Source organism: Aquirufa sp. TARAVU-A1A, from assembly GCF_054558675.1.
Genome location: NZ_JBPXKP010000002.1, coordinates 115,343 through 172,288 on the forward strand (window position 1 = coordinate 115,343; position 56,946 = coordinate 172,288).

Consider the following 56,946-nt stretch of genomic DNA (forward strand, 5'->3'; position numbering starts at 1 on the left):
GTAGAAACGGGAATCCGACGAAAAACCAAGAGCCAGATAATTCATCACCTGAATGAGGAAATGATGCCAATAAGTAAGGAAGAAAAAGAGGCAGCCTTTAATCAGCGAGGGATAAATATCTGGTTTAGTGGCCTTTCAGGGTCTGGGAAGTCAACACTTTCTAAAATGTTAGAGAAACATCTATTCGACATGGGATACAAAACTGTGCTCTTGGATGGAGATAACACTCGTATGCATTTAAACCGTGATTTAGGATTTTCACTCGAAGACCGCATGGAGAATATTCGTCGGATTGCTGAGCTAAGTAAATTACTCAATGACGCAGGATTAATTACCTTATCTTGTTTCATTTCGCCTACTGAGGAAATCCGTGATTTGGCAGAGTCAATCATTGGTCCATCAAACTTTTATTTAGTTTATACCAATAGCAGCGTGGAAACCTGTATTCAACGAGATCCCAAAGGATTATATAAGAAGGCCATTGAAAATAAAATCCCCGATTTCACGGGAATAAGCAGTCCCTTTGAAGTGCCTTTGAATTATTTTATTGAAGTTTCAACGGAGTTATCGATAGAAGAATCTTTTGAGCGGCTGTTGGATGCCATATTGCCTGAAATTAAACCTTGAAAACAATTTATTTAACAATTTGAATTACAGGCCAACTTTTGTCCCAAAAGAGTCGATTTTATAAAATTAAGAATACATACTGTTTTAAGCTATGATAAATTACAGAAGGTCCCAGGTATACTATTTTATTGTTTCCTCAAATTCATACATCCTATTTTTAATCTCCTAGCTCAACTCTTTAAAGCTTTTCGTATTTCCAGCGCTTAGGATAATTTTGATTTTAGAGAAAATAGTCATTTACTTATCTCAAACTATACCGATGAACCAATTAATCACCAGAATCATACTTTTATAAGAAATCAATTAATCTGGCAAATTACATTGTATCGTGCTTAATCATACCTTTTTTTGACATTTCTAAAAAATGACCCATAGGATGAAAAATGGTAAGTGATTTAAATTCAGGCAAAAGTTTACGTAGATTTTGTGTCAATAGAAATATTTTAAAATTAGATTTATGTTCCATTTCAAGAAAATCCACATTCGAACAAGTACGATAATCCAACAACCCTCCGTTAGAATTAAAAGGCAATACAAACCAGTGAAACTGTTCTGACGCTTGACTACTTGGCATATTATACATTCCAGCTGTTGCTAGGATGTTCGATTTGATTTTCTGCTCGACCAAAGTGTCTAAATCACCATCGTAAAACAATTCTTCTATTTCGCTTTTATGATTGACCTTGTACACAAAAAGGCCAAAGTTGTTACGACATAAAATATCAGCAGGAATCGGAACATCTTCAACCAGATCATTATCCAGCGTGTGAAAACAATTAAGTTAATATTCGGAATTCTTTGCACCTTTCTAATAAAAAGGAGCATTCCCATTCATTTCATTGAACTTAAATTCATGTAAGCCTTTTTCACTATTAACTTCAAGTTTTTGACCATATAAATTCGGCAAAAAAGCAAAAAAACAAATGATGATTTTAAAGAGTTCCCTTGGCTCCATAGTTTTATTTTTTAAGGTACAAATTCATAAAACATCATTCCAATCAACACCTTTTCACATAAACCCATTACTTAAAAAATGGATTCAATTTTAATTCAATCGAAAATAACAAGCATTTTATCACATTGTATCGTACTTTATCATGCCTGTTTTAATCATTTCACTCAAATGATCCATATTGTGCAAAACAGTTAACGAAGGAAAGTCAGGTAAAAATTCAATGATGTTTAGGTATGATCTTGCACGCTTGGATTCTAAATTGAATTCAATTTCCAAATTGACTGCATTTTCACAGGAAAAAGGACCTAAATGGTAACCATTAGACATAAAAGGCAAAACAAACCAATGAAATGATTCTTGATTTGATTTTGAAGGCCTTGTGTAATTACCTTCGGTTTTGCGAATATTCAATTTGATTTTCCGGACAATACTGCTATCTAGATCACCTTCGTATTCTAATTTTTCAATTTTACCTTTTCTATTAATTTTAAAAGCAAAAATACCGTAATTGTTTCTGCACAATACGTCGGCAGGTACAGGTACATCAGCTACCAAATCATTTTCCAAAATCTCGTAACAATGAGTATTCCCTTTTTTAATTTTATTCCCAAAATAAAAAAATGGATCTAATTTATTTTTCTGGGAAAAAGTCCTCTGAAACATTTTGTTACTTTCACTTGTCGTTTGGCCATACAAGCTATCAAATGCCATTAAGTAAATAATTATCCCAATTAATATTCGTTTAATCACAGTAGGTTCCATAATTTCTATTTTTAAAATTTGACTCAATTTCATACATCTGATTTTTAGTCTCCTCGTTTAAATTTTGATAGATTTTGGTGTTTTTTAAACCCGAAAATACTAAGGCTTTTGCAGTATCTTCTTACATATAAGTGAATTGCTTTAGTAATGAATTAACTGCTATCGCAAAATATTGCGTCGCCATCCGTTCATGATCTTGTACCTCATTTTCCTTAAATAAAAATTCCATTTGTGCATGAAGTACTTCATGGTAGATCGAAGAAACAATTACTTCCTTTGAGTAATGTGGTAAATTCGTGACATCCAATAAAATTTTATATGTATTATTATTATCATTGGTTCTAAACTCACCCAAACGTTTTGATGAAAGTTCACTTGACTCCTCAAAAATGAGTTTAATATTCGTATTAAATCCAAAATTCTGCAACATCTGCGACATCTGATTCAAAATATCCATATTGTGCAAAACCATATCTAAGGTAGCTTTTAAACAGGGATTTTTAACGCCTTGAGTTGATACCATGGGAACTGGTCCCGATAATTGTGCCATCATCAAGTCGGCAGAGGAACCACCTCCACCCCCACCTACTACATCAGAAGGCTGAAGATCTACATAGCCAAAATTCTGCATGCGTGCTGTGGGAATGAGAAAATAGGCTCCACCACCCAGCCTTGGCGAATAGCAGAAAACTTCTTCTAACATTTCAGCTTCCAGATTTTTCAAATGATTAGTATTTATCTGCCCAAAACCTTTCTTATATTGGGTTGTATTTGAGAGCGATAAATCTTGATACATGTTTTCAATGTCTTTCGTTTGTTCTGATTGATAACAAGCAGCTAATATCAAGCTGCACAAGACAAAGCAAGCAAATTTGCTTATACAATTCATGATTCATTAGGGTTAGGTTATTCGAAATCAGACATTTACATCTAATTCGATGGCCTAAACCTAAAGACAAAAAATAACTTGAGCTATTCCAAAATCGAATATCAAAACGAGGATTCACGAAAACACTTCAGAAGCGAAGAAAAGGCAGAAAAGAAAGAATTAATGCAATAAAATTATCAGTTAACTGATAAAATGGAATGGCCGGAAAACAAAAAAACCACTCGCCTGAGTGGTTTTTTGCCTACCGAAGTAGTCCGTACGGGAATCGAACCCGTGTTTCATCCGTGAAAGGGACGTGTCCTAACCCCTAGACGAACGGACCATTATTTATTTTGGTGGCACAAAGGTAGGCTTTTCCCTTTTAAATCCAAACTCCTGATTCAAAAAAAGCGTATTTTTTTCTAATTTATTTTCGCTATTTTAGCCTTATCATTGAAACTGAACCCCTTATGGCAAATGTAAAACCTTATTCCCGACTGTCTGATTTTGACGTGGCGCTTTTCCTAAATGGCAAACACACACGCCTTTACGAAAAATTAGGTGCATTCGAAATCGAACACGAAGGAGAAATCGGAACTTTTTTTGCCGTTTGGGCACCTAATGCAGAAGCGGTTCATGTGATCGGTAATTTTAATTTTTGGGATAAATTTTCGCATCCCTTGATGAAACGCTGGGATGCATCCGGAATTTGGGAAGGATTTATTCCCGGAATCCGTAATGGCGAAACCTATAAATACGGCATCCAAGCCAAATCCGGCGAATATTTAGAAAAACTTGACCCCATGGGCCTGTTTTGCGAAACTCCTCCCAAAACCGCTAGCATCGTTTGGTCTACCTACAAAGAATGGAACGACGCGCCTTGGATGGAGAACCGCAAAGCCAAAAATGCCTTGGACGCTCCCATGTCCGTTTATGAGGTCCATTTAGGCTCTTGGCAAAAAACACTCGATGATCAATACCTGACCTACGACGATTTCGCCGACAAACTTGTTGCCTATGTCAAAGAAATGAATTTCACCCACGTGGAATTCATGCCGGTCATGGAACATCCCTACGCGCCGTCTTGGGGATATCAAATTACCGGATACTTTGCGCCTTCGTCTCGTTTTGGCGACCCACAAGGCTTCATGCGCTTGGTAGAACGTTTTCACCAGGAGGGCATTGGCGTTATCCTCGACTGGGTTCCCTCCCACTTTCCGGGCGATGCACACGGACTGAAAGATTTCGATGGTACTCCTATTTACGAACATCCGGATCCGAGGAAGGGGTATCACCCCGACTGGAAATCCTATATTTTCGATTACGGCCGCACCGAAGTCCGCAGCTTTTTATTATCCAACGCCGCATTTTGGTTAGAGCGCTACCATGTTGACGGATTACGCGTAGATGCCGTGGCATCCATGCTTTATCTCGATTATTCGCGTAACGACGGCGAATGGATTCCAAATGAATTCGGCGGAAACCATAACCTGGATACGATCTCATTCTTACAGGATCTCAATGTACACATGTATGGAGAATTCCCTGATATTCAAATCATTGCAGAAGAATCTACATCCTTTAATGGGGTAACCAAACCGGTCTTCATGGGCGGTTTAGGCTTTGGCCAAAAATGGATGATGGGCTGGATGAACGATACGCTTCGCTTCTTCCAAAAAGATCCGATTTACCGCCAACATCACCTCAATGAGTTGACCTTCTCCCTGATTTATGCTTTTACGGAGAATTTCTGCTTGCCGCTTTCACATGACGAAGTGGTGTATGGTAAAAATTCCTTGCTCAATAAAATGCCAGGGGATGATTGGCAGCAATTTGCGAATCTCCGACTCCTATTTGCAGAGCAATTCACACATCCAGGTACGAAATTAATCTTCCAAGGGGGTGAATTTGGCCAAAGAGAAGAATGGAATCATAGTGTGAGTCTTGATTGGCATTTGACCGAATATGCGCCACACAAAGGGATTCAGGAGACGATGAAGGCGCTTAATAAACTCTATCGCGAAGAACCTGCTTTATACAAAAAGCAATTTTCACACGAAACCTTTGAATGGTTAGAATCCAATGATCAAGGAAATTCCGTGGTTAGTTTCTTACGCAAGGGTGAAACCAACAAAGAAACCTTGATAGTTATCTTGAATTTAACACCAGCACCACGCGAAGATTACCGCATTGGGGTTCCTTTGCCAGGTGTTTGGAAGGTATTGTTTAATTCCGACAAAGGTGAATTTGGAGGCTCCGACTACCCTACGAAAGGCGCTGTTATGACAGAAGAGTATGGTTGGCACGGCAAAGCATTCTCGATATCAATCAACCTCCCTCCTCTTTCTTGTTTAATCTTAAAGGCTTAATACAAAAGGGCGGAAACAATAAAGACTCAGAAAAATTCCGAGCCTTTATTCAATCCGCCTAAGTAGTATTTTTATAAATAAGCCCGTTCAGAGGCTCTTTAAATCAAAATTGTACACAAAAATACTACTATATTTCAATTATTGAAATTTGTCGGCAGAAAATTTATACTATTCAAATAATTAATGTTTTTTCGCCAAGATATCTTCCATGTCGGAGAGCTCTACTTCCAAAGCTTTGGTCGAAATCGTTATCTCCCAAGCGCTCAACATCAATGCGACGCTCATTCCTAACAAAGCAATTCCGAAAAACCAGCGCGCAACCAATTGCATCTCGAAGAAGATAAAAAACATACATATAACGCTCAGAATCAAACTGACGATCGCGATGATTTGCATGTTTTGAATTAATTTCATGCGTAAACGCAAGTTTTCGATTTGTTTCAAAATCGAATCGTCGGGGTTTTGTTGGAACTTCTCATGCAGCCCACGAATCAGTGAAGCCATGGACATGAAACGATTCGTGAAAGCAATCATCAACAAAGAAACCGTTGAGAATAATAATGCGGGAGTACCTATGCCTAATTCCATCTTATTTGATATAATATTCGTCTAAATACATCGACATTTCTTCTTGAATCTTCTTCGCCTCGCGTTTCGCATCAATCGCAGGATTGTCCCCTGCATAGATAATTCCACGGGATGAATTCACCAAAAGACCCACGCGGGAATTCATGGCATATTTAGCAACATCTTCTAAACTACCTCCTTGCGCGCCCACACCCGGAACCAAGAAGAAATTATCAGGTGCAATTTCACGCACCTTTTGCAAGAAATCAGAGCGCGTAGCGCCGATTACGAACATCATTTCCTCCGGAGAACCCCAACTCTGGGCTAAGCGCATCACGCGCTCATACAAAGGGATGTAATCTTCCGACTTCGTCATTTGAAAATCATGACCACCTGGATTGGATGTTAAGGCTAATAAAATGACCCATTTATCTTCAAAACGCAGAAAAGGTTCCACAGAATCATGCCCCATATAAGGTGCGACAGTAACAGAATCGAAATTAAATCCAGCACAACTTGGATCAAAAAAGGTTTGTGCATATTTATAAGCCGTATTCCCAATGTCCCCGCGTTTCGCATCGGCGATGGTAAATACATCCTTTGGCATGTATTCCATCGTCTTTTGCAAACTCTCCCATCCTTTTGGACCAAAGGCTTCGTAAAAGGCGATATTCGGTTTGTATGCTACCGCGTAATCAGCTGTCGCATCAATCACCGCTTTATTAAATGCAAAAACAGGATCTGCCTCTTTTTGAAATGCCGTAGGAATTAAAACGGGATCCGTATCCAAGCCCACGCATAGAAATGAGCGCTTATTTTCTATATGCTTAACTAATTCGGTTGAATTCATGGTGATTTAAGAAAAGGCATTGTATTAATGCCTAAATATCGATAATTTTGGCACAAATTAAGGCCTTTCCTAGGCAATATCAAACAAAGGAATTTATTTTCTATGCAATTTATCCAGCACGATCTACCCGGAATTATTGAATGTATCCCCACAAAATTTCATGATGACCGTGGTCATTTCTACGAATCCTATAACCAAACGCGTTTTGCTGCAAATGGGATTCCTGAAAACTTTGTGCAAGACAATTACTCCTACTCAACAGCTGGCGTTATTCGTGGACTTCACTTCCAAAAAGAACCGCATGGCCAAGGAAAATTGGTTCGTTGCATGACAGGTAAAGTGATGGATGTTGTGGTCGACTTACGTAAGAGTTCACCGACTTTTGGCCAACATGGAACTTACATTCTCGATGCGGAAATAGGTAATATGCTGTATGTTCCCGTAGGTTTTGCCCATGGCTTTGTGGCCTTGACAGACGCCATTTTTGTATACAAATGCACTGATTTCTGGAACAAAGAGGCAGAATCAGGAATCCGTTGGAATGACCCAACCTTGAACATTGATTGGGGCGTTGATCATGCCATTGTATCGGATAAGGACCAAATATTACCCCTATTTGACCCAAACGAAACAATATTTAAGTAATTTTCATACCTTTGCAACAATGACTCGCAAGCTGATTTTATCAAGCCCATTATTGGAAATAACCATCTCAAGGTTATGCCAAGAGCTCATTGAAAATCAAATCCAAGGTATAGAAACGGTCATTTTAGGCCTTCAACCCCGCGGAATTTATTTCGCAGAACGTATCGCCGCCGAATTAGGCAAACAATTAAATACCACTTTCCCTGTTGGCCGCTTAGACGCTACCTTCTTCCGCGATGATTACCGTCGCCGTGATACGATTGCACCTAATTCAACAGACATTTCCTTTTTGATCGAAAATAAACGTGTCATTCTGGTGGATGATGTGTTGGCAACCGGTCGGATGGTACGCGCCGCTTTGGATGCGATGAACTCCTTTGGCCGACCAGCAAAAGTCGAACTATGTGTCTTAATTGACCGTATATATAACCGAGATCTTCCCATAAACGCAGATTATGTAGGCAAAAGTGTGAATACACTTCCTACTGAAAAAGTACTCGTAGAATGGAAAGAGCAAGGACACGAAGCAGATAAAATTTGGTTAATTACCCAATAACAATATGTTGAAATCGCCACACTTATTAGGAATCAAAGATTTAGATGAAGAATCTATTCACCTAATCGTTAAAACGGCTAAAGAATTCAAAGAAGTTCTCAACCGACCGATTAAAAAAGTTCCTTCTTTGCGTGATGTTACGATTGCCAATGTATTCTTCGAAAACTCTACTCGTACCCGTTTATCTTTTGAACTTGCTGAAAAACGTTTATCTGCGGATACGATAAATTTTTCAGCTTCTGGTAGTTCAGTCAAAAAAGGAGAAACACTACTTGATACAGTGAATAACATCCTAGCGATGAAGGTGGACATGATTGTCATGCGCCATGCAAGTCCAGGTGCACCGCATTACTTAGCGAAACATATCAAAGCGAATATAGTCAACGCCGGCGATGGAACGCATGAACACCCAACGCAAGCACTGTTAGATACCTATTCCTTACAGGAAAAATTAGGGGATTTGGCAGGAAAGAACATCGCCATTATTGGAGACATTCTTCATTCACGTGTCGCTCTTTCGAATATTTATGCCTTGAAAAAACAAGGAGCCAATGTCCGCCTTTGTGGACCTAGCACCTTGATTCCGAAGCACATACAATCACTTGGCGTCGAAGTTTCCCACGATGTAAAAAGCACATTGCAATGGTGTGATGCTGCGAATGTCTTGCGTATTCAGTTGGAGCGCCAACAAATCAAATACTTCCCAAGCTTACGTGAGTATTCTCAATTCTTTGGAATCACACGTCAAATGTTGGAAGAATTACCCAAAGAAATCGTCTTGATGCATCCAGGCCCGATCAATCGTGGAGTGGAATTAAGTTCCGATGCGGCAGATTCCCCTCATTCGATTATTTTAGATCAAGTAGAAAATGGCGTGGCGGTTCGGATGGCGGTGTTGTATTTACTTGCTTCGCGCGGCTAATAAATCCTTATAGGCTTCGAATAATTGATTCCCTGTGATTTGATTTCCACAGGCATAATGACCTAATGGACATGATTTTTTCCCGTGGTCACCACAAGGCCTGCATTCCAGATTTTTAACCTCAACAATTCGATTCCAAGAAGCCAAAGGCCCAAAGCCAAAAGCAGGTATCGTTGAACAAAATATCGCAACCGTAGGCGTATCTACCGCTGAACAAATGTGCATCGGTCCAGAATCATTTACAAAAGACATCAAACTATTTTGATAGATTCGAATCGCATCGACTAAGCCATGATTGCCAGCTTCATTGATAATCAAGTTCTCAGAACAGGCCTGCTCTATTTCCTCGGCCAAATGAACTTCATTCGGCGCACCCATTAAAACCACAGGCTGCGATGCGGGCAAAAGCTTAATGAAGTCAATCCAAACGCGAACAGGTGTCCGTTTCGTTTCCCAAACAGATCCGGGAGAAATACAGATATAATCTTGGACAGACAAAATGTTGTCTCCTGGAAGCGACAAAAAGGGCTTATAAACATTTGGTCCTAACCAAGAAGTTAATAATGCCGTATTGCGTTCTGTTTCATGTTTACCATTTCCCCATTCATGCATCACACGTTCCGTAAAGAACCAAGACAACGGGTTTTTATCGAATCCAATGACCTTTTTAGCGCCAATGGACAAACTCAATAAACCCATACCAAAGAATCGTTGGGCCACAAATACCTGATCAAAGCTTTCCGCTTTTAAATCCTTTTGTAGCGATTTCCAAGAAGCCCATTTATGCTTTTTATCATAAGCCCAAACTTTGGTAAGATTCTTGTGAGGATACGCTTGAAAAATGGATTCATTCCCTTTACGGACTAATAAATGAATGGATGTTTCCGGGGATTCGAGGCGAATTTTCTCCAACAAAGAACTAATCAGAATGGCGTCCCCAAGGAAAGCCGTTTGAATAATAAGTACTTTGTTTGACATGGACATGAAAGAAATATGCGTGATTCGGCATAAAATTAGTTAATTTTGAAATCTTTTGCGCTACGATTATTTATGAATTCAATTCAGTTAACAACTTTGGACAATGGGATAACGATTGTTCACCGACAAGTACAACATACCGAAATTTCACATTTGGGAATTATGTTGGACATAGGCAGTCGGGACGAGTTGGACAATGAACAAGGATTAGCGCATTTTTGGGAACATTTAGCCTTCAAGGGCACCCAAAAGAAGAACAATATACAGATCATAAATCGTCTCGAGGTAATCGGTGGTGAACTGAATGCCTATACGACAAAAGAAAAGATCTGTTTTCACGCATCGGTTTTAAGTCCCTATTTCGAGCGGGCTTTGGAATTAATCACCGACATCACCTTTCATTCGACATTTCCAGCGAAGGAAATCGAGAAAGAGCGCAGTGTGATTTTGGAGGAAATGTCCATGTATTACGAGGCTCCAGAGGATGCAATACAAGATGATTTTGATGAATTATTGTTCCCAAATCATTCCTTGGGTGTTAATATTTTAGGCATGAACAAAACCGTTAATTCATTCAAAAAGAAAGACTTAGACGCCTTTATTGCACGCAATTTGGATACGAGTCGGATTGTTATTTCGTCGATCGGTAAACACAGCCACGACAAAGTATTTAAATGGGCTGAAAAGCATGTGGGTCAAATTCCGGTTAAACGGAATCAGGTTAAACGCATTACGCCCCCAAGCATGTTGCCCGTAGAGCGCGTGACAAAACGGGGATTAAATCAATCGCATGTGGCTTTAGGCCGACAATCCTACGCAATCAAGCATCCCGATCGCTTGGCATTTTTCATGTTGATCAATTTATTGGGCGGGCCTTCCATGAATTCCTTGTTAAATGTTTCCATTCGCGAAAAAAGGGGCTTAGTTTATTCCATTGAGGCTAATTTCACCTCATATGTTGACTCGGGTTTTTGGGCGATTTATTTTGGAACGGAATCGAACCAGGTGAATAAATCGATCAAATTGATCCACAAGGAATTCGATAAATTAAAAGACCGCAGTTTAAGTCCGGCGCAATTATTGAAGATTAAATCCCAATTAAAGGGCCAAATGGCCATGGCGGAGGAAAGCAATTTGAATTTCATGTTGATGATGGCAAAAAGCCTTCTGGATCGTGAGAAAATTGAAACAATCGAGGAGATTTTTGAGCAAATTGATCTGGTTTCTTCTGAGCAATTACAAAGCTTAGCGCAGGAAATGTTCCAGTCGGAGCAATTAAGTTACTTGATATTTGAACCCTAATTCCGGTGCATCTTTACCTGCATATTCCCTTTTGTCATCAAGCCTGTCACTATTGTGATTTTCATTTTTCTACGCGATTGTCTGGAAAAGCGGCATTAGTTGAGGCTTTGATCAAGGAAATCGAACTGCAAAAAGACTACTTAGGGGCACGCGAATTATCGACCATTTATTTTGGAGGCGGAACTCCGTCGGCCTTAAGTCCTGATGAATTATCAGCCATTTTTGCAGCCATACACAAGCATTTTGAGGTATTAAAGGGGGCAGAAATCACCTTGGAAGCCAATCCGGAGGATTTAACACCCGAATACCTGTCGGCCTTAAAGGAATTAGGCGTGAACCGACTGAGCATTGGAATTCAATCATTTCACGCAGCCAATTTGACTTTTATGAATCGGAATCATGATGTCTCACAAGCTCAAAAATCCATACAGGATGCGCAAGAAATCGGTTTAAACAACATCAGCATCGATATAATTTATGGAATTCCATCGAACGATTTGGACATGTTGGAACAAGATCTTGCGGCCGCAGTCGCCACAGGAGTCCAACATATTTCGGCCTATAGTTTAACCATTGAACCGAAAACGGTTTTTGGTCATCAGTTGAAGAAAGGCATTTTACAGGAAACGCCCGAGCAACACATGGCCACAGCCTTTGAATTCACACATCAATATTTAGAAAAACAGGGGTTTACGGCATATGAGACGTCTAATTTTGCCAAACCAGGATTTGAATCCCAGCATAATTCGAGTTATTGGAAGCAGGAATCGTATTTGGGAATTGGACCGGCGGCACATAGTTTTAATCAAACGACCCGACAGTGGAATGTGGCAAATAATGCGATTTATGTCAAGCAGATAGCCTCAGGTATTATTCCTGCGGAAGTGGAAGAATTAAGCCCGGAGAATCAAATCAATGAATATATCATGACCCAACTGCGCACGCATTGGGGAATGGATATGGGTTATTTGCGGGAGCGCTTTGCAGCCATAGAAACACCCTTTCCTGAAAATGAGATTGCCTCTTGGATTAATCAAGGCTTTGCGGTGATTGAAAACGATCGACTAAAGCTTGTGGGCCAGGGGAAATTGATTGCAGATGGATTGGCGGCGGAAATATTTATTGTCGGCGAATAAACGCTATGGCAAACCTTTCAGGATTGCCATAGCTTGAGACGAATGTAATTCGTCGATTCCCAAGCCATCAATCTTCGGGATTAAAACAATCAAAAGGTCTATCCTCCCAATCACTTCAATCTTAGCTCATTTTTTGTATTTTTGCCTTCACAACAAGACTGAATTTACCCAATGGCCAAACGCGTCGACCTTAGCAACACTTCCCGCTCCACACCTCGTGGCAACAAGTTCGACCGATTAAATAAATCCCCTAAAAAAGGGTCATCTTCCTTCTTTAAAAAAATAGGCCGACTACTATTATACATTTGGATCAGCACCATCGTGGCCGTTGTCCTTTTCAAATTTGTTCCCGTTTACTTCACTCCTACGATGGCATCGCGCAAAATCAATGCGCTTATGGATGGAGAACCAAGCAAAATTCATAGCCAGTGGACTTCATACGAAGAAATCGACCGGAATTGTCCATTAGCCGTCATAGCATCGGAAGATCAATTATTCCCTGAACACCACGGTTTTGATTTTGAAGCGATGGGTACAGCGCTAATCAAAAACCAAAAAGGGAAACGAATTAAAGGGGCGAGTACGATTTCCCAACAAGTTGCCAAAAACGTATTTCTTTGGCAGGGTCGCTCCTATTTTAGAAAGGCCTTAGAAGCCTATTTTACTGTATTAATTGAGTTCATCTGGGGAAAAGAACGCATTATGGAGGTCTACTTAAATGTCGCAGAAACAGGTAAAATGACCTTTGGCGTCGAAGAGGCTTGTCGGCGATATTACGGCCACACTTCGGCCGAAGTAAGTACTACTGAAGCAGCCAGAATCGCCGCCTGTCTACCTAATCCCATTCGCTTTTCAATTAAAAACCCTTCGGGTTATGTCAGCAAACGCACATCTTTCATTAAACGTCAAATGAGCGCTTTGGGAGGCAAGAAATTCCTAAGAAACTTATAGTAATTCGATGGCAGGGTCCCAGAAATGGGATTTAAAATCAAGTATTTGATCATCTTGAACGCGAATTCCTTCGGCAGCTAGCAATTCTTGCATCCGATCGCCACCAAAGAAATTCTTTCCGGTTAATACTCCATTCCGATTAACCACGCGATGCGCAGGAATGTCCGCAAGCGTATGCGATGCATTCATCGCCCAGCCCACCATGCGAGCTCCGCCTTTCATTCCTAAATAAGCAGCAATCGCACCATAGGATGTTACTCGGCCCGCAGGAATCTCGCGAACAACCTGATAAATTAAATCAAATGAATTAGTCGAGGTAGACATTAATCTAATTGGCGTTCTTCAATCTCACGCTCTAATTCCGCATACCATTTTGTTCCGAATTTACGAATCAAAGGATCCTTCAAAAACTTGTAGACAGGCACGCCTAATTCCTTTCCATGCGAACAAGCATCAGAACAAATAGTCCAACGCTCATAATTAATCGCCTGATATTCAGCTAATTTTTGAATACGAATCGGATATAAATGGCAAGAAATTGGCTTACGAAAATCGGTTTTACCGGCAAAATACGCCTGCTCAATCCCACATTTCAAATAGCCTTTCTCATCGTAAATCGCATAAACACATTCACGCCCCGCGATAATCGGAGTCGAATAATCCCCATCAGGTTCTAAAATATAATTTCCTTGCTTCGCTAATTCCGATAAGCCATCTTCCGACAAAAATGGTTTGATTTCATCTTGAATTCGATCCAAAATGGCTAATTCATCTTGCTCCAAAGGTGCTCCCAAATCCCCTTCCACACAACAAGCTCCTTTGCATTTTGTCAAATCACAGACAAAATACTCATCTGCCACATCTTCACTAATAACTGTATCGTCAATTAATATCATAGAATTCAAAATTTATACAAAGGTAAAGCTAATTCCACGATGCGCAATAAAAAGCAAGGGCTTCCGTTAAATGAAATATTTTGGTAATTTTACAATTGCATCAATAAAAAAGCCCGCTTGAAAAAATCCTTCCTACTTATACTGCTTCTTTTATCTGTTGGAAACCTTTGGGCGAACCATGCCATTCCGGATACCATTTCCATCGGGAATGTCCGTGTATCCATCCACCCTTCCGCAAAACCTATTTTCGAAAAGGAATTTGCCATGTTGGGGGCCAATAAAAAATACGTCGCTTCACTTGTCGACAAGATGCGCCTCTATTTCCCTGTCATTGAACCCATTTTAACGCAAGGAAACATCCCCCCTGAATTTAAATTTTTATGCGTTCAAGAAAGTTCTTTGAACCCAAATGCCATCTCTACATCGAATGCCGTTGGGTATTGGCAATTTAAATTAGAAACAGCCAAAGATGTAGGTTTAAAGGTGGATCAAGACATTGATGAGCGCCGACACATTATTGAGGCAACCAAAGGAGCTGTCAACTATTTTACGCGTAACAATGGAGTTTTAAATAACTGGGTTAGCACCTTACTCTCCTATCGGGTTGGCCTTGGAACAATCAAAAAACTGCCTTATGCAAGCAATTGGGCAGGAAAAACGGAAATAGAGGTTGATTCATCGACCGATTGGTACGTCTTGCGTTTTTTAGCCTACAAAGAGTTTTGGGCCGAACAAATGGCTAATCTTCCAGTCCTAAATGACAGCACAAATTTGATTACCCATGTAGATACCAAAGGCAAAAACTTATACGAATTGTCGGATGAATTAAAAATCTCTTACGACGATTTAAAGCGCTACAATGCCTGGATTTTAAAAGATTGGATTCCTACAGACAAGAGTTATACGCTCTATCATCCATCGAATCTAAAGGTTTTCAATTCCGAAGAAGTCAAGCAAGAAGAGCCTATTTTTACTGCTTCTGTCGATTCTACAAAATTGTATGTTCCTGCCAAAAAGGTAAAAACACAAAACAAACAGATTCTCAGCGATCAATTTGAAATCCGCACACATACGGTTGTTTCAGGCGATAATTTAAGTAACATCGCCACGCGTTATGAGATGAAATTAGCCGACTTACTTCGTTTAAATGACATGAATTTGTCTAGCATGATTACCATTGGTCAAAAAATCAAGGTTAATCGCCGAGTTCCGATGCTTGAAATCATCGCACAAAAATTAGATGAAAAAAGTGCCAAAGAAGAGCCTATTAAAAAAGCTCAAGCAGCACCTGCACAAGATTTCAAAGTAGAAGTAGAAGAAGTTCGCAAGATCTCTTCGAATGATTCAGAAAAGTCCTTTTACATCGCTCCTGCGGAATCACGCGAGATTGTGATTAAATCAGATGCAAAGGAGGAAACCAAAATCATGGAGCAAACGCAGGTTAATCCTACTAAAGAATCGCCGATTGTCGCACCTGAAGTAGCAAAACAACCTGCAGGAACGGTTTTCTATATTCATGAAGTAGAAGCTGGCGAAACCTTGTTTAAGATTTCAAAAATCTACCAAGTCAGCATTGAAGACCTAATCAAATGGAACAACCTTGGCAAAAACCCAAGTATTCGAGTAGGTCAAAAAATTAAATTGAAACCTTAGATTAACCGGAGCATGTAAAGCCCGTCACGAAGGGGCAACAGCATTTTTTCTACCCGAGGATCATCCAAACACTTTTGATTAAACTCACGCAAAGCATTTGTGGATTTATCTGTTGCCTTAGGATCAACTATTTTACCGCTCCAAAGCACATTGTCAACTAAAATCAATCCACCTGGTCGCATTTTGGATATAATTAAATCGAAATACTTCGCATAATTACGTTTATCCGCATCGATAAAAACCAAGTCGATGGGTCCATCAATTTTAGCTAATTCTTGCTGCGCGTCTGCAATCCGATAATCGATTTGCTTCGCATAATCAGAACGGTCGAAGAAGGAACGTGTGAAACTTTCCAACTCTTCATTGATATCAATCGTAATCAATCGGCCATTGGCCCGCAACCCCTCCGCTAAACAAAGGGCCGAATAACCCGTATACGTACCTATTTCAACGATTAATTGCGGAGACATCAGTTTGGACAACATAGACAAATACCGTCCCTGTAAATGACCAGATAGCATACGAGGCTGCAAAATGCGCGCATGCGTCTCTCGATCCAAGGATTGCAATAATTCAGAGGGTTTATCTGAAAATTGTCTTGAATACTCCTCGATGGCTTCGTCGATGAATTCCATTACTTAATTCCTGTATAAAAGAAGTCCAAGGATTCTGCAGGCTTATCACTCAAGAAATAATCATCTACCTGAATGGAATTAACCAAATCATTGCTCGATTTCGAAATCGATAAGCGACTCAAACGATTCGCGATATCATAGGGAACCTGCAACCACGTACGTGGCAAACGATATTGTAAATTGAAAATATCAAAACGCGTGATTTTCTTCACTGATTTCTTATTTGCTTCGTAATAATCCATCACTTTTTGATTGCCATGGACACCTTGCATGATCACCTCTGAGAAGTATTTTTTCATCAAATCCCCCAATTCATTCGCTAAATACTCACGCACATGCCATGGATTACGCGATAATGAAAAATCACGATTCACCGTTGTCAAATACAATTTCCCACCTGGTTTTAATACCCGAGCTGCTTCTTGTAAGAAAAATGCATCATTCTCAATGTGCTCAATGACCTGAAACGTAATCACAAAATCGAAGTGATTATCAGGCAAATCCTGCAATGGAGGCAAAAACATATCTATAAACTTGAAATCAGGATATTGCGCCGACAAGCTCTGCATCAATTCCGTGTTTTTATCTACACCTGTATAGGCACTTACTTTATCCGCCAAAACAGCCACGCCACGACCTGTCCCACAACCTATTTCTAATACATTGCCGCCAACTAACGAGCTAACATGTTGGTAAGGAAACAATAATCGTTGGTGAACCGGATTATCCGAAGGAATTTCAGACGAGGCAATTTCAGTAGTTTTGTACATGCAGATTAAATTTGACACAAAGGTAAAATTTTTAAGGCAGAATCTGTAATTTGAAATATGCTTTCCTTGTTTCCCGTTTCAAGTTCTGAAAACCTGTTGCCATTTGATGGTGAGGTCTATTATTATCCAAACTTCTTCAATCCTTCTGAAAGTCAGGCCTATTTAACGCAACTGACAGTGGAAATCCCATGGAAACACGATGAGCTAGTCATTTTTGGCAAGGTCATTCAAACGCGACGAAAAGTGGCCTGGTACGCAGATCACAATAAATCATACACTTATTCTGGTCGAACCAAGGTGGGACTTTCCTGGACTCCTACCCTTTTACGTATAAAAACTGCTATCGAGGACAAACTAAAAACGAGCTTTAATGGCTGTTTACTGAATTACTACCACGATGGAGACGATGGCGCCTCCTGGCATGCTGATGATGAGAAATCCATCCAAGTCAATAGTCATATCGCTTCCATTAGTTTAGGAGCCACGCGCAAATTCGAATTCAAACACAAGCAAACGCAGGAGAAAATCAGCCTTCTTTTAGAACCGGGAAGTTTACTCGTTATGCAGGGAACAACCCAAACTCATTGGATTCACCAATTGCCCAAATCAAAAAAAATCAAGGTTCCTCGGCTTAATTTGACATTCAGACAAATGATTTAAAAAAAAATGCCGACCTTCGTGTCAAATTTACAGCAATCAACGTGTCAGAAGAAAACGAATCAAGACAGCCATTTAAGCGCCCATTTAGACATTTCACAAGTCCTAAAACAGAAAACAAAGAGTTTGTTTTTGGGGTACAATCCGTATTGGAAACACTTCGTTCGGGAAAAGAAATCGACCGCTTATTAGTTCAGCGCGAGTTAGGAAACAGTGAAATCCTGGACTTAGCACGTGAGAAGGGCATCCAAGTACAGAAAGTTCCTTTAGAAAAATTGAATCGCATCACGCGTAAAAATCACCAAGGAGCCATCGCTTTCGTTTCAGCCATCCATTATGCCAAATTGGAAAATGTCATTGCTGATACGTTCGAAAAGGGAGAAATTCCTTTCATTTTGATTCTAGACCGCATCACAGATGTGCGTAATTTTGGTGCGATTGCCCGTACAGCTGAATGTGCAGGAATCCATGCCATCGTCATCCCAGCACGTGGAGCCGCTCAAATCAATGGCGATGCCATGAAAACTTCTTCAGGCGCCTTGAACTTCATTCCGGTTTGTCGGGAAGATAGCTTATTACAAACCGTCGATTTCCTACAAAACTCCGGCTTAAAAGTCGTTGCTTGTACAGAGAAAGGTCGCAGTTCTGTTTATGCCGTTGATTACAGCGGACCTGTTGCCATCATTATGGGATCAGAAGAAGATGGAATCTCCGACGAATTAATTCGTAAATCCGATGATTTGGCAGTTATTCCACAAAGTGGCCAAGTTGGCTCACTCAATGTATCAGTTGCAGCGGGTGTGGTTATTTTTGAAACCGTTCGCCAAAGAAGCATTTAATTCTTTCGTAATATTTGTGTCGCCGAAGCCTGTGCTTTCGGAAGAATGGTTACGTCCGCAATGTTCACATGTGCTGGAGTTGTGACAATATACCGAATCAAATCCGCAACATCCTCGGCAACTAAAGGTTCGAATCCCGCATAAACTGCATCAGCTTTTTGTTGGTCACCCTTAAATCGCACAGCCGAAAAATCCGTATTCACCGCTCCAGGTGCCACATTCGAAACTTTGATGCCATGAACATTTAAATCTTGACGCATGCCTTGCGAAAGCGCCTCTACAGCGGCTTTGGAAGCGCAATACACATTCCCATTCGGATAGGTTTGCTTGCCAGCTATCGAAGATAAATTAACAATATGGCCCGCAGCACGTTGAATCATCCCTGGGATAACCAAACGGGAAACATTTAATAAACCATCCACATTACTATGCATCATCGCATCCCAGTCGGCAGGATCCCCATCCTGAATCGCACTCATGCCATGCGCATTTCCCGCATTATTAATCAAAACATCAATGTTTTGCCAAGTCTCAGGAAGTGATTGAAATGCTGCCTCTACCCCATTGCGATCACGTACATCAAAAGTTAGTAAATAGGAATCCGTAGGCAATTCATTTTTCAATGCTTCCAAACGCGCTAAGCGGCGTCCACAAAGAATTAAATGATATCCAGCAGCAGCTAATGCTTTTGCCGTTGCTAATCCGATACCTGAGCTCGCGCCCGTGATGCATGCAATTTTATTCATGGTAAAAATTTTTATCGAAGGTAATGCCTTCGAGGTGTTCTAAAAAATTTGCGCGTAATTTGTATTAAATATTATAACGCATGAACTTCTTAATTGTTGGACTAGGCAACATCGGCCCCGAATATCTTTTCACTCGACATAACATCGGCTTCATGGCTTTGGATTACCTAGCCAAAGATAAATCAATCAGCTTTAGCCAAGACCGATTAGGCGCCATCGCATCTTATAAGCTTAAAGGACACCAAATAAATTTACTAAAACCGAGCACTTACATGAATTTAAGCGGCAAGGCGGTAAATTATTGGTGCCAACAATTAAAAATAGAAAAAGAACGCCTATTAATACTAACGGATGATATCGCATTGCCTTTTGAAACACTTCGTTTAAAGCCCAAAGGCTCCAGCGGTGGCCATAATGGCCTTAAAAGCATCGAGGCGACATTGAATACACAAGAATATGCACGTTTGCGCATGGGGATTGGTTCTGATTTTTCGAAAGGCCGACAAGCTGATTTTGTATTAAGTAACTTTTCCGAAGAAGAAATTGAACTTATTCCATTCATCTTGAATCGATCGAATGAAATCATTGATTCATTCTGCCTACAAGGCATCCAACAAACAATGAACAAATACAACCAATGATTGTACTTTTTAAAGAATTTTATAATTTTTCCTAAATTTTTGAATTAGAATTATCCCAAAGGTTTACAATTGTTATCCAAATTTAATTTGGAATTAATTCAAAAAACATTAAAATTATTCTGATTTTTAATCTAAAATCGAAAAATAATAAATTTTACATTCCAAAATTGTCCAAAAGCAAGTTTTGCTATATTAAAAAAATGCAATAATTTTGTATCGTTGATTTAGTTAATAAATATAACGAATTTATGAAAAAGCAATTTTTAATGGTTAGCGTTTTAGTAGGACTAAGCCTAACAGCAACAGCGGTAAATGCGAGCGGAACGGCATCAAATGTAGATGCGTCGACAACAGTATTGTCACACAAAAAAGAAACCCTATCTGAAGTTATTCAGTCATTGATAAAGAAAGATTTTGTAGGAGCTTACGCATCTACATCAGCAAGTTTAACAATTTCGATTTTAGAGAATTACCAAAACAACCAGTCGGCTTATTTAAAAGCTAGCAAGGCAGAACAAGCTCTTTTCAACGAGACGGTTCAATCCATTGTGAATCAGGCAGGTGTTTCGGATGAAAAAACGAATAATTGGGTAAAAGAAATCAATAAATCTGCGAAAGCAATTAATGCAATCTGGTCTGTATTGGCCATTGAACCTAAAATTGAGGCAGATTTCACGAACGAATCAGAACAAAATCAAGATTTGATCGTTGTATTTCAAAATTAGATTGTAAGTAGTTTTCATAGTTAAATAGGTTTAGAGGTAATCAAAAAAGGCGCTGTTTCTAACGGCGCCTTTTTTATTTTTTTTGCATTAAACTCATATTATTTAAACAAAACATCTATATTTGTATAAATTTTCATAGTTAAATAGGTTTAGAGGTTAAACAAATAAGGCCAGAAGTTTCTTCTGGCCTTATTTTTATTTCAACATTTGGATAAGCTATTAGCTAATCGAAGCACCATTCCAGATCGCCTTACTCGGCTGCATGAAGGCCAAACTACCATCAGCATCTTCCGCCATTAAGATCATCCCCTCACTCTCCTGCCCCATAATTTTACGTGGCGCTAAATTCGCCAAGAAACAAACTTGTCGGCCTATCACATCCGCCGGCTCAAAATGCTCAGCAATACCACTTAAAATAGTACGCTCTTTTTGTCCATCATTAACTAACAATTTCAACAACTTTTTACTCTTTTCGACTTTCTCCGCCGCGGTGATGTGCCCCACGCGTAAATCCATCTTGGTAAATAATTCAAAATCAATGGTCTCTTTGATTGGATTCACTTGCTTACTCGCTAATTCCATCGCTTCTTTCGTTTGCTTTAATTTATCAACCTGTGCTTGAATCACATCGTCTTCTAATTTCTCAAATAATAATCCGGGATTAGCCAGTTGCTGCCCCGTTGGTATTAATTCAAAATCACCGATTGTCGACCAATCAGCTTCTTGAATTCCCAAGGCAGCTCTTAATTTAGCAGCCGTAAATGGAATAAAAGGTTCCAAAGCAACGGAAGCATGTGCCACCAATTGAACCGCATAATTCAAAACAGTTCCTGCCTTCTCTTTATCTTCTTTGATAATTTTCCATGGCTCCGCATCGGCCAAATACTTATTACCAATCCGCGCGATTTCCATCGCTAACACCAAAGCATCCCGGAATTTATAATTCGCTAAAGCAGCCTCTAACTTCGCCGGAATATCAGCTAATGCTTGCTTGACATCGTCTTCTAAACCTGTTCCAGAAGCCTTTGCAGGTACGATACCATCAAAATTCTTATCAATCAATACAAACGCCCGGTTCACAAAATTGCCCAAAATAGCAACTAATTCTGAGTTGTTTTTGGTCTGAAAATCAGCCCATGTAAAGTCGGCATCTTTAGTTTCTGGACTTGATGCCGTCAATGCATAACGCAATACGTCTTGCTTACCTGGAAAATCCTGTAAATATTCATGCAACCAGACCGCCCAATTACGCGACGTTGAAATCTTATCCCCTTCTAGGTTCATGAATTCGTTCGCCGGCACTTGGTCTGCTAATTGAAATTCCCCATGCGCCATACACATGGCTGGAAATATCAAACAATGGAAAACAATATTATCCTTTCCAATAAAATGTACAATCCGACTATCCTTCGCCTTCCAGTACTTCTCCCAATCCGCCGTTAATTGGCTTGTCATGGAGATATATCCGATCGGTGCATCAAACCATACATAAAGCACTTTCCCTTCCGTATCTGGCAAAGGAATCGGCACTCCCCAACTTAAATCACGGGTCATGGCACGCGGACGAAGTCCATCTTGCAACCAGGATTTAACTTGACCACTAACGTTTGGCTTCCATTCAGGATGCGAATTCACATAATCCTCTAATGCTCCTTGCCATTGATCCAAAGGCAAGAACCAGTTTTTGGTTTCTTTTAAAATCGGCGAAGCACCACTTAGAGACGACTTAGGATTGATTAACTCTGTAGGTGACAACGACGACCCACATTTCTCACATTGATCCCCATAAGCACCCGGCTGATGACATTTGGGACATTCGCCTGTAATGTAACGATCAGCTAAGAACTGATCCGCAGCCTCATCATAATACTGTTCAGTTACCTCTTCGATAAATTTCCCTTCCTTGTATAAATGCAAGAAAAAATCTTGCGACATCTTGTGATGCACAGGATCTGATGTTCTGCCATAAATATCAAAGGAAATACCAAAATCTTCAAAAGAAGATTTGATGTTCGCATAATAGTAATCAACCACATCTTGCGGCGTTTTCCCCTCCTTTTGTGCCTTTATCGTAATAGGCACCCCATGCTCATCCGTACCGGAAACAAAAATAACATCCTGCTTCTTTAAACGTAAATAGCGCACATAAATATCAGCTGGCAAATAACATCCTGCTAAGTGTCCGATGTGAATTGGACCATTCGCATAGATTAAAGCGGCCGTGACAGTTGTCCGTGAAAACTCCGACATACAATAGTTTTAAAATGAACTACAAAAATAGGACATTTTCACTCATAAAATTCCAAAAGACTACTTGCACAATCAAAAAAATAAATTTATCTTTGCGAACATTTTAATTCAAAAAGGAAAAAATACATGTTAATTATTTCGATCAAAGAGAACGAGTCAATTGATAAAGCCCTTAAGCGCTTTAAAAAGAAGTTTGAAAAAACAGGTGTAGTAAAAGAATTACGTAGAAGATCTGCTTTTGAAAAACCATCAATCGCTCGTCGTACGGAAATGATTCGTGCTGCTTACAAGCAAAAGACATACGGAAATATCAACAACTAGTTTGTTTCGATTTTTCCTAGAATTGACTACTTTCGATCTATGAATCGCGAAGTAGTCAATTTTTTTTTACAGCACCTACAAGTAGAACGGCGATTAAGTCCTTTAACGCTTCGCTCCTACGAAATTGACCTCCTTCAATTTCTCGATTTCCTTGCCCCCGAAAACCTACTTGTCAGTCAAATCAAAAGCCAAACGATTCGTGCTTGGCTCGTAGCATTATCCAATCAAGGCATACAAAACCGCTCCATTAACCGAAAACTGGCTACACTTCGCACTTTTTACAAGTATTTACAGCGGCGCGGGGATGTGACCGACAATCCCATGCAAACGATTCGCATGGTTAAAACGAGTAAGACATTGCCCACATACCTGCGAGAATCGGAGATGGAACAGGTCTTTGCCCAACAAGAAATCCCAAAAAATACATTTGAAGAGGTACGAGACCAACTCGTTTTAATGTTACTCTATGGGACAGGAATGCGCTTGGCGGAATTGATTCAGTTGACGCTCCAACAAGTTAACTTATCCGCAAAAACCTTACGGGTTATCGGGAAACGCAATAAAGAACGTATTATTCCCATGCCAACGATACTCGTAGATCTCGTGAAGCAATATCAAGCGCTGAATCCCTTTCAGAGCCAATATTTACTACTCACCGACAAAGGAGAATCTTGTTATCCGATGTTCATCCAACGCTTAGTCAAGAAATATTTAGGAGAAGTTAGTACCCTAGAAAAGCTTTCGCCCCACGTGTTGCGACATAGCTATGCAACCCACCTGTTGAATCGAGGGGCTGATTTAAACGCAATCAAAGAATTGTTGGGGCACGCAAATCTAGCTGCAACGCAGGTTTACACACATAATTCGATGGAAAAGCTGAAGGAAATTTACAAACAAGCCCACCCCAAAGCCTAACGAATCATCGGGCCTTGTTGGTTAATTTGTGAAACATAGGCCTCCGACCCAATTCCCACAGCATTAAAGGCTTCAGACATTGCTTTAGCGACCAATTTCGCAGTTTCTTCCCCTTTCGATAAGGCAAACAAAGAAGGTCCAGAACCCGAAATAGAACAGCCTAAAGCACCAGCTTGTAGCGCAGCCGCTTTCACTTCTTGAAATTGAGGGATTAAAATAGAACGTGCAGGCTCGACAATCACATCAACCAATGAACGGCCAATTAAATCATAATCCGACGTTAGTAAACCCGCCACTAAACCCGCCACATTCCCCATCTGCGTGATCGTTTTACCTAAGGTAATTTCACGTTCAAGGATACGACGAGCATCTTTGGTATTCACTTCAATCTGCGGATGAACGATACTTGCATACAAATCTGAGGGCGTAGGCAATTGAATGATATCCAAGGGATCGTAACTACGAATCACGACAAAGCCCCCTAATAAACTAGGACCCACGTTATCCGCGTGCGCTGAACCACAGGCCACACGCTCTCCCTCCATGGCGAAAGGCAATAATTCTTTTTGACTTAAGGGTTTCCCCATCAATTCATTGGCAGCAAAAACACCTGCTACCGCAGAAGCCGCAGAAGATCCCAAACCGGATCCCAAGGGCATATCTTTGTGCAAGGAAAGCTCAAAACCTTGATCGGGTTGACCAATAAATTCCAAATATTTCAAGATGGCAATCCCTGCAGTATTTTTGGCAACTTCCTTAGGCAAGCGACCTTCATCACCGGTAATTTCTTTGATTACAATACCTGGAGTTGATTTTTTCGTCAAGACAACTTCATCACCCGGACGATTCACCGCAAATCCAAAAATATCAAATCCACAAGCTACATTGGCAACAGTTGCAGGGGCATATACGCGAATACTTTCCATATTAAGACAAATAGCTACCAATTGACACAATATCAGCAAAAACACCCGAAGCGGTTACTTCAGCACCAGCACCTGGCCCCTTAATTACCAAAGGACGATCATGGTAACGCTTTGTCGTAAAGGCAATTACATTATCCGCACCATCCATTTGATAAAACGGATGATCAGCACCTACGGCACGTAAACCAATGGAAATCTTCTGATTTTCTAGTTTTGCAATGTAACGAAGCACTTTTTTCTCCGCGTATGCATCATTGACCAAAGCTTCAAAATATGCATTCGCCTTGTCCAATTCTTCAAAAAACGCATCGACTGTTGGCGCTGCCTCACATGCCGGAGGGATGATTTTTTCAATCGTTATATCTGCAAACTCTAGTTTCAATCCAATTTCCCGACTCAAAATCAAGATCTTTCGCGCCACATCCATACCGCTCAAATCTTCCCGAGGATCGGGTTCTGTATAGCCTTTGGCTTTTGCTTCACGCAACACAGCAGCGAAAGATTTACCAGGAACAAACTGGTTGAATAAGAATGACAAGGTTCCTGAAAGAATTCCTTCAATCTTCTCGAATCGATCGCCTGAGGCAATCAAGCCTTGCAAGGTATTAATCACGGGCAAACCCGCCCCTACATTCGTCTCATACATAAACTTCACTCCTTTGCTTAAAGCTGTTTGGTGCAAAGCCGCATATTGCTCATAAGGCCCAGAATTCGCAACTTTATTCGGCGTTACCACCGAAACATTCGCTTCAAACAGACCTAAATAATGTTGGTGTATTTCCTTACTCGCCGTGCAATCCGCAAAAATGGAATTCGGCAAGTTCAATTGCTTGATTTCATTTACAAATTGATCCAATGAAGCCGAAACACCCGTAGACTCCAATAACTCAATTGCTTGATCGATTGGAATACCTGCAGGGTTAATCAGTTGTTTACGTGAATTTGCGATACCCACTAATTGAATGCGTAGACCTTTGTATTTTTCTAAATAGCGCTCTTGCCCAACCAATTGGTTTAACAAGGTTTTACCAATCAAACCAGCACCTACTAAATATAGGTTCAAGGTTTTGATTTGTGAGAAGAAGAAGGTCTCATGAATGACATTCAAGGCCTTAGAAAGGTCTTTCTTCTCGATAACAACAGATATATTCAACTCGGAACTACCTTGTGCCGTGGCAACAATGTTAATTCCATTTTTACCTAAAACAGAGAATAAACGGCCACTCACACCCGTATGCTTACGCATCCCCTCGCCTACAACCGCAATAACCGATAAATCCAGTTGGATATCAATGCCTTCAATATCCCCCGAAGCAATTTCCTGAGCGAATTCTTTGGCTAAAATCTTATCTACTTTCGAAGCCACTTGCGGATCAATCGCGAAACAGATCGAATGTTCCGATGAGGCTTGCGAAATCAACACTACAGAAATCTTTTCTTTAGCCAACACGGTAAAGAGTTTTGCTGAAACACCCGCCACACCGATCATCCCTGAACCTTGAACATTAACGAGCGCCAACTCATCAATGGAGCTAATACCAGTAATAATATACGGGCTTGGAGAAGATACACGTGATACAACGGTTCCTTCAAAAGCTTGATTAAATGTATTTAAAACCCGAATAGGGATATTTTTCGCAAAGGCAGGCTGAAGAGAAGGAGGATAAATAACCTTCGCGCCAAAATGAGTTAATTCCATCGCTTCGGCGTATGAAATCGAAGGAATCGTGAATGCGGCAGCCACTTTACGTGGGTCAGCAGTCATCATACCATCGACATCTGTCCAAATTTCAATCTCTTGTACCGATAAAGCCGCCCCAAAAATGGATGCTGTATAATCGGAACCACCGCGGCCCAAAGTTGTCGTTTCACCCCCGTCATTAGAACCAATAAAACCTGTGATAAGCGCAATTTCACCCGGATGAGCAGCAAAATTTGCGTGAATTAATGCATTGGTTTCTTCAAAACGAACCTCAGCTTTACCAAAATGACTGTTGGTTTTCACCACATCCCGCGCATCCAAAAAACGAACAGGTAATCCGCGTTGTTCCAAGATAGCTGCAATCAATGCAGTCAAGAGACGTTCTCCAAAACTCACTAATAAATCCGATGTTTTGGGCGAAATCTCATGAATTAAATTGATTCCTTTCAGCACATCACGCAATTCATTCACCAATGTACGAATCTGAGCAATAACTTGCGATTGAGCTGTTACAGGGATAAAATGGCGGATAATTTCGAAATGACGCGCCTCAATTTCTTCGATGATTGTATGATCAAGCGTCTTCTTACTAGCAGCTGTAGATCCTGCAGCTAATAAAACGTTCGTAACTCCACCCATGGCAGAGAAAACAACGGCGAATGAAGATTTTACTTGATGATTGGCTTCGATAATTGCCAAAACTGATTCGATACTCGCAATGCTCCCACAACTGGTACCACCGAATTTTAAAATTTTTTCCATCAGAAAAGAAAATGAAATGATTCTTGACTCTACAAACAGCCAAGTAATTCTACAAATATACTAGTTTAAGCCGTATTTCCCCCAAGAACCTTATGTCCTTTCCGCTTTCTTTTCGAAATTTTCTGATAATTTTCTGACATCACAGAGATATTCCCATCCACCTCAAAAACCGCCAAATCCACTTCTTCCAATTTCAATATCCCATGTTCCCGGATGGCCGCATTCAACTGCTCCGCATTCAAGGATGCTTTCGCCAAACCATTCGCAATAATCTTTCCTTGATATACCAACACAACTGGGTCTCCCTCCACAACTTTACTCAAACCAGGGAAGGTTAACTCTAGCTTTTTGAATATAAAATTGGTCGCAAATAAGGCAAAGGCAGCAAACAATCCACCTGATAAGGATGTATCTGTTCCGACCATGGCGTTTTGAACGGAATTAGAGATCAACAAGATGAAAACTAAATCCACGACCGACAATTGCGCAAACTCTTTCTTCCCAAAAAGACGAATAGCCGCCACGATGAACACGTAGACGGCTATTGATTTGAGGGCTATGATTGCAAAGCCTTCCATATTACTTTTTCTTTTCGGCCGCCATAACCATTGAAAGGTTATTTTTGGCAGCTAAATCATATACATCCGTTAAATCCTGAACTGTTCTTGATTTATCAATTGAGATAATCAAAGAATTGGCTTTTTTCGTTTTTAAGATTTCTTTCAATTGACTATCTACTTGATCCAAGGCAAATGGCTGAGCATTTCCATCGATAAAGAAGTTGTTATTCGCATCCACTGAAACACGAATCGACTCCACAACAGGTGGGGTAACTTTCGTTGAATCTGCTTTTGGCAACAATAAACGAATGGCATCCGGAGATGCTAACGTCGAAATCATTAAGAAAAACATCAATAGAAAAAATAGAATATCCGCTAGGGCGCCTGTTTCTACTTCCGATGCTTCTCGTTCGCGCTTTCTAAAATTCATAGGATAATTTATTTTTTATTAGCAGGCTTGTGTAACAAGTCGATGAAATCCATCGCTACAATTTCCATTTTGTTAATCGAACGATCAATCATCGTTGTCAACAAAGTATACATCACATAAGCAATGATACCAACGATCAAACCCGAAGCGGATGTCACCATCTTCTCATAAATACCCGATGCAATCGTTGAAATTTCAATTTTATTTGAAGTCGAGATATTGTGGAAAGTACGAATCATACCCGTTACTGTTCCCAAGAAACCGAACATCGGTGCAATACGTGCAATCGAACTTAAAATACCCAAGTTCTTTTCCATGTTATAAATCTCTAGCTTCGCTTTGTTCTCAATGGCATCTTCAATATCACGAATAGGTGAACCTAAACGGCCTAAACCACGCTCTAACAAATTAGCGATTGGGAATTTTGAATTCTTGCAATACGTTACAGCACCTTGAATATTACCAGCTAAAAGCAATTCATTGATGTTGTGAAGAAAATTCTCATCAATACGTGATGTCTTACGAATGTATAAGTAACGCTCAATGAACAAAAACAAGGCAGCCGTAAACAAGAATAAGATTGGATACATAACATATCCCCCTTTTTCCAATAAACTTAAAACAGTGAATTCCTCGACTTGAGCAGCATCTAACAGAATAAAATTAAGATGTGAAGACATATAGCTTTGTTGAAAATTTTAATGATTTAATATAAACTTAAAGTTGGCCAAAAATATTGTCTTTTTCAAAAAAATAGCCCGCATTTATTCAAATAATTATTGAACGCTGTACCAATAACCTTCTTTAAGACTGTACATGGACATCCACAACTCCTTAATTGAGGTCTTTGCCATTACCTGAGCAATCAAATGATTGGCATAAGGCAACATGCTCGCACGAAATGCCTTCATTCCTGGGATTGCTTGCCTTTCAGCAACTGTCAGTTTCGCTATTTGGTCCATTAATGCATAAAATGCAGGTAAATCCAATTGATTAGCTTTTTCAATGTGCATTAAATGTCCTTGAGCCAATTGAATATCGGCCAAAGTTTCGAAGGCTCCTGCTGCTCCAATCAGTCTTTGCGGTTGATGTAGTTCACAAGCTTCATACAAGCTTTGTAATCCTGTTTGAATATAGATCGCTAATTCTTTGTCCAAATCCGCATGGTATTCACCTTCTTTTTGGAAAAGCGATTGCAATTTTAACCCGCCCAATTCGAGACTTGTTTTAAACAATATCGTTTGGCCTTGAAAGAGAATAAATTCCACACTACCTCCGCCGATATCCATCACCAAAGAAACGGCATCCCAGGGCTCAGGCAAGGAATGACGAATGCCTTGGAAAATAAATTCCGCCTCTTGAATTCCGGAAATCACTTCGATCGGTATTCCTAGTTGGCTTTCCACCAATTCAATAAACCCCGAGGAATTACGTGCATTCCGTAGAATACTTGTTCCTATTCCCTGAATAGAAACACAATTTTTATCTTGCGCATACCAAAGAAATCGTTCCAAAGCTTCGAGGGCTCTTGCCATGGCGTCCAACTGCAACAATCCTGTTTCCATGGCGCCTTTACCTAAACCCACCGGGCGGTGATCCTCATACAATAGCTGCAGCTGACCCGTTGAAGGGTCTTGATCAGCAATCAAAAGCTGAAATGTATTCGTTCCTAAATCAATTATCGCACGCGGCTGTGGCATTCAAATATGGGTTTGGAACAAAAGTACGCCGAAAGGCTGTTTATTAAAAAACAATTCGTAATTTAGAACCTATTCCAACCCAAATTTCCTAGATGCTGGATCCAGAATTTGATGACCATAAGGAGGATATCCAATCTTCGTTAAATCGCTTCGAGAAAATGCTCAACGAGGATGAAAATTCATTCTTCGACTTGGACACATTGGAGCAAATTGCGGAGCATTATTTCATTCAAGGGAAATTTGATGAGGGCTTAAAAGCCTGTAACATTGGCTTAGAACATTTCCCCTATACCTTAGAATTAATCACGCTGAAAGCCCAAATTTTGGGTGAAATGCAGCAAGCTGAGGCGGGTTATGAGTTGATCGAAAACGCGATGTTGCTCTTCCCAACTGACCTCGATTTACTCATGGTCAAAGGTTCGCTATTGAGTCAATTGAAGCAACACGAAAAAGCTGTGGAGATATTTCTGCACATTTTAGAATATGCGGAGGAAAAAGATGACGTCTATTTCCGTTTGGGACTTTGCTATTTAACTTGGCCAAAACCCCGCGAAGCCGTAGATATGTTCAAGAAATCACTTGAGCACAACCCCGAGAATGAAAATGCACTAGTCGAATTAGCGAATGCCTTGGATGAAATTGGCAAAATCGAGGAAAGTATCCCCTATTATGAAAAATTCATCGATCAAGATCCATTTTCATTCACAGCTTGGTATAATTTAGGGATAGCCTATTCCAAACAAAAGAAATACGAAAAAGCCATCGATGCCTATGAATATTCGTTGGCCATCGAACCCACCTTCGCCTCTTCCCTATTCAACTTAGGTAATACCTACATGAATTTGGAGGAATATGTGAAGGCAGAAGAAGCTTACCGACTCTGTTTGCAACACGATGAGCCGAACCCAGAACTTTATTGCTGTTTAGGCGCAAGTTTAGAACGCCAAAAACAATTTAATGAGGCCTTAACTTTTTACAAAGATGCGGTTAAAATTGATCCACTTTGGGATGAAGGTTATTATGGTTTAGCGGTTTGTTTAACAGAATTAGACAAATGGTTTGAATCCTTGCATTTCCTTAAAAAAGCGATCAAACTTAACGAGACAAATCCTTTGTATTGGACTGGATTAGCCGATGTGGAAGCTTATTTAGGTAATTCCATTTCTGCTGATGAAGCATTCCAAAAATCGATTGAACTCGACTCATTTTTTGCCCCTACTTGGGTTAAATGGGCACAAATGCACTTTGAATTAGGGGATTATGAGAAATCTGCCGACATCATGCTTTCAGCCATCGATGAACTACCCGAAGAAGCAGAATTGTACTACCGATCAGCCATCTTTTTAATCAAAGCTGCCCAATTTAAAGAGGCATTTCATTTCTTAGAAACAGGCTTAATGCTTGACTACGATAAGCATGTGCTTATATTCGATTATTTCCCAAATTTGGAAACCCAAAAGGCTATTTTCAAGTTAATCCAGCAATACAAAAAATAATCATTTCCCAATTGCCCCGATTTTCTGCCACTCATCCAAAAGGATGTGCACGAAAAACGAACTTCATTAAATTCGTAAAATTTATAAATTTTTTCTATGAAAAAACTACTCTACACAGGTTTGGCAATCTTCTGCTTTGGCATGCAAGTTTTTGCCCAACAAAAGTCTAAATCCTTACCTATTCCTGAAAAAGTCACTGCGGCTGAAGGAATTACGGAATACAAATTAGCCAATGGATTGAAAGTTTTACTTTTCCCAGATCCATCTAAACAAACGATTACCGTAAACATTACCTATTTAGTGGGCTCACGCCACGAAGGATATGGTGAAACGGGTATGTCCCATTTATTGGAACACATGGTTTTTAAAGGAACCAAGGAAAAGCATAAAGAAGTTGCCAAAGAAATCTCTGACCACGGTGCACAATTCAATGGTACAACCTGGTTAGATCGCACAAACTACTTTGAGACATTTGCTTCTACGGATGAGAATTTAGATTGGGCATTGGACATGGAAGCCGACCGCATGATCAACTCTCGCATCGCTAAAAGTGAACTAGAGACGGAAATGACTGTAGTTCGAAATGAATTTGAAAGTGGAGAAAATGACCCAGGATCTGTTTTAATGGAGCGTGTTGTTTCTACATCATTTTTATGGCATAACTATGGAAACTCAACCATTGGTGCTCGTTCAGATATCGAAAAAGTGCCTATTGAGAATTTACAAGCTTATTACCGCAAATATTACCAACCGGATAATGCCGTGTTATTGGTAGCTGGAAAATTTGATGCAACGAAAACATTGAAATTAATCAATGAGAAATTTGGTATCATTCCGCGTCCTGAGCGTGTTTTAACACCAACTTTCACAGCTGAGCCCACACAAGATGGGGAGCGCGAGGTGACTTTACGTCGGGTGGGTGATGTCCAACAAGTAGGCATGGCATATCACATCCCATCAGGCTTACATCCTGATTTCATTGCCTGCGATGTATTAGTTGATTTATTGACTGATGCACCATCAGGACGCTTGTACAAGGCATTAATTGATACAAAAAAAGCTTCGAGTCAGTTTGGTTATACGATGCAATTAAAAGAGCCAGGTTTGGTGTATTTCGGTGCTGAGGTATTGAAAAGCAAATCGGTGGATTCTGTTAAGAACATTATGATTGAAACGATTGAGCAATTTGCTAAACAAGCACCAACTCAAGAAGAAGTTGATCGTATCAAGACTAAAGGCATCAAAAACATCGAGTTATTATTGAACAATGCACAGCGTGTTGGCGTAGGCTTATCTGAATTCATCGCGCAAGGCGACTGGCGCTTGTTATTCCACACAAGAAACCAATTAGAAAAGGTAACTGCAGCTGATGTTCAACGCGTGGCAGCCAAATACTTCAAGTCGGCGAATCGCACATCCGGCATTTTCTATCCTACTGAAAAACCTGACCGTGCGGAAATTCCGGAAGCAAAAGATGTGGCAGACGTATTAAAAGATTTTAAAGGAAAAGCGGCTGTTGCTGAAGGAGAGGCATTTGATCCATCCCCAAGCAACATTGATTCGCGTACTAAAACAGAGAAGATTGCAGGTGTTTCATTGGCATTATTATCAAAGAAAACACGTGGAAATTCTGTTTATGCTCGTTTAACCTTGCGTTTTGGCGATGAGAAAACCTTGTTAGGTACAGCAACTGCAGCGGATTTGGCAGCAGATATGTTGACAAAAGGAACAGCGAAACATACACGCCAACAATTCCAAGATGAATTAGATAAGTTAAAAGCACGTGTTTCGATTTCTGGAGAGGCTCGTCAAGCAAATGTATCAATTGAAACGACACGGGAGAATTTATTGCCAGCTTTACAATTGGTTGCGGAAGCCTTGAAACAACCGAACTTCCCAGCTGAAGAATTCGAGAAATTAAAGCAAGAGAATTTGACGCAAATTGAAGGTCAAAAATCAGAACCTCAAGCGAAAGCGATGGATGTATTGGGACAATGGCGTTCAGGACATTATGCTAAGAATGACGTACGTTACCAACCAACGATGGCCGAGCAAACAGAACGTTATACTGCGGCTAAATTAGAAGAGGCGATTGCTTTCTATAAAGGTTTTTATGGTGCGTCGAATGCAACCTTCTCGGTAGTTGGGGACTTTGATGAGGCCGCCATTAAAACATTCGTAAAATCAGAATTAGCTGACTGGAAATCACCTAAGGCTTATACACGGATTCCTGATAAATTCCATGAAAATGGTGGTCAGGTAAAATCGATTGAAACTCCAGATAAAGCGAATGCATTCTTCTTAGCTTATCAGCCGTTGAAAATCTCGGATTCGGACCCTAATTATGCTGCGCTAGAATTGAGCAATTATATGTTGGGTGGCGGCAGTGGCCTAAGTTCACGTTTAATGAATCGTATCCGTCAGAAAGAAGGTTTATCTTATGGCGTAGGTTCACAATTTGCAGCGAGTCCTTTGGATCAAAATGGAGCTTTCTTAGGGTATGCTATTTATGCTCCTGAGAATATTGCCAAATTAGAGGCAGCCTTCAAAGAAGAAATTGAGAAGGTATTGAAGGAAGGCTTTACACAGAAAGAAATTGATGAGGCGAAGAAATCATGGATTCAAGCGAAGCAAGTAACGCGTTCACAAGACAATGCTTTGGTGGGAACGTTAAATAACAATCTATTCTTGGGACGTAATTTAAAATGGTCTGAGGAATTAGAGAACAAGGTGAAAAACTTAACACCGGAACAAATTCTAGAAGCAACACGTAAAACAATCGACTTGACGAAGATGTCATTCATTAAAGCGGGAGATTACGAGGGTGCTGCCAAAAAGATGGCTGAGAAGGCCAAAAACACACCGTCGGAGTCTGGCGCTGTGGGTGGAGCACCGAAGCAGTAAAACAAGAATAGCCGTTCATGGAACGGCTATTTCAAACATCAAAAAAGGAGCCGAGAGGCTCCTTTTTTATTAACAATACTCTTCGAATACTCCTTCTAAATGCTGAGCAATCAAAGCCGCCGAACGGCCTTCAATGTGATGACGCTCTACAAAGTGAACTAATTCACCGTCTTTGAACAAGGCAATTGATGGAGATGATGGAGGATAAGGCAAGGTATATTCACGCGCTTTTTGCGTAGACTCTTGATCCACACCCGCAAACACCGTTGCTAAATTCGTTGGTTTCTTTGCAGAAGCCGCAACTGCAGCTTTAACGCCTGGACGAGCAGTAGATGCTGAACAACCACAAACCGAGTTGATAAACAACAAGGTCGTACCTGGTTTTGCCATCGTATCTTCTACTTCAGCGGCCGACTTCAATTCTTGAAATCCACCCGCTACGATATCCATCCGCATGGGATGTACTAAATGTTCTGGATACATATTATTTCTATTTTAATTTGCTAAACACACTTACATAAAGCCAAGTTCCAATTTGGCAACTTCCGACATCATATCTTGTGAATACGGTGGATCAAACGTTAATTCGACAGAAACCTCCGCAACACCTTCTACTTCCCGAATAGCCTTCTCGATGTCCACGGGAATACTTTCCGCCGAAGGACATGAGGGCGAAGTCAAAGTCATCAAGATATACACATTGTTCACCGGAAAAATCTTGATTTCATAAATCAACCCAAGCTCATACACGTCCACCGGAATTTCGGGGTCATATACGGTCTTAATTGCTTTTACTACTTCTTCCTTTAATTCTGCTTCCGTCATGCTTCTATTATCTTAAGCCATTGCATTAAACGCAACCGCATAATTTTTCATTTGTTTTACCATGGCTACCAAACCATTTGAACGTGTTTGAGCCAAATGCTGCGCCATCCCAATCTGATCAATAAAATATAAATCAGCTTGCATAATCTCTGCTGGCGTGTGATTCGATAATACGCGAATCAACATACTAATCATACCTTTTACAATAATCGCTTCCGAATCTGCAAAAAAGACAACTTGATCGCCTTGCTTTTCGGCATGTAACCAAACCTTACTTTGGCAGCCTTTAATGACATTTTCCTCCGTTTTGAAGGCTTCGTTCATCGGGCTTAATTTCTTACCCAAATCAATCAAATATTCGTATTTATCAGCCCAATCCTCAAAAAGACCAAACTCTTCGATTAACTCGTCTTGGGTTTCATTGATCGTTGCCATATTAACTCAACATTGTTATCGTACGTTTCAACGCTTTCACAAACAAATCAATCTCTGATTTGGTATTGTAAAACGCGAAGGACGCCCGACAAGTTCCTACTAATTCATAACGTGCCATCAGCGGTTGGGCACAATGGTGACCCGTACGAATTGCGACACCAAACTTGTCCAACAAAACACCGATGTCTTGTGGATGTACCCCATCAATCACAAAACTTACCACGGCAATTTTCTCGGGTGCCTGACCTACGATACGTAAACCATCAATTTGCTTTAATTGTTCAGTCGCATAGTCCAACAAAGCTTTTTCTTGCTCCCAAACGGCATTCTTTGGCAAGGATTTCAGATAATCCAAGGCAAAACCAAAGGCATATACATCCGCGATGTTGGGTGTTCCTGCTTCAAATTTGTAGGGTAATTCATTGTACGTTGTACCCGCAAAACTCACTTCCTTAATCATCTCTCCCCCACCTTGATACGGCGGCATCGCTTCAAGCAAAGCACGTTTTCCGTACAACACACCCACACCCGTAGGACCAAATAATTTATGGGCCGAAAAGGCTAAAAAATCAATATCCAACGCTTGAACGTCAATTTCAAAGTGTGCCACTGATTGCGCTCCATCAATTAACACCTTCGCTCCTACGCGATGTGCTTGCGCAATGATATAGGCAATCGGGTTAATTGTTCCGATCGCATTCGACACATGGTTAACAGCAACAAACTTAACTCGGTTTGTGTCTAATAATTCCACATAGGCTTTCATATCCAAAACACCGGCCTCGTCGACTGGAATCACTTGAACCTCCGCTCCTTTTTCTTCGGCAATCATCTGCCAAGGAACAATGTTTGAATGGTGTTCCAAATTCGAAACTAGAATTATGTCGCCTTTGGAAAAATTAGCCCGACCGTAAGTCTGAGCCACCAAATTAATCCCAGCAGTTGTTCCGGAAGTGAAGATAATTTGATCCGTAGATTCCGCATTCAGGAAGTCTTTCAACTTCTTTCTGGTCAATTCATAACCCGTTGTAGAACGCTCTGCAAGTGTGTGTAAACCACGGTGGATATTGGCATTATCTCGCGTATAATAATGATTCAACGCATCAATCACAATTTGAGGCTTTTGTGTCGTTGCTGCATTATCAAAATACACCAAAGGAGCTCCATTGACCTGTTGGTCTAAAATGGGAAAATCCTTCCTTACTTGCTCAATATCAAATTTCTCTGCCATGATTATACCCCTAATGCTTGTTGTATTTTCGCTACCACCCGATCAGAAATAGTTTCTTTTAATTCAGGTATTTCTATTTTATCAATGACTTGTTGGACAAATGCCAACATCAACAAGGTCTTTGCCGCTTCCTCCGAAATACCGCGTGAACGCATGTAAAACAAGGCCTCATCGCTCAATTGACCCGTTGTCGTTCCATGTGAACATTTCACATCGTCCGCCCAAATTTCCAATTGAGGTTTGGTATTCATCGTTGCTTTATCAGATGCCAAGACATTTTTACAGGATTGAAAGGCATTCGTTTTTTGCGCGTCAGGACGAACAAAAATCTTTCCGTTAAATACACCTGTAGAATTACCTAGCAATACGCCTTTGTATAATTCGTTCGATTCTGAATTGGGGTTGCGATGATCTACAACCGTGTGTGAATCAATAAATTCATTGTTTCCAGGGACATACAATCCATTCAGATTTGAAAGGACATTTTCACCATCCACATAGAAATGTAGGTTATTGCGCACAAATCCTCCATTGATGGAGAAAGTGAACATATCCACTTGGCTATTAGCTTGTTGGAAAATAAACGTATGATCAACATGTGTCGTTTTCAGCGCAAAATCTTGCGTTTTGACAAATGTCAATTGTGCGGATTCTTCTACCCAAATCTCTTGAACATAATTCGAAAGAATGGTTTCTGATGATGCATTTGATCTTAAATCATCGACCCAAGTGACATTCGCCCCTTTTTCGCTGTAAATCAACAATTTACTTTGAATGGCTGAGGCAATGCTAACATCTGCCAAAAGCTGGTGTACAATGGGTTGGGGCAAAGTAGTTCCTGCTTTCACCCAAATAACTTGATGGGTGGTCGTTAAGGCATCATTCAAATCATACAAGGAGTTTTGATCCAAGATTTGATTCCGCTTATCCCATTTAGTAATGAAATCAGGGTTTTGTTGTGCGAAAGTTGAAAATTCAAGAATTTCAACACCGTTTGGCAAAGCCCCAACGGTGGTGAATTTTCCATTCAACGATTGCAATTGGATAGATGCCTCTAAAGTTGGAATACTTGTATTCGTGGGCGTTTCCGACGAATTCCAATTCCAATCGATGTCATTTAAGGACTTCAGGGATGCATATTTCCACTCCTCCCATTTATTGGTCGGAAATCCTTTGGCCAAGAAACGATCCATGGCCGCTTGTTTTTCTTTCCCGAGGGAAATACTTACTAGTGTGTCTGTTGCCATGTGTTAATCAACTAATGCCGAAATGATCCAATCGTAACCTTTTTCTTCTAATTCTAGCGCCAATTCCTTCGTTCCTGATTTAACGATACGGCCTTTGTAAAGTACGTGAACGAAATCTGGCACGATGTAATCCAATAAACGTTGGTAGTGCGTCACGACAATCGTCGCGTTCGTTGGACTCTTTAATTTGTTAACACCTTCCGCAACAATACGTAGGGCATCAATATCTAAACCTGAGTCGGTTTCATCCAAAATAGCCAATTTAGGATCTAAAACGGCCATTTGGAAAATCTCATTCCGTTTTTTCTCACCGCCCGAGAAACCTTCGTTTAATGAACGACTCAATAAGGACTGGTCGATATTTACGTAAGCCATTTTCTCTTTGAACATTTTCAAAAATTGAACGGCGTCTAAAGGCTCTTCGCCACGGTATTTGCGAATTTCATTTACCGCCGACTTCATAAAATTGGTCGTAGATACACCAGGAATTTCAACAGGGTATTGAAATGCTAAGAAAACACCTTCAGCAGCGCGTTCTTCAGGAGCTAAATCCAATAGGTCTTTACCTTGAAACTCAACTGAACCTTCTGTTACTTCATAATCTTCCCGACCCGCTAATACGGACGCTAAAGTTGATTTACCAGAACCATTGGGTCCCATGATGGCATGAACTTCGCCGGCTTTGATTTCCAGATTAATCCCACGAAGAATTTCTTTTTCTCCGATGCGCGCATGTAAATTTTTAATTGATAACATATCGTTCTTGTTGAATAAGGCTAATGAAACACAAAATTAAAACCTTAAGTAATACAAAACCATACTTTATTTAGATTCACTCTAAATAACTTAAAAATTTATCTTTTTTTTGTTTATCTTTGTTCCACTAAAACGACAGAAATCATGATCACAATCTCAGAAATAGCAGCGAATCGCATTAAAGAAATTCGTCAGAAAGAAGGATTAACGGAAGCATTCAACGTTCGCGTTGCTGTGGAAGGTGGTGGATGTTCTGGCTTGATGTACCAATTAGACTTTGCATCAGAACCCCAAGCGAGCGATATGATATTCGAAGACAAGGGTGTCAAGGTAATGGTTGACAAAAAATCCATTCTTTACTTAGCTGGAACGGAACTCGATTTCTCAGATGGCTTGAATGGCAAAGGATTTCAATTCAAAAACCCGAATGCAACACGTACTTGTGGTTGCGGCGAGAGCTTCTCGATTTAAATTCCCATAGGAATCTGTTTAGATTCCAAAATGAATGGTTTCATTAATTCATAAACGCGGTAGATAGGCAAACCCATCACCGTATAAAATGACCCATTCAATTGTTCAATACCGGCCATTCCAATAAAATCTTGTACGCCATAGGCTCCTGCTTTATCTAAGGATGAACCACCACGTACGTACCACTCCATTTCCCAGTTGGCCAATTCCCTAAAACTAACAAAAGCCGAATCAGCTGCCGTTACGATCCCTTGCGGACTAGCCAACGCAATTCCCGTCACGACCTCATGCGTTTTACCTGACAGCTTTTTTAGCATTTGCAGTGCATCTTGCTTATCCAAAGGCTTATTCAGAATCTCTCCATCCAAAATCACTACTGTATCCGCAGCCAAAATCAAGGCATTTTCACAAGACTCTAACAAAGCTTTCGCCTTACGTTCAGCGAGCATGACAGGAACTTCTTGAGGCTTCATATCAATCGGGAAAGATTCATCCACATCTGAAGGCAATACCGAAAATTGAAATCCAGCTTGTGATAAAATCTCTTTCCGACGAGGGGAATTCGAGGCTAGAATGAAAGGAAATTGAAGGCTAAATGAATCTTGCATGACCAAAAATAGGATATAAATGTGACCTTTTGAAAAATAAATTTTAAAAACATTTGTAATTAATGTAATTACATTTAATTTTGCTACATCAAATTTCAGTTATGGGAATTTCAGAGGATTTAAAGCAGAGCAAATTTACAACGCCAACTAGCAAGGCGATTGTAAACATTATATACACAGGCAACTGGATGATGCAGCAACAGCACGATCTTTTGAAACCCTTTGGTTTGACAGCCCAACAGTACAATGTACTACGTATATTACGTGGACAACAAAACAATCCGATGACCGTTTTAGGAATCACGGAACGGATGATGGATAAAATGTCTAATGCCTCCCGATTAGTCGACAAGCTATTAGAGAAAAAATTAGTGTTAAGACGCGAATGTCCACATGACCGTAGAGCGGTTGATGTCATTATTCTACCAGCAGGTTTGGCATTATTAGCAGAAATTGATCAGGTACAATTGGCCTGGGAGAAAAATTTTGCTAGCATAAGTTCCGACAAGTTGGATCAAATCAATGAGGTCTTGGACGAAATCAGAAATGTATTTACTAACAATTAAACAATAAATAAAATGAAAAAAGTAAGCCTAATCTTGACAGCGCTCGTAATGAGCATCGCATCTTTCGCAGCACCAAAAGCGGTGAAAGTAAACACAGCAGCAAGCTCAATCGCTTGGTATGCAGAAAAAGTAACAGGTAAGCACAATGGTACAGTGGGTATCTCAGCAGGTGCTTTGAACGTAGACGGTAACAAATTAGTAGGTGGTAACTTTACAATCGACTTGAAAACAATCAAGGCATTGGATATCACAGATCCAGGTTACAACCAAAAATTCATTGGCCACATTACTTCAGGTGACTTTTTTGAAATCGAAAAATTCCCAACAGCTACTTTCGTGATCACGAAGATTGCTGGAAACCAAGTAACGGGTAATTTAACAATCAAAGGAATCACTAAATCAATTTCTTTCCCAGCTGAAATTTCAGTAAAAGGAGGAAAGGTAGCTGCTAAGGCTTCTATCACAATTGATCGTACAGATTACAACATCCAATACGGTTCAAAGAAATTCTTTGATTCAATTGGCGACAAAGCTATCATGGATGACTTCAAATTAGTTGTATCTTTAGTTAGCGAATAAATTAATCCGCTTAAGAGCCGAGGTGTAAATCTGCATCTCGGCTTTATTATTTAATATAAAAAATCAACAACATGTCTTTAATTAATGATTTATCTTGGCGCTATGCGACCAAGCGTATGAATGGCAACAAAGTATCTGCGGATAAAATTGAAAGCCTTTTAGATGCGATTCGTCTTTCGGCGTCAGGATTCGGTTTACAACCTTACCAAGTATTTGTGATTGAAAATCCAGCATTGCGTGCGCAAATTCAACCGATTGCTTATGGCCAACCGCAAATTACGGAGGCGTCTCACATCTTGGTTTTTGCCGCTTGGAATGATGTTACAGAAGCTAAAATTGATTCTTTTATTCAATTGGTTGCAGAAACACGTAATGTTCCTGTAGAAGCATTAGCGGATTACCGCGGTGCAATTGCTGGTTCCATGTTACGTTTACCACAAGAAGTACAAGCAGGTTGGGCTGCTCGTCAAGTGTATTTGGCGATGGGAACAGCTTTAGCTGCTGCAGCAGAATTGAAAATCGACACTACTCCGATGGAAGGATTTATTCCCGCGAAATTGGATGAGTTATTGGATTTATCTGCCAAAGGATTACATTCTGTGTTAATCCTTGCTGTAGGCGAGCGTGACGCTGCGAATGATTATATGGCTAATGCTGCCAAAGTTCGTTATTCAAAAGACGAATTATTTGTTCGCATGTAATAGAAACAGTCTATTTTTTTCAAAAAAGGTCGCCCCCAAAGGCGGCCTTTTTTTATTATCAGTTTTTTAAACCTTTTACGAATTTCTTACCTGAATATAGAATAATCATTGGGGCAAAATGACTGTAATTTTAACATGCAGCTCGAGCAATATATAATCTAATACCTAACCCTTTAAACATGTAAAATCATGAAACAAGAATTTTTCCCTGTGTCCGCATGGGGTATGCAAGAATTGAATTCAATGGAACTAATCCACATAGATGGTGGAGGTTTCTGGGAAACATTTGGCATTATCACGGGAGTCGCCGTCGTGATTGCAGCAGTTATTTACACGGGTGGATTACTAGCCATTTTACTTTAATGTAATCATGAAAACGACAACGAATTGGACACGTTTCACGGAACAGGAGCTTCGGGACATACGAGGTGGCGGCTGGTTTGATGATTTCAAAAAAGGCTTCAAAGAAGGTTTTGATTGGGCGATTGGCGTACTCAAAGACCTTGCTGATTTTATAAAATAAACTGGCGGGGCAAAGCCCCGCCAAAAATCTACACCCATGAAAACACAAACAATTGATGATATAAAAATCCAACTGGAACTATTCCGAAACAATCTGGTTGAAGAGTTTGAAGACGCCAATCAGCGAGTTCAACTAAAGATTAATGGGCACTTTAAAATCTTACATCTTAAAGTACCTGATAATCTCCCTGCAGAGGAAATCGAAAAGATTGTCCCTGAATTGTTCACGAAAGCTATTGAGACCATCGGGAATCGAATCCGACAGAAACTCGAAGAAATGCAAACGGTCCCTAACTAGGGACTGTTTACAATTTTATTAATTCTTCTATCGGCACATTGAAATAAACGGCTAGTTGATATAGTCGATCAATACTCAATCTGGATTGTCCGGATTCTAACTTGGCATAACTACTTTGTGAGATTTGAAGATTAAAAGCGACGTTCTCTTGTGAGAGTTCGCGATCCAATCGCAAACGGCGAATATTACGAATGACATGTTTCATAGTGGTTAGATTTAACCACCAAATGTATTAAAGCTACAAGCGCTTCAAGCCTAAAAAACTGATAATTTAAATCAAGAAATTGATTTCAAAAATTCTTCGAGCGAAAATACAGGATGCAACCCTAAAGCTTCACCTTCTTTAATCATTAAAGGCCAACCGGATTCAAAGTCATTTCGAATACTTCCCTCAAGAATAGCTTCCCGAACAGCAATTTTAATCAAACCAATTTCCTTTCCCGGACCTATGTCAAATACCTGCATGATCATCTCCCCGGTTATGACAGGTTGGAAATTACGAAGGGAGTCACTCGCTTCCACTTCTTTAAGCTTTTCCTCTACTAAATCAAAGTTTCTTAAATAGCGTTTCACCTTGTCACCATTTTTGGAGGTGATATCTGCCCGACAAAGTGTCATGAGTGCCTCTAATTCATCTCCGGCTTCGAAAAGCAAACGACGTAAAGCAGAATGGGTTATTTCCTCTTTCGATAAGGCAATTGGACGTAAATGTAAGCGGACCAGCTTTTGCACCAACTTCATTTTCTCATTCAAAGGCAATTTCAAACGCTTGAAAATCGACGGAACTTGTCGGGCACCCATTTCCTCGTGACCATGAAAAGTCCAACCTTTGCCTTTGACAAAACGTTTGGTCTGCGGTTTCGCAATATCATGCAAAATCGCCGCCCAGCGCCACCAAAGGTCATTCGTATGTTGAGAAATATTATCCAATACCTGCAAAGTATGATAGAAATTATCCTTATGCCCCTTCCCTTCTTCCGTATCGACCCCTTTGAGTTTAACAAACTCAGGAAAAATGCGAGCTAATAATCCACACGCATCCAATAACAGAAAGCCATAAGATGGCTTTTGGCATAAAATAATCTTATTCAACTCCTCCGAAATTCGCTCCATGGAGATAATTTCCAAGCGCTCATTTTCTTTTTTCAAGGCCTCAAAGGTCTCCGGATAAATATCGAAACCCAATTGGCTAGCGAATCGAACCGCGCGCATCATCCGCAAGGGATCATCCGAAAACGTAATACCAGGCTCTAAAGGCGTTCGGATAATTTTCGATTTCAAATCAGCAATCCCGTCAAAAGGGTCTAATAATTTTCCCCAATTCGCCTGATTCAGTTGAACTGCCATCGCATTGATCGTAAAATCTCGCCGATTTTGGTCATCCTCCAAAGTACCTTCCATCACTAGTGGCTTCCGAGAATCCCGTTGGTAAGATTCCTTACGGGCTCCCACAAATTCAAGATCCCAATCATCGACCTTCAACATGGCCGTACCGAAATTCTTAAAAATCGAAACACTATGATCCGGCAAATCAAATTCACGGGCTACTTCTTCCGCCAAGGCAATTCCCGAACCGATGCAAACAACATCAATATCCTTACAAGGTCTACCCAAAATCGAATCACGCACAAATCCACCTACGACATAGGATTCCATTTGAATGCGATCGGCAGCTAGCCCAATGCGACGAAAAATATCTTCAGAAATAATCACCTGCCCTGTCTTCATTTATCCTCTAATCAATGAATAATCCCCACCTAAGCCCAATTTGACAATTTTGGATGGTTTATTATTCCCCTTCGATGGGTTGGGGTTTTTCAATATATAATCCACTTGTTCTTTGATAGAACCAGCAATACTTTCAAAATTAATCGGTGAAGCTTCACCGGATATGTTCGCGGAGGTTGAGACGATACCTCGTTGGTAACGATAAATCAAACCTTTACAAAACTCATCTTTAACCAAACGAATGGCAATACTGCCATCCGGACCCAATAAATGGGCACTTACATTTTTCCCTTTTGGGTAAATAACAGTTAATGGATCTTCCGCAAAATCCACTAAATCCCAAGCAATTTCAGGTACCTCTTCGACGTATTCATTCAATTGTTCAATCTTCGAAATCAGCACAATTAAGCCTTTTTCTGATGGTCTTTGTTTGATTTGCAATAATTTCTCTATGCTTGCGTCATTACGCACATCACAACCTAAACCCCAGATTGTATCACTGGGATAAAGAATAACACCACCTGATTTAAGGGAGGCAATCGCATCATGATATAGATTTGGCGTCATGGCCACAAAGGTAAGATTAAATTCGTCAAAAATGCCCCTTGCAAGTCAATGTTTGCCCTTAATTGGCTACCTTTGTAGCCATTAATTTTCATTAAACCCGTTGATTTCAACATGCTAGGTATCCAACAATCGATTCAAAAAAGTTTACAAGAAGGACTTCAACATCTTTTTTCAATCGACGCGCAAGAAATCGTTTTACAAGAAACCAAAAAGGAATTTGAAGGTACTTTCACCTTTGTCGTTTTCCCTTTTACGAAACAAGCGGCCAAAGCTCCTGCACAAATTGCTCTGCTTTTGGGGGAATACATGTTGGCCAACAACCCAAAAATCAAAGCATTTCAGGTAGTTCAAGGCTTTTTGAATCTTAGTTTACAAGATGCTGTTTGGGTTGAAATTTTGAATGGAATTAATCAGGATGCACAGCCATTTAACTTAGCAGATAAAAAAGAAAAAGTACTAATCGAATACTCCTCACCTAATACCAACAAGCCTTTACACTTAGGTCATTTACGCAATAACTTTCTCGGATTCTCTGTTTCGCAAATCTTGGATGCAGCGGGTTATGAGGTGATTAAAACGAATTTGGTTAATGATCGCGGAATTCATATTTGCAAATCGATGTTGGCCTACCAACTCTTTGGCAACGGCGAAACCCCTGAATCTAGTGGTTTGAAAGGAGATCATTTAGTTGGAAAATATTATGTGGCATTTGACAAAGCTTACAAAATAGAAATTGAAACTTTAGTTCAACAAGGAATAGACCCGGAAGAGGCCAAAAAACAAGCCCCTATCCTATTGAAGGCACAGGATATGTTATTAGCCTGGGAGCAAAACGAGCCTAGTGTGATTGCCCTTTGGGAGCAGATGAATACCTGGGTTTTCGATGGATTTGCGAAGAGTTATGCACAAATGGGTGTAAGTTTTGATAAAATTTATCGAGAATCAAATACCTATTTATTGGGTAAAAAATTAGTTGATGAAGGCTTAGCGCAGGGTGTGTTTTTCAGAAAAGACGATGGATCAGTTTGGATTGATTTGACGGAAGAAGGCTTAGATGAGAAATTGGTTTTACGTCGGGATGGAACATCTGTTTACATCACGCAAGATATGGGAACGGCGCAATTAAAATATGAAGATTTTGGCGCCAAACGTTCCGTTTATGTCGTTGGGAATGAACAAGATTACCATTTTGAGGTATTGTTTCATATTCTCAAAAAACTAAATAAACCCTTCTCGGAAGGCAATTATCACTTATCCTATGGAATGGTGGATTTGCCAAGTGGCAAAATGAAGTCGCGTGAAGGAACTGTGGTAGATGCGGATGACTTAATGGCTGAAATGGTTAACACGGCGCAATCGAGAACATTGGAATTAGGGAAAATTGAAGGATTCTCAGCCGAAGAAGCCAATGCTTTATTTAACCAATTAGGATTGGGGGCTTTGAAATATTTCTTATTGAAGGTTGACCCGAAAAAACGCATGTTATTCAATCCGGAAGAGTCTATTGATTTCCAAGGAAATACGGGGCCATTTATTCAATATACGCATGCAAGGATTTGTTCGATGACGCGAAAGGCGGAAAGCATGGGAATTGATATGAAAATTGCTGCTGGTAAATCGTATGAATTAGCTGAATCCGAGCAAGAGTTAATCTTCTTGCTAGGTAATTACAAATCGAAAATTCAGGAGGCTGCGGCGCAGTTTGCACCTTCGGTTATCGCACAGTATACCTATGATTTAGCGAAGCAATTCAATAAATTTTACAATGAATTGAGTATTTTAAATGAAGAAAATGCAGATAGCCGAAACATTCGGTTAAATTTAGCATCCTTAACCGGTGAAACAATTAAAGCATCGTTGGCGTTATTAGGAATAGTTGCACCAGAACGTATGTAACGTGAAAAACAAATACAAAATACTCATCCTCTTAATCCTTATCACCATGATCGTCAGCCTTATGAAAATCGGATCGCTATTAACTGCCTTGGCTTTGCCATTCACACAAAAAGTAGCATTAGAACGCCCTACTGAAGTATCTCAGTCGGCAGAAAAGAACTTCTTCTCTTTCAAAATGAAGGGGATAGATGGAAAAGAAATTGATTTCAGCCAATTTAAAGGCAAGAAAATCGTCGTATTAAATACGGCTTCAAAATGTGGTTATACTCCTCAATATGCAGATTGGGAAGCATTTCACAAGGCTAATCCTGAAATCGTTATCTTGGGATTTCCTGCCAATGAGTTTGGTGGTCAAGAGCCAGGAACAAACTCAGAAATCGCATCATTTTGCTTAAAAAACTACGGAGTTTCTTTCCAAATGATGGAGAAAGTCGTAGTAAAAGGCGCAGGGAAATGTGAATTATACCAATGGTTAAGTGATAAATCGCAAAACGGTTGGAACGAAAAAGAGCCCACTTGGAATTTTTGCAAATATGTCATCAATGAAAAAGGGGAACTGACTAATTTCTTTGCTTCAGGCATTAAGCCAACTAGTTCAGAATTTCAAGCAGCATTGGCAAAATAATACATGAATAGATGGGTTGAAGCGGCTAGGCCAAGAACATTACCACTTGCAGTAGCGAGTATCATGTTGGGCAATTTATTAGCCTATGCAAATGGTAAATTTGATTGGATAATTGCAGCATTAGCCATCTTAACAACGGTTGGATTACAAGTACTTTCGAATTTTGCGAATGACTATGGTGATTCGGCAAATGGTATTGATAATCAAGACCGTAAAGTTGCTTTACGAGCGGTTCAAACCGGCAAAATCAATCGTCAAGAAATGAAGCAAGTCGTTATTTTAACGGCTTGCCTTTCTTTTTTAATGGGTATTGGTCTTTTAGCCTATAGTTTGCAAAAGGCCTCTTGGGAAATTTGGTTGAACTTTTTAGGATTGGGCGTTGCGTGTATTATTGCGGCGATCGCTTATACCGTAGGTAAAAAACCGTATGGATACATGGGACTCGGTGATCTTTCAGTTTTCATCTTTTTTGGCCTAGTAGGAACCATGGGGACCTATTTTCTACAAACCCAATCCATTCCGTTTCACATCGCCTACCCTGCCGCGGGATGTGGTTTATTGTCGGTGGCCGTTCTAAACCTAAACAACCTGCGTGATTTAGACAATGACAAAAAATCTGGTAAAAATTCGATTCCTGTTCGTATTGGAAAGACGCTAGGATTTTATTATCAAAAAATATTGTTGTTTATGGGAATCATCCCATTTGCTGTTTATCATATGGCAGTCTACAAATCAGCGTCAAATACAACAGCGAACTTATTGATTCTTCTCGGATATTATCCAATTATAATCATGCTCCGTGAACTGAAGCCAACAATGACGCCTACGGAAATAGATCCTTATTTAAAGAAGACGGCATTAAGAACTTTATTATTAATTTTGCTTTTCGGAATTAGCGAAATCATCCAATAACCTCGAACACGACTATGAAGCATATCTACACAATTCTTTTTGTGGGTATTTTAAGCGCAAGCACGACAGCCACTTTTGCACAAGACAGCACAAACTACCTTGAATTGGGTTTAACCCAGAACAAAACGGGTAATTATGCCGATGCGCTTCGTAACTTCAGTTTAGAAATTGAGAAGAATGTCGCGAACCCCAATCCCATTTCATTTTATAATCGAGGATTTGCCAAGTACAATTTGAAGGATTTCCGTGGAGCTATATTGGACTTTGATAAAGCGATTGAATTAAAGCCAACTTACTTTGAGGCATTCATTGCGCGCGGACAAAGTTATAGCAAACAAGAAAATCATAAAGTGGCGATTCAAGATTACAACGAGGCAATTCGTTTAAACCCTTTGGAAGCAACGGCGTATTTTAGTCGGGGAATTTCAAAATCCAAATTAGCCAACTACCGAGGCGCGCTTTCTGATTTCAACAAATCCTTAGAATTAAACGCAGAATATGCACCTGGCTTAGCGGCGCGTGGAGAGGCTAAAGCACATTTGGCAGATTACAAAGGAAGTATTGAGGACTTTGATAAAGCAATTGAAATTAGTCCCAAGCGGGCAAATTATTTGTCGAATCGCGCCTATTCAAAAATGAAATTAGCTGAGTACCAAGCTGCTTTGAAGGACTTTGACGAGGCAATCAAGTTGAGCCCTGACAATGCTGATGATTGGTATCATGCAGGATTTTGCAAAACGCAATTAGAAAATTTTCGCGGAGAGAATGGCGAAAAAGGGGCATTAGAAGATTTCAGCAAAGCCATTGAGATGGACCCATCCAAGGTAGAAGCCTACTATGGCCGAGGATTTGTTAAAGCAAAATTAGGTGATCCGCGAGGAGCGATTGAAGATTATACCAAGGCAGCTGAAATCGGGAATAATGAAGCAGCTAAAATCGTATATGACACGAAAATGACGAAAGCGCTTTTGGATGAATTACGTAATGGAGTTCAAGACAAATTAAAAATTGCAGAATTTACGACTGAACGTGCGGAGGTTTATTTTAACCGAGGTTCATCCAAAGCTAAATCAGGTGATTCTAAACAAGCTATGGAAGATTATAACCGTGCGATCGCATTGAATCCGATCTATGCAGAGGCCTATTTCTTCCGTGGAGTAGCCAAATCTAACTTAGGGGATCAGCGCAATGCCATTCAGGATTGCAGCAATGCCATTAAATTAAACCCTAAATACGCAGAAGCATATTATGTAAGGGGAATAATTAAGTTGGCATTAAGCGACAATACCGGTTGCATGGACTTAAGTAAATCCGGAGAATTAGGATATAACCAAGCCTACCAAGTAATCCGAGAGCATTGCAATTAATTATTCGAAACGTAGATGTTTAACGGATTCTCCAGAATCTGCTAATTCAATTAACGAATCGATTCCAATTTGCAAATGGGAATCAACATAATTCGTGGTAACTTTTTTGTCGGAGGCTTCTGTTTTAACTCCATCGGGTGTCATCGGATTGTCTGAGACAAGCAATAAAGCTCCATGAGGAATTTTATTGACAAAACCCACGGTAAAAATGGTTGCCGTTTCCATGTCGATACCCATTGCACGAATATCAGATAAATAGGTTTTGAAAACCTCATCGTGTTCCCAAACGCGCCGATTGGTTGTATAAACCAAACCCGTCCAATAATCAAGCTCGTGTTTTTTGATCATGGAAGATACGGCACGTTGTAACCGGAAGGAAGGCAAAGCCGGAACTTCTTTGGGTAAATATTCATCAGATGTACCCTCACCACGCACAGCAGCGATAGGTAAAATCAAATCCCCCAATTGTAAGTTTTTCTTTAAACCGCCGCATTTACCTAAGAACAAAACAGCTTTAGGTGAAATAGCTGATAGAATGTCCATAACCGTTGCGGCCATGGGAGACCCCATTCCGAAATTGATGATGGTAATGTTATTTGCCGTTGCAGTTTGCATCGGGCGGTCTTGGCCTAAAATTTCAACTTGAAATTTTTCGGCAAACATATCTACATAATTCTTGAAATTCGTCAGAAGAATATACTGACCAAATGCTTCGATAGGAGTTCCTGTGTAGCGAGGTAACCAATTTTGTACAATCTCTTCTTTTGTTTTCATGAATATGTAAGGTTTGTTAATGAATTAAATCAACAAATAGATTAATTTAGCTGTTAGCTTTTGGCAAAATTATGCACGCTTCATCAGAACTACCTATTGTCTTTCCTGCATTTGAATACAAAATAACGCAAAAGGAAGGAAAACTTTACATTTTTGATGGAATTGCAAAGAAATACCGCGTATTAACCCCTGAAGAATGGGTGCGCCAGCATTGTTTAAATTTTATTACGGTGCATTTAAAATATCCTGCGTCTAATGTTCAGATTGAACGAAATCATAAGATTGACCAACTGAATAGAAGGACAGACATTCAGGTATATGACGCTGCTGGTGACGTATTTATGTTGATAGAATGCAAGGCCCCTCACATCGCGATTAGTTCGATGACGTTTCAGCAGGCAAGTCAATATCAGAAGAAAAATCAGGCTAAATATATTGTATTAACGAATGGATTAGAAAACCACATCTACCATATTGACCATACGAAAAAAGAAACGATTCCTTTAGATCAATTTCCCTCCTATTATGAAAATAACTAAACTATTCGTAGGCCTGCTCCTACTAGGCTGTAATCTATTATTCGCTCAAAATAAGCTTACTCGACCAAAACTCGTGGTAGGAATTGTAGTCGATCAAATGCGCTACGATTATTTATATCGCTTTGCGAATCGCTATGGTGAAAATGGCTTAAAACGCATGATGCGGGAAGGATTAAATTGCCAAGACAATCATTACAACTATGCCCCTACAGTTACAGCGGCAGGCCATGCGAGCGTTTACACAGGTACTGTGCCAGCGGTTCATGGTATTGTAGGGAATGAATGGATGGACCGTGCGACGGGTAAACGGGTGTATTGCACAGATGATTCTACGGTAACGACCGTGGGTACAACGGGGAAAACAGGATTTATGTCACCCAAAAATTTGTGGACCAGTACCATCACAGACCAATTAAAAATTTCCCAAAACTATCAAAGCAAAACCATAGCAATCGCATTGAAAGACCGGGGGGCAATTCTGCCAGGTGGACATACGGCTGATGCGGCATATTGGTATGATTCCAAAGAAGGAAGATGGATCACATCATCCTTTTACATGAAAGAATTGCCAACTTGGGTTCAAGGGTTTAATGCGGAAGAACGCGCGCAAAAAATGGCCAAATTGGGCTGGAACACATTATATCCCCTAGATACTTACCATTCGAGCGCACCTGACAATGGCGAATTTGAAAGTAAAATGGCAGGTGAAACAGCTCCTGTATTTCCTCATACCTTGCAAGGCGGAAATCCTTTGGAACTCATTCGTACGAGTCCTTATGGTAACACTTTGACGAAGGATTTCGCTATCAAGGCGATGCAAGAGGAGCAATTAGGAAAACGAGGCACGACGGATTTTTTAGCGATTAGCTTCTCTTCAACAGATTATGTAGGACATAGTTTTGGCCCTCAATCTATTGAATTAGAAGATACGTATTTACGTTTAGACCGAGACATCGCCGATTTACTTTCGTATTTGGACAAACAATATGGGAAAGATCAAGTTTTGGTATTTTTAACAGCAGACCATGCAGTTGCGGAAGTACCCGGATTTATCAAAAGCAAGAAACTCCCAGGTGGTATATTTGACCGTACAAAGGCTGTTTCCGATTTAAAGAAAGCTTTAAATACGGCCTATGGCGATGTTGATTTGTTGATTGGAGAAGATAATTCTCAATTACATTTTAATGCGGCAACAATCAAGAAAATGGGCATTTCTCGCACGGATTTATTTCAGGTAGTGCGTCAATCATTAGACAAACAAGATGGATTTGCCGATTTAATTGATTTACAGTCCATTAGTCAGACTTCAATCATCAATAGCTACAAAAACATTTTACAGAACGGATATAATCCGGCACGAAGTGGAGATTTTATGTTGTTATTAAAACCTCAATGGCTCATTGGTTATAAAACGGGGACTTCCCATAGTACCGTTTACGCATATGATACCCATGTACCGCTTTTATTCTTTGGCTGGAAAGTAAAACCACAAGAAATTAGCACCCGTACAGAAATAAGTGACATCTCCACAACATTGGCAAATTGGTTGAATTGCATGGAACCATCAGGCAGCATTGGTCGGGTGATTCAAACTAAGTAGCCCATTAATTATATTATTTAAAGATTTATACCTAATTTAGAGGTCAATTTTTGAACTAAATCAAGAAAGTAGCTATATGAAAATTGCGGTAGTAGGAACAGGATATGTAGGACTCGTAACAGGAACATGTTTCGCAGAAACAGGAAATCATGTAACCTGTGTTGATATTAATGAAGCAAAAATCAAGCAGATGCAGGATGGGATTGTACCTATCTATGAGCCCGGTTTGGAAGATATGTTTCATCGGAATGTAAATGAAGGCCGATTAAACTTTACGACTTCTTTGTCTGAAGGTATTGAAGGCGCGAAAGTGATCTTTTTAGCATTGCCAACGCCTCCAGGAGAAGATGGTTCTGCCGACTTAAAATATATTTTAAAAGTAGCTCATGATTTAGGCCCCTTGTTGAAGGACTATACGGTAATCATCGACAAGAGTACTGTACCCGTAGGAACATCGGAATTGGTTCATGCTGCTATCTCAAAAGAGGCTAAAGTACCGTTTGATGTCGTATCCAATCCTGAATTTTTACGTGAAGGAGTTGCCGTGGAGGATTTCATGAAACCTGATCGCGTGGTGATTGGAACACAATCAGATCGTGCAAAGGAATTGATGAGCAAGTTATATGCTCCATTGGTTCGTCAAGGCAATCCAATCATATTTATGGATGAGCGTTCTGCTGAGATGACCAAATATGCTGCCAATGCATTTTTGGCAACAAAGATTACGTTCATGAATGAGATTGCAAATTTGTGTGAGAAAGTTGGTGCCAATGTAGACGACATCCGCAGAGGTATTGGAACAGACTCGCGAATTGGCAAGCGTTTCTTGTTTGCAGGAATTGGATATGGAGGTTCATGTTTTCCAAAAGACGTTCAAGCATTAGCAAAGACTTCAGAGGAAAACGATTATCAATTCCATATTTTGGATTCGGTGATGCGCGTGAATGAATTACAAAAGACGAAATTGATGCCTTACATCCAAGGGCATTTCAAAAATGATTTAGCCGGTAAAACAATCGGCATTTGGGGCTTGGCATTTAAGCCATATACGGATGATATCCGTGAAGCACCTGCCTTGTATAACATCGAAGCATTATTAGCCTTAGGTTGCAAAGTACGCGTTTATGACCCTGAGGCCATGAAAAACGTGCGCGAGCAAATTGGCGACGTGGTGGAATATTCCAAAACCCCATATGATGCCATTGATGGGGCTGATGCCTTATTAATTGTTACGGAGTGGCCACAATTCAGAACGCCAGATTTCGATCGCATGGAAACCTTATTGAAAAATAAAGTCATTTTCGACGGTCGGAACCTATATGAATTACCTCAAATGCAAGAATTAGGTTACACATACTATTCAGTAGGTCGCCAATCAGTTAACTAATTGTCATGAAAAGAATATTAATAACAGGAGGAGCTGGGTTTTTAGGTTCTCATTTATGTGATCGATTTATCAAAGAAGGTTACCATGTAATCGCCATGGATAATTTGATTACAGGTGATTTAAAGAATATTGAGCATTTGTTCAAATTAGAGCATTTTGAATTCTATCACCATGACGTGTCTAAATTTATTCACGTTCCGGGCGAGTTAGATTACATTTTGCATTTTGCCTCGCCGGCATCTCCGATAGATTATTTAAAGATTCCGATTCAAACCTTAAAAGTAGGTTCATTGGGAATTCATAATTGCTTGGGATTAGCACGTGTTAAAAATGCGCGTGTTTTGATCGCATCAACATCGGAAGTTTATGGTGACCCTACCGTTCATCCCCAACCAGAAGAATATTGGGGAAATGTGAACCCGGTAGGACCGCGTGGGGTGTACGATGAGGCTAAACGCTTCCAAGAAGCGATGACCATGGCTTACCATACGTATCATGGCTTAGAAACACGTATTGTTCGTATATTCAACACCTATGGACCTCGTATGCGCCTGAATGACGGACGTGTCTTGCCAGCATTCATTGGACAAGCATTACGTGGTGAAGACTTAACCATGTTTGGCGATGGATCTCAAACACGTGCATTCTGCTTTGTAGATGATTTAGTAGAAGGCATTTATCGACTGTTATTAAGCGATTATCCGCACCCAGTGAACATCGGAAATCCGGATGAAATTACGATTAAGGAATTTGGTGAGGAGATTATCAAATTGACTGGTACCAGCCAAAAGTTAATTTCTCTTCCATTACCTACGGATGATCCGAAACAACGTAAACCGGATATTACAAAGGCCAAATCAATCCTTGGTTGGGAACCCAAAGTATCCCGCGCTGAAGGACTTAAAATCACCTATGAATACTTTAAGTCATTAAGCCCAGAAGATTTACATCGAATGGCACATCATAAAGAGTTTTAGATGAAAGACCGGGGAAACCCGGTCTTTTTTTTGTGCTTGTGGCGGAGGTGAGATATCTATCACAAAATCCCCAGACTAAAGTCTGGGGTTATTAATAACCCTAGGCTTCAGCCTAGGGAATCGGCGTAAGAACGCCTCAAACGAAAGGTTTGCCAAAGAAATAGACGCGAAGTATCGCGTCTCTACAATCAAAGGAATCGGCGTGAACGCCTCAAACTTTGGCAATCCTGAAAGGTTCGCCAATGAAATTTCGATAAACAAAAAAGGCTGCTCTTTCGAGCAGCCTTTTTATTTCGGATTCGAAATACCTTAGTTGAAGATATAACGCACACCGAATTGTGCTTGCCAACGAGATCCAAGTCCGAAAGAACGTTGGAATGACTCTGTTAATGGCGTAGTACCTGAACGGTAAGGGAATTGGAATACTGGTTTTCCAGTTGCCGCATCGTTACCTGTGTAGCTCAATAAACCAGCACGTAATGATGATTGATTTAAGCCCCATTGTGGAGTAATGTAGTTACCGAAGTTAAACACGTCTAATGTTAATTGTAACGTATTTTTCTTTCCTGCAACATTGATATAGAAATCTTGGATGATTTTGAAATCAAAGTTAGCAGCCCAAGGTAATTCAGCCCCATTACGCTCAGCGTATTGACCACGACGTGATGATAAATAAGCATCTTGAGAGATGTATTTATCTAAATCGTTCCATTGTTGAGCAGCAGTATAAGTTCCTAAATCTTTCAACAAGATTTCAGACTGTCCACGTGGGATGTAGATCAAGTCATTAGCTGTTTGGTTGTCACCATTCATATCACCTGAGTACGTGTAAGAGAAACGACCTGCTGGAGCTACTGAATAAGTAAAACCAAACGTAGTTGCTGCTTTTTCATTCAAGTAATTCAATTTATATGAACCATACGCGTTAATACGGTGTGATTGCATGTAAGATGAATAAGATGCTACGTTCTCATTTGGATCACCCGATACAACACGGTCTCTCCATTGAGATTGAGCAATTGAACCACCATCATTCACTGAACGAGAATCTGAATTCGTATAAGCTAAAGAAGCAAATAAACCATTTTCAAATGATTTAGAGATCGTTGCAGTTAATGCATAAGAATAACCTAAATCCGTATTCTTGATTACGATCGCATCAGAAATGTTAGGTGATGCCGTTGTATTGATACCATTCGCAGGCGCATTAACTCCTTTTACGTTTCCGTAAATTTGGAAGTTTTTAGCAGAACCTGGTAAGCCATTAGCACCTAATGTATAGAAAATAACGCGGTTATCAGCTCCCACTGCCTTCACAG

The 56,946-nt window shown here is 40.1% G+C and carries 62 protein-coding genes and 1 tRNA gene (2 of these 63 only partly in view); 32 read left to right on the forward strand and 31 right to left on the reverse strand.

From position 1 onward, the window contains the following. Window positions 1-627, forward strand: partial view of an adenylyl-sulfate kinase gene (gene cysC, locus V7S75_RS03145; protein ID WP_459511283.1) — the 3' portion only. The gene continues 207 nt to the left of window position 1, outside the view; 627 of the gene's 834 nt are visible here — the last part of the coding sequence; its start codon lies beyond the left edge, outside the window; the stop codon is at window positions 625-627. 316 nt (window positions 628-943) lie between these two features. On the opposite strand, the gene V7S75_RS03150 is transcribed toward cysC, so the two are convergent. The 4 genes from V7S75_RS03150 to V7S75_RS03165 all read right to left on the reverse strand — a co-directional run bounded on the left by V7S75_RS03150 (window position 944) and on the right by V7S75_RS03165 (window position 3,555). Then, complete coding sequence (locus V7S75_RS03150; protein ID WP_459511285.1) at window positions 944-1,318, reverse strand: hypothetical protein; 375 nt, start codon at window positions 1,316-1,318, stop codon at window positions 944-946. Between the two features lie 384 nt (window positions 1,319-1,702). Beyond that, window positions 1,703-2,377 (reverse strand): hypothetical protein, encoded by a 675-nt coding sequence (locus V7S75_RS03155; protein WP_459511287.1) that lies wholly within the window; start codon window positions 2,375-2,377, stop codon window positions 1,703-1,705. A gap of 88 nt (window positions 2,378-2,465) precedes the next feature. Next, entirely contained in the window at window positions 2,466-3,233 is a 768-nt protein-coding gene (locus V7S75_RS03160) for a hypothetical protein (protein WP_459511289.1), read from the reverse strand. A gap of 250 nt (window positions 3,234-3,483) precedes the next feature. Then, window positions 3,484-3,555 (reverse strand) — tRNA-Glu (locus V7S75_RS03165). Window positions 3,556-3,682: 127 nt separating this feature from the next. On the opposite strand from V7S75_RS03165, the gene glgB reads away from it, so the two are divergent. Continuing rightward, window positions 3,683-5,581 (forward strand): 1,4-alpha-glucan branching protein GlgB, encoded by a 1,899-nt coding sequence (gene glgB / locus V7S75_RS03170; protein ID WP_459511290.1) that lies wholly within the window; start codon window positions 3,683-3,685, stop codon window positions 5,579-5,581. A 180-nt stretch (window positions 5,582-5,761) separates the two neighbouring features. Here glgB and V7S75_RS03175 read toward each other — a convergent pair whose 3' ends face one another. Further along, the gene (locus V7S75_RS03175) at window positions 5,762-6,169 is read right to left on the reverse strand and encodes a DUF2721 domain-containing protein (protein ID WP_377977124.1); all 408 of its coding nucleotides are present in this window, start codon (window positions 6,167-6,169) and stop codon (window positions 5,762-5,764) included. A gap of 1 nt (window position 6,170) precedes the next feature. Continuing rightward, window positions 6,171-6,998 carry an orotidine-5'-phosphate decarboxylase gene (gene pyrF / locus V7S75_RS03180; RefSeq protein WP_459511291.1) on the reverse strand — a complete coding sequence of 276 codons (828 nt, stop codon included), beginning with the start codon at window positions 6,996-6,998 and terminating at the stop codon, window positions 6,171-6,173. Window positions 6,999-7,100: 102 nt separating this feature from the next. Here pyrF and rfbC point away from each other — a divergent pair, with 102 nt between their 5' ends. From rfbC to V7S75_RS03195, 3 genes are read left to right on the forward strand one after another with little or no spacing between them, the layout of a single operon-like run. Then, window positions 7,101-7,643 (forward strand): dTDP-4-dehydrorhamnose 3,5-epimerase, encoded by a 543-nt coding sequence (rfbC, locus tag V7S75_RS03185; RefSeq protein WP_459511292.1) that lies wholly within the window; start codon window positions 7,101-7,103, stop codon window positions 7,641-7,643. A gap of 19 nt (window positions 7,644-7,662) precedes the next feature. Further along, the gene (gene pyrR, locus V7S75_RS03190) at window positions 7,663-8,199 is read left to right on the forward strand and encodes a bifunctional pyr operon transcriptional regulator/uracil phosphoribosyltransferase PyrR (protein ID WP_459511293.1); all 537 of its coding nucleotides are present in this window, start codon (window positions 7,663-7,665) and stop codon (window positions 8,197-8,199) included. A gap of 4 nt (window positions 8,200-8,203) precedes the next feature. After that, window positions 8,204-9,121, forward strand: coding sequence for an aspartate carbamoyltransferase catalytic subunit (locus tag V7S75_RS03195; RefSeq protein ID WP_459511295.1), 918 nt, complete (start codon window positions 8,204-8,206; stop codon window positions 9,119-9,121). Here V7S75_RS03195 and V7S75_RS03200 read toward each other — a convergent pair. Next, complete coding sequence (locus V7S75_RS03200) at window positions 9,101-10,099, reverse strand: glycosyltransferase family 9 protein (protein ID WP_459511297.1); 999 nt, start codon at window positions 10,097-10,099, stop codon at window positions 9,101-9,103. The genes V7S75_RS03195 and V7S75_RS03200 overlap by 21 nt on opposite strands. A gap of 72 nt (window positions 10,100-10,171) precedes the next feature. On the opposite strand from V7S75_RS03200, the gene V7S75_RS03205 reads away from it, so the two are divergent. The 3 genes from V7S75_RS03205 to mtgA all read left to right on the forward strand — a co-directional run bounded on the left by V7S75_RS03205 (window position 10,172) and on the right by mtgA (window position 13,488). Then, the gene (locus tag V7S75_RS03205; RefSeq protein WP_459511299.1) at window positions 10,172-11,401 is read left to right on the forward strand and encodes a M16 family metallopeptidase; all 1,230 of its coding nucleotides are present in this window, start codon (window positions 10,172-10,174) and stop codon (window positions 11,399-11,401) included. Window positions 11,402-11,406: 5 nt separating this feature from the next. Next, a complete protein-coding gene (gene hemW / locus V7S75_RS03210) occupies window positions 11,407-12,537 on the forward strand; it encodes a radical SAM family heme chaperone HemW (protein ID WP_459511301.1) in 1,131 nt (376 codons plus the stop codon). Window positions 12,538-12,708: 171 nt separating this feature from the next. Beyond that, on the forward strand, window positions 12,709-13,488 hold the full coding sequence (gene mtgA, locus V7S75_RS03215) for a monofunctional biosynthetic peptidoglycan transglycosylase (protein WP_459511303.1): 780 nt from the start codon (window positions 12,709-12,711) through the stop codon (window positions 13,486-13,488). On the opposite strand, the gene V7S75_RS03220 is transcribed toward mtgA, so the two are convergent. Together V7S75_RS03220 and V7S75_RS03225 are read right to left on the reverse strand one after the other, a co-directional pair. Next, window positions 13,483-13,812 carry an MGMT family protein gene (locus tag V7S75_RS03220; protein WP_459511305.1) on the reverse strand — a complete coding sequence of 110 codons (330 nt, stop codon included), beginning with the start codon at window positions 13,810-13,812 and terminating at the stop codon, window positions 13,483-13,485. The genes mtgA and V7S75_RS03220 overlap by 6 nt on opposite strands. Further along, window positions 13,812-14,384, reverse strand: coding sequence for a DUF3109 family protein (locus V7S75_RS03225; RefSeq protein WP_459511307.1), 573 nt, complete (start codon window positions 14,382-14,384; stop codon window positions 13,812-13,814). The genes V7S75_RS03220 and V7S75_RS03225 overlap by 1 nt, the downstream gene beginning before the upstream one ends. 117 nt (window positions 14,385-14,501) lie before the next feature. On the opposite strand from V7S75_RS03225, the gene V7S75_RS03230 reads away from it, so the two are divergent. Then, the gene (locus tag V7S75_RS03230) at window positions 14,502-16,037 is read left to right on the forward strand and encodes a LysM peptidoglycan-binding domain-containing protein (protein WP_459511309.1); all 1,536 of its coding nucleotides are present in this window, start codon (window positions 14,502-14,504) and stop codon (window positions 16,035-16,037) included. Here the strand turns inward: V7S75_RS03230 and V7S75_RS03235 are convergent. Next, a complete protein-coding gene (locus tag V7S75_RS03235; RefSeq protein ID WP_459511311.1) occupies window positions 16,034-16,672 on the reverse strand; it encodes an O-methyltransferase in 639 nt (212 codons plus the stop codon). The genes V7S75_RS03230 and V7S75_RS03235 overlap by 4 nt on opposite strands. Next, window positions 16,672-17,442: a class I SAM-dependent methyltransferase gene (locus V7S75_RS03240; RefSeq protein WP_377977136.1), complete on the reverse strand. Its 771-nt coding sequence runs from the start codon at window positions 17,440-17,442 to the stop codon at window positions 16,672-16,674. Before V7S75_RS03240 ends, V7S75_RS03235 begins: the two co-directional genes overlap by 1 nt. A gap of 57 nt (window positions 17,443-17,499) precedes the next feature. On the opposite strand from V7S75_RS03240, the gene V7S75_RS03245 reads away from it, so the two are divergent. Both V7S75_RS03245 and rlmB read left to right on the forward strand, forming a co-directional pair. After that, window positions 17,500-18,102 carry an alpha-ketoglutarate-dependent dioxygenase AlkB family protein gene (locus V7S75_RS03245; RefSeq protein ID WP_459511314.1) on the forward strand — a complete coding sequence of 201 codons (603 nt, stop codon included), beginning with the start codon at window positions 17,500-17,502 and terminating at the stop codon, window positions 18,100-18,102. 41 nt (window positions 18,103-18,143) lie between these two features. Beyond that, window positions 18,144-18,938, forward strand: coding sequence for a 23S rRNA (guanosine(2251)-2'-O)-methyltransferase RlmB (gene rlmB / locus V7S75_RS03250; protein WP_377977138.1), 795 nt, complete (start codon window positions 18,144-18,146; stop codon window positions 18,936-18,938). Here the strand turns inward: rlmB and V7S75_RS03255 are convergent. Next, a complete protein-coding gene (locus tag V7S75_RS03255; RefSeq protein WP_459511316.1) occupies window positions 18,935-19,684 on the reverse strand; it encodes an SDR family NAD(P)-dependent oxidoreductase in 750 nt (249 codons plus the stop codon). The two genes, rlmB and V7S75_RS03255, sit on opposite strands and share 4 nt — an antisense overlap. Before the next feature lie 80 nt (window positions 19,685-19,764). On the opposite strand from V7S75_RS03255, the gene pth reads away from it, so the two are divergent. Beyond that, a complete protein-coding gene (gene pth, locus V7S75_RS03260) occupies window positions 19,765-20,325 on the forward strand; it encodes an aminoacyl-tRNA hydrolase (RefSeq protein WP_459511317.1) in 561 nt (186 codons plus the stop codon). Window positions 20,326-20,573: 248 nt separating this feature from the next. Beyond that, window positions 20,574-21,050 carry a hypothetical protein gene (locus tag V7S75_RS03265; protein WP_459511319.1) on the forward strand — a complete coding sequence of 159 codons (477 nt, stop codon included), beginning with the start codon at window positions 20,574-20,576 and terminating at the stop codon, window positions 21,048-21,050. Window positions 21,051-21,269: 219 nt separating this feature from the next. On the opposite strand, the gene metG is transcribed toward V7S75_RS03265, so the two are convergent. Beyond that, a complete protein-coding gene (metG, locus tag V7S75_RS03270; protein WP_459511321.1) occupies window positions 21,270-23,300 on the reverse strand; it encodes a methionine--tRNA ligase in 2,031 nt (676 codons plus the stop codon). Between the two features lie 126 nt (window positions 23,301-23,426). Between metG and rpsU the strand changes: the two genes are divergently transcribed. Together rpsU and V7S75_RS03280 are read left to right on the forward strand one after the other, a co-directional pair. After that, entirely contained in the window at window positions 23,427-23,621 is a 195-nt protein-coding gene (rpsU, locus tag V7S75_RS03275) for a 30S ribosomal protein S21 (RefSeq protein WP_377977143.1), read from the forward strand. A gap of 39 nt (window positions 23,622-23,660) precedes the next feature. Next, window positions 23,661-24,536 carry a tyrosine-type recombinase/integrase gene (locus tag V7S75_RS03280; RefSeq protein ID WP_459511323.1) on the forward strand — a complete coding sequence of 292 codons (876 nt, stop codon included), beginning with the start codon at window positions 23,661-23,663 and terminating at the stop codon, window positions 24,534-24,536. Here V7S75_RS03280 and V7S75_RS03285 read toward each other — a convergent pair. From V7S75_RS03285 to V7S75_RS03310, 6 genes are all read right to left on the reverse strand, one after another. Beyond that, complete coding sequence (locus tag V7S75_RS03285; RefSeq protein WP_459511324.1) at window positions 24,533-25,462, reverse strand: homoserine kinase; 930 nt, start codon at window positions 25,460-25,462, stop codon at window positions 24,533-24,535. The two genes, V7S75_RS03280 and V7S75_RS03285, sit on opposite strands and share 4 nt — an antisense overlap. 1 nt (window position 25,463) lies before the next feature. After that, on the reverse strand, window positions 25,464-27,926 hold the full coding sequence (thrA, locus tag V7S75_RS03290; protein ID WP_459511326.1) for a bifunctional aspartate kinase/homoserine dehydrogenase I: 2,463 nt from the start codon (window positions 27,924-27,926) through the stop codon (window positions 25,464-25,466). A 65-nt stretch (window positions 27,927-27,991) separates the two neighbouring features. Next, window positions 27,992-28,504, reverse strand: a complete 513-nt coding sequence (locus tag V7S75_RS03295; protein ID WP_459511328.1) for a DUF421 domain-containing protein — start codon at window positions 28,502-28,504, stop codon at window positions 27,992-27,994. 1 nt (window position 28,505) lies between these two features. Then, on the reverse strand, window positions 28,506-28,916 hold the full coding sequence (locus tag V7S75_RS03300) for an ExbD/TolR family protein (protein ID WP_377977148.1): 411 nt from the start codon (window positions 28,914-28,916) through the stop codon (window positions 28,506-28,508). Between the two features lie 8 nt (window positions 28,917-28,924). Then, window positions 28,925-29,596 (reverse strand): MotA/TolQ/ExbB proton channel family protein, encoded by a 672-nt coding sequence (locus V7S75_RS03305; protein ID WP_315576549.1) that lies wholly within the window; start codon window positions 29,594-29,596, stop codon window positions 28,925-28,927. A 96-nt stretch (window positions 29,597-29,692) separates the two neighbouring features. Beyond that, a complete protein-coding gene (locus V7S75_RS03310; protein ID WP_459511330.1) occupies window positions 29,693-30,616 on the reverse strand; it encodes a Ppx/GppA phosphatase family protein in 924 nt (307 codons plus the stop codon). A gap of 92 nt (window positions 30,617-30,708) precedes the next feature. Here V7S75_RS03310 and V7S75_RS03315 point away from each other — a divergent pair, with 92 nt between their 5' ends. Then, a complete protein-coding gene (locus V7S75_RS03315; RefSeq protein WP_459511332.1) occupies window positions 30,709-32,112 on the forward strand; it encodes a tetratricopeptide repeat protein in 1,404 nt (467 codons plus the stop codon). Between the two features lie 96 nt (window positions 32,113-32,208). Continuing rightward, window positions 32,209-35,016, forward strand: a complete 2,808-nt coding sequence (locus tag V7S75_RS03320) for a M16 family metallopeptidase (protein WP_459511334.1) — start codon at window positions 32,209-32,211, stop codon at window positions 35,014-35,016. 69 nt (window positions 35,017-35,085) lie between these two features. Here the strand turns inward: V7S75_RS03320 and V7S75_RS03325 are convergent, their stop codons facing one another. From V7S75_RS03325 to sufC, 6 genes are read right to left on the reverse strand one after another with little or no spacing between them, the layout of a single operon-like run. Next, window positions 35,086-35,499, reverse strand: coding sequence for a BrxA/BrxB family bacilliredoxin (locus V7S75_RS03325; protein ID WP_459511336.1), 414 nt, complete (start codon window positions 35,497-35,499; stop codon window positions 35,086-35,088). Window positions 35,500-35,529: 30 nt separating this feature from the next. After that, the gene (locus V7S75_RS03330) at window positions 35,530-35,841 is read right to left on the reverse strand and encodes an iron-sulfur cluster assembly protein (protein ID WP_377977154.1); all 312 of its coding nucleotides are present in this window, start codon (window positions 35,839-35,841) and stop codon (window positions 35,530-35,532) included. A gap of 12 nt (window positions 35,842-35,853) precedes the next feature. Beyond that, complete coding sequence (locus V7S75_RS03335; RefSeq protein ID WP_459511338.1) at window positions 35,854-36,276, reverse strand: SufE family protein; 423 nt, start codon at window positions 36,274-36,276, stop codon at window positions 35,854-35,856. Between the two features lies 1 nt (window position 36,277). Then, window positions 36,278-37,507 (reverse strand): cysteine desulfurase, encoded by a 1,230-nt coding sequence (locus V7S75_RS03340; RefSeq protein ID WP_459511340.1) that lies wholly within the window; start codon window positions 37,505-37,507, stop codon window positions 36,278-36,280. 2 nt (window positions 37,508-37,509) lie between these two features. Further along, window positions 37,510-38,754 (reverse strand): Fe-S cluster assembly protein SufD, encoded by a 1,245-nt coding sequence (sufD, locus tag V7S75_RS03345; RefSeq protein WP_459511342.1) that lies wholly within the window; start codon window positions 38,752-38,754, stop codon window positions 37,510-37,512. Between the two features lie 3 nt (window positions 38,755-38,757). Beyond that, window positions 38,758-39,510 carry a Fe-S cluster assembly ATPase SufC gene (gene sufC, locus V7S75_RS03350; RefSeq protein ID WP_377977158.1) on the reverse strand — a complete coding sequence of 251 codons (753 nt, stop codon included), beginning with the start codon at window positions 39,508-39,510 and terminating at the stop codon, window positions 38,758-38,760. A gap of 144 nt (window positions 39,511-39,654) precedes the next feature. Here sufC and V7S75_RS03355 point away from each other — a divergent pair, with 144 nt between their 5' ends. Further along, a complete protein-coding gene (locus V7S75_RS03355) occupies window positions 39,655-39,981 on the forward strand; it encodes a HesB/IscA family protein (RefSeq protein ID WP_315576569.1) in 327 nt (108 codons plus the stop codon). Here the strand turns inward: V7S75_RS03355 and V7S75_RS03360 are convergent. After that, window positions 39,978-40,589, reverse strand: a complete 612-nt coding sequence (locus tag V7S75_RS03360; protein ID WP_459511344.1) for a Maf family protein — start codon at window positions 40,587-40,589, stop codon at window positions 39,978-39,980. The genes V7S75_RS03355 and V7S75_RS03360 overlap by 4 nt on opposite strands. A 101-nt stretch (window positions 40,590-40,690) precedes the next feature. Here V7S75_RS03360 and V7S75_RS03365 point away from each other — a divergent pair, with 101 nt between their 5' ends. The 6 genes from V7S75_RS03365 (at window position 40,691) to V7S75_RS03390 (ending at window position 43,255) form a co-directional block, all read left to right on the forward strand. Further along, on the forward strand, window positions 40,691-41,155 hold the full coding sequence (locus V7S75_RS03365; RefSeq protein WP_459511346.1) for a MarR family winged helix-turn-helix transcriptional regulator: 465 nt from the start codon (window positions 40,691-40,693) through the stop codon (window positions 41,153-41,155). A gap of 12 nt (window positions 41,156-41,167) precedes the next feature. Further along, window positions 41,168-41,734, forward strand: coding sequence for a YceI family protein (locus tag V7S75_RS03370; RefSeq protein ID WP_459511348.1), 567 nt, complete (start codon window positions 41,168-41,170; stop codon window positions 41,732-41,734). A gap of 71 nt (window positions 41,735-41,805) precedes the next feature. Beyond that, window positions 41,806-42,435, forward strand: a complete 630-nt coding sequence (locus V7S75_RS03375) for an NAD(P)H-dependent oxidoreductase (protein WP_459511349.1) — start codon at window positions 41,806-41,808, stop codon at window positions 42,433-42,435. A 189-nt stretch (window positions 42,436-42,624) separates the two neighbouring features. Then, the gene (locus V7S75_RS03380; protein ID WP_459511351.1) at window positions 42,625-42,798 is read left to right on the forward strand and encodes a hypothetical protein; all 174 of its coding nucleotides are present in this window, start codon (window positions 42,625-42,627) and stop codon (window positions 42,796-42,798) included. A gap of 7 nt (window positions 42,799-42,805) precedes the next feature. Beyond that, entirely contained in the window at window positions 42,806-42,958 is a 153-nt protein-coding gene (locus V7S75_RS03385) for a hypothetical protein (protein ID WP_459511353.1), read from the forward strand. A 36-nt stretch (window positions 42,959-42,994) separates the two neighbouring features. Next, on the forward strand, window positions 42,995-43,255 hold the full coding sequence (locus V7S75_RS03390; RefSeq protein ID WP_459511355.1) for a hypothetical protein: 261 nt from the start codon (window positions 42,995-42,997) through the stop codon (window positions 43,253-43,255). A gap of 7 nt (window positions 43,256-43,262) precedes the next feature. Here V7S75_RS03390 and V7S75_RS03395 read toward each other — a convergent pair whose 3' ends face one another. The 3 genes from V7S75_RS03395 to V7S75_RS03405 all read right to left on the reverse strand — a co-directional run bounded on the left by V7S75_RS03395 (window position 43,263) and on the right by V7S75_RS03405 (window position 45,550). After that, window positions 43,263-43,460 carry a helix-turn-helix domain-containing protein gene (locus V7S75_RS03395; protein ID WP_459511357.1) on the reverse strand — a complete coding sequence of 66 codons (198 nt, stop codon included), beginning with the start codon at window positions 43,458-43,460 and terminating at the stop codon, window positions 43,263-43,265. 71 nt (window positions 43,461-43,531) lie between these two features. Next, the gene (locus tag V7S75_RS03400; RefSeq protein WP_459511359.1) at window positions 43,532-44,983 is read right to left on the reverse strand and encodes a CCA tRNA nucleotidyltransferase; all 1,452 of its coding nucleotides are present in this window, start codon (window positions 44,981-44,983) and stop codon (window positions 43,532-43,534) included. Next, window positions 44,984-45,550: an L-threonylcarbamoyladenylate synthase gene (locus V7S75_RS03405; protein ID WP_459511361.1), complete on the reverse strand. Its 567-nt coding sequence runs from the start codon at window positions 45,548-45,550 to the stop codon at window positions 44,984-44,986. A gap of 111 nt (window positions 45,551-45,661) precedes the next feature. Between V7S75_RS03405 and argS the strand changes: the two genes are divergently transcribed. The 4 genes from argS to V7S75_RS03425 are packed head-to-tail and all read left to right on the forward strand — an operon-like array spanning window position 45,662 to window position 50,350. After that, window positions 45,662-47,446: an arginine--tRNA ligase gene (gene argS / locus V7S75_RS03410; RefSeq protein WP_459511363.1), complete on the forward strand. Its 1,785-nt coding sequence runs from the start codon at window positions 45,662-45,664 to the stop codon at window positions 47,444-47,446. 46 nt (window positions 47,447-47,492) lie between these two features. Continuing rightward, a complete protein-coding gene (locus V7S75_RS03415) occupies window positions 47,493-48,071 on the forward strand; it encodes a glutathione peroxidase (protein ID WP_459511364.1) in 579 nt (192 codons plus the stop codon). 3 nt (window positions 48,072-48,074) lie between these two features. Then, entirely contained in the window at window positions 48,075-48,983 is a 909-nt protein-coding gene (menA, locus tag V7S75_RS03420) for a 1,4-dihydroxy-2-naphthoate octaprenyltransferase (protein ID WP_459511366.1), read from the forward strand. Between the two features lie 14 nt (window positions 48,984-48,997). Next, window positions 48,998-50,350, forward strand: coding sequence for a tetratricopeptide repeat protein (locus V7S75_RS03425; RefSeq protein WP_459511368.1), 1,353 nt, complete (start codon window positions 48,998-49,000; stop codon window positions 50,348-50,350). Here V7S75_RS03425 and V7S75_RS03430 read toward each other — a convergent pair whose 3' ends face one another. Further along, a complete protein-coding gene (locus V7S75_RS03430; protein ID WP_459511370.1) occupies window positions 50,351-51,124 on the reverse strand; it encodes an AMP nucleosidase in 774 nt (257 codons plus the stop codon). It abuts the gene before it with no gap. A 71-nt stretch (window positions 51,125-51,195) separates the two neighbouring features. Between V7S75_RS03430 and V7S75_RS03435 the strand changes: the two genes are divergently transcribed. From V7S75_RS03435 to V7S75_RS03450, 4 genes are all read left to right on the forward strand, one after another. Beyond that, entirely contained in the window at window positions 51,196-51,663 is a 468-nt protein-coding gene (locus V7S75_RS03435; protein ID WP_459511372.1) for a type I restriction enzyme HsdR N-terminal domain-containing protein, read from the forward strand. Then, complete coding sequence (gene pafA, locus V7S75_RS03440; RefSeq protein ID WP_459511374.1) at window positions 51,650-53,263, forward strand: alkaline phosphatase PafA; 1,614 nt, start codon at window positions 51,650-51,652, stop codon at window positions 53,261-53,263. The genes V7S75_RS03435 and pafA overlap by 14 nt, the downstream gene beginning before the upstream one ends. A 76-nt stretch (window positions 53,264-53,339) precedes the next feature. Then, on the forward strand, window positions 53,340-54,650 hold the full coding sequence (locus V7S75_RS03445) for a UDP-glucose dehydrogenase family protein (protein ID WP_459511376.1): 1,311 nt from the start codon (window positions 53,340-53,342) through the stop codon (window positions 54,648-54,650). A gap of 5 nt (window positions 54,651-54,655) precedes the next feature. After that, window positions 54,656-55,627 (forward strand): UDP-glucuronic acid decarboxylase family protein, encoded by a 972-nt coding sequence (locus V7S75_RS03450; protein ID WP_315576600.1) that lies wholly within the window; start codon window positions 54,656-54,658, stop codon window positions 55,625-55,627. A gap of 309 nt (window positions 55,628-55,936) precedes the next feature. Here the strand turns inward: V7S75_RS03450 and V7S75_RS03455 are convergent, their stop codons facing one another. Further along, a protein-coding gene (locus V7S75_RS03455; protein ID WP_459511378.1) for a TonB-dependent receptor crosses the window boundary here: on the reverse strand, window positions 55,937-56,946 show its 3' portion. Its footprint extends 2,317 nt past the window's final position; only the last 1,010 of its 3,327 coding nucleotides appear in the window; the start codon falls outside the window, past its right edge — the gene reads right to left on this strand; the stop codon is at window positions 55,937-55,939.

Coding starts and splice junctions, on each gene's coding strand:
- argS (WP_459511363.1), top strand. CDS start 45,662: ATGCTAGGTATCCAACAATCGATTCAAAAAAGTTTACAAGAAGGACTT.
- pyrR (WP_459511293.1), top strand. CDS start 7,663: ATGACTCGCAAGCTGATTTTATCAAGCCCATTATTGGAAATAACCATC.
- V7S75_RS03315 (WP_459511332.1), top strand. CDS start 30,709: ATGCTGGATCCAGAATTTGATGACCATAAGGAGGATATCCAATCTTCG.
- pth (WP_459511317.1), top strand. CDS start 19,765: ATGAACTTCTTAATTGTTGGACTAGGCAACATCGGCCCCGAATATCTT.
- V7S75_RS03310 (WP_459511330.1), bottom strand. CDS start 30,616: ATGCCACAGCCGCGTGCGATAATTGATTTAGGAACGAATACATTTCAG.
- sufD (WP_459511342.1), bottom strand. CDS start 38,754: ATGGCAACAGACACACTAGTAAGTATTTCCCTCGGGAAAGAAAAACAA.
- V7S75_RS03330 (WP_377977154.1), bottom strand. CDS start 35,841: ATGACGGAAGCAGAATTAAAGGAAGAAGTAGTAAAAGCAATTAAGACC.
- V7S75_RS03385 (WP_459511353.1), top strand. CDS start 42,806: ATGAAAACGACAACGAATTGGACACGTTTCACGGAACAGGAGCTTCGG.
- V7S75_RS03365 (WP_459511346.1), top strand. CDS start 40,691: ATGGGAATTTCAGAGGATTTAAAGCAGAGCAAATTTACAACGCCAACT.
- V7S75_RS03380 (WP_459511351.1), top strand. CDS start 42,625: ATGAAACAAGAATTTTTCCCTGTGTCCGCATGGGGTATGCAAGAATTG.
- V7S75_RS03370 (WP_459511348.1), top strand. CDS start 41,168: ATGAAAAAAGTAAGCCTAATCTTGACAGCGCTCGTAATGAGCATCGCA.
- V7S75_RS03450 (WP_315576600.1), top strand. CDS start 54,656: ATGAAAAGAATATTAATAACAGGAGGAGCTGGGTTTTTAGGTTCTCAT.
- V7S75_RS03255 (WP_459511316.1), bottom strand. CDS start 19,684: ATGAATAAAATTGCATGCATCACGGGCGCGAGCTCAGGTATCGGATTA.
- sufC (WP_377977158.1), bottom strand. CDS start 39,510: ATGTTATCAATTAAAAATTTACATGCGCGCATCGGAGAAAAAGAAATT.
- V7S75_RS03195 (WP_459511295.1), top strand. CDS start 8,204: ATGTTGAAATCGCCACACTTATTAGGAATCAAAGATTTAGATGAAGAA.
- V7S75_RS03335 (WP_459511338.1), bottom strand. CDS start 36,276: ATGGCAACGATCAATGAAACCCAAGACGAGTTAATCGAAGAGTTTGGT.
- V7S75_RS03295 (WP_459511328.1), bottom strand. CDS start 28,504: ATGGAAGGCTTTGCAATCATAGCCCTCAAATCAATAGCCGTCTACGTG.
- rpsU (WP_377977143.1), top strand. CDS start 23,427: ATGTTAATTATTTCGATCAAAGAGAACGAGTCAATTGATAAAGCCCTT.
- V7S75_RS03280 (WP_459511323.1), top strand. CDS start 23,661: ATGAATCGCGAAGTAGTCAATTTTTTTTTACAGCACCTACAAGTAGAA.
- V7S75_RS03205 (WP_459511299.1), top strand. CDS start 10,172: ATGAATTCAATTCAGTTAACAACTTTGGACAATGGGATAACGATTGTT.
- V7S75_RS03285 (WP_459511324.1), bottom strand. CDS start 25,462: ATGGAAAGTATTCGCGTATATGCCCCTGCAACTGTTGCCAATGTAGCT.
- V7S75_RS03375 (WP_459511349.1), top strand. CDS start 41,806: ATGTCTTTAATTAATGATTTATCTTGGCGCTATGCGACCAAGCGTATG.
- V7S75_RS03415 (WP_459511364.1), top strand. CDS start 47,493: ATGATCGTCAGCCTTATGAAAATCGGATCGCTATTAACTGCCTTGGCT.
- V7S75_RS03305 (WP_315576549.1), bottom strand. CDS start 29,596: ATGTCTTCACATCTTAATTTTATTCTGTTAGATGCTGCTCAAGTCGAG.
- rfbC (WP_459511292.1), top strand. CDS start 7,101: ATGCAATTTATCCAGCACGATCTACCCGGAATTATTGAATGTATCCCC.
- V7S75_RS03445 (WP_459511376.1), top strand. CDS start 53,340: ATGAAAATTGCGGTAGTAGGAACAGGATATGTAGGACTCGTAACAGGA.
- V7S75_RS03240 (WP_377977136.1), bottom strand. CDS start 17,442: ATGTACAAAACTACTGAAATTGCCTCGTCTGAAATTCCTTCGGATAAT.
- V7S75_RS03430 (WP_459511370.1), bottom strand. CDS start 51,124: ATGAAAACAAAAGAAGAGATTGTACAAAATTGGTTACCTCGCTACACA.
- V7S75_RS03320 (WP_459511334.1), top strand. CDS start 32,209: ATGAAAAAACTACTCTACACAGGTTTGGCAATCTTCTGCTTTGGCATG.
- glgB (WP_459511290.1), top strand. CDS start 3,683: ATGGCAAATGTAAAACCTTATTCCCGACTGTCTGATTTTGACGTGGCG.
- V7S75_RS03435 (WP_459511372.1), top strand. CDS start 51,196: ATGCACGCTTCATCAGAACTACCTATTGTCTTTCCTGCATTTGAATAC.
- pafA (WP_459511374.1), top strand. CDS start 51,650: ATGAAAATAACTAAACTATTCGTAGGCCTGCTCCTACTAGGCTGTAAT.
- V7S75_RS03225 (WP_459511307.1), bottom strand. CDS start 14,384: ATGATATTAATTGACGATACAGTTATTAGTGAAGATGTGGCAGATGAG.
- V7S75_RS03360 (WP_459511344.1), bottom strand. CDS start 40,589: ATGCAAGATTCATTTAGCCTTCAATTTCCTTTCATTCTAGCCTCGAAT.
- V7S75_RS03340 (WP_459511340.1), bottom strand. CDS start 37,507: ATGGCAGAGAAATTTGATATTGAGCAAGTAAGGAAGGATTTTCCCATT.
- V7S75_RS03425 (WP_459511368.1), top strand. CDS start 48,998: ATGAAGCATATCTACACAATTCTTTTTGTGGGTATTTTAAGCGCAAGC.
- V7S75_RS03235 (WP_459511311.1), bottom strand. CDS start 16,672: ATGGAATTCATCGACGAAGCCATCGAGGAGTATTCAAGACAATTTTCA.
- V7S75_RS03395 (WP_459511357.1), bottom strand. CDS start 43,460: ATGAAACATGTCATTCGTAATATTCGCCGTTTGCGATTGGATCGCGAA.
- V7S75_RS03325 (WP_459511336.1), bottom strand. CDS start 35,499: ATGTATCCAGAACATTTAGTACATCCCATGCGGATGGATATCGTAGCG.
- V7S75_RS03405 (WP_459511361.1), bottom strand. CDS start 45,550: ATGACGCCAAATCTATATCATGATGCGATTGCCTCCCTTAAATCAGGT.
- metG (WP_459511321.1), bottom strand. CDS start 23,300: ATGTCGGAGTTTTCACGGACAACTGTCACGGCCGCTTTAATCTATGCG.
- V7S75_RS03155 (WP_459511287.1), bottom strand. CDS start 2,377: ATGAAATTGAGTCAAATTTTAAAAATAGAAATTATGGAACCTACTGTG.
- V7S75_RS03400 (WP_459511359.1), bottom strand. CDS start 44,983: ATGAAGACAGGGCAGGTGATTATTTCTGAAGATATTTTTCGTCGCATT.
- V7S75_RS03265 (WP_459511319.1), top strand. CDS start 20,574: ATGAAAAAGCAATTTTTAATGGTTAGCGTTTTAGTAGGACTAAGCCTA.
- V7S75_RS03390 (WP_459511355.1), top strand. CDS start 42,995: ATGAAAACACAAACAATTGATGATATAAAAATCCAACTGGAACTATTC.
- thrA (WP_459511326.1), bottom strand. CDS start 27,926: ATGGAAAAAATTTTAAAATTCGGTGGTACCAGTTGTGGGAGCATTGCG.
- mtgA (WP_459511303.1), top strand. CDS start 12,709: ATGGCCAAACGCGTCGACCTTAGCAACACTTCCCGCTCCACACCTCGT.
- pyrF (WP_459511291.1), bottom strand. CDS start 6,998: ATGAATTCAACCGAATTAGTTAAGCATATAGAAAATAAGCGCTCATTT.
- V7S75_RS03175 (WP_377977124.1), bottom strand. CDS start 6,169: ATGGAATTAGGCATAGGTACTCCCGCATTATTATTCTCAACGGTTTCT.
- V7S75_RS03355 (WP_315576569.1), top strand. CDS start 39,655: ATGATCACAATCTCAGAAATAGCAGCGAATCGCATTAAAGAAATTCGT.
- V7S75_RS03220 (WP_459511305.1), bottom strand. CDS start 13,812: ATGTCTACCTCGACTAATTCATTTGATTTAATTTATCAGGTTGTTCGC.
- V7S75_RS03245 (WP_459511314.1), top strand. CDS start 17,500: ATGCTTTCCTTGTTTCCCGTTTCAAGTTCTGAAAACCTGTTGCCATTT.
- menA (WP_459511366.1), top strand. CDS start 48,075: ATGAATAGATGGGTTGAAGCGGCTAGGCCAAGAACATTACCACTTGCA.
- V7S75_RS03160 (WP_459511289.1), bottom strand. CDS start 3,233: ATGAATTGTATAAGCAAATTTGCTTGCTTTGTCTTGTGCAGCTTGATA.
- V7S75_RS03300 (WP_377977148.1), bottom strand. CDS start 28,916: ATGAATTTTAGAAAGCGCGAACGAGAAGCATCGGAAGTAGAAACAGGC.
- V7S75_RS03200 (WP_459511297.1), bottom strand. CDS start 10,099: ATGTCAAACAAAGTACTTATTATTCAAACGGCTTTCCTTGGGGACGCC.